Source organism: Mycobacterium sp. 852002-51961_SCH5331710 (assembly GCF_001665535.1).
Lineage (GTDB): Bacteria > Actinomycetota > Actinomycetes > Mycobacteriales > Mycobacteriaceae > Mycobacterium.
On record NZ_LZSQ01000121.1, the window covers coordinates 1 to 50,970 of the forward strand.

Below are 50,970 nucleotides of genomic sequence, written 5' to 3' on the forward strand. Positions count from 1 at the left end.
CTCAAAAGCCGAGAATCAGACGAAGGGGGTCAAAATTCGGGCGTCGACACGGGGTCAGTTTTCAGGCGACGCCGACACTCATGGCAGACCGGGCCTGAATTGCTCATATCGACAAAGCGCATGGACTCATCGTTTGGTAAGAACGCTGCGAATCGTGTCGAGGAATCATACGGCGACGCAAAGAATCTCGCGCTCCGCCACCCTCTGGCTGCGCTCGGGTTCGCCTACTCCTTACGCTCGACCGCCTACACGGATGAACGACGACAGTTCGATTGGATCGTCGACCTACTCATCAAGCTTGGGCGAGAAGATGACGCATACGATGCGTGCGCCCTCATCGTCCCCGAATGGGAAGGTGACGCACCTTCGGACATCGCGCCGGGAACCGACGACGTCGTCATCGACCCCGATGACGTTGACATTGAGGATGTCGACGAGGAGTCGACTGCGAACGTAACCGACCAGATTGCGTCTTTGCCGAATGTTGCTCTGCGGCACGATCTCGTGCCCGAGGAACTCAGCCCGGCGCGCTTCTTCGCCGTGCTATTGACCATCGTTCTGGGAAACTCAAGCATCACTCAGCACGAGCAGGCGCGCGTGCGGCGTAGTGAAGCTGCCAACCAGGCTCCGGCAGCAGATGGATAATCGGTGAATCGGCCCGAGTCGTGGGTTCGCTCGCCGCTAGCCTCGCCGGGAACGCCTGGCACCGGACCGCGATACGGTGCACAGTACGCCCTAACCCGTCTGGCTGGAGGCTGGTTTGAAGCTTGATAAGTCGGACCTTCAACTCGAAACAATCGTTACCCGCATCAATAACAACGAATTGGATTTGCAACCCAGTTTCCAGCGAGGGGAAATCTGGGACTCCAAACGCCGCCAGCGACTAATCGACACGATTCTACGCGGATGGTACGTACCGGCAATTCACGTAGTGGTCGACACTGAAGAGAATGAGCTCGTCCTCGACGGACAACAGCGCCTGACGACGATACGCGATTTCTTTGGTGACCGGATAGTCGTTGACGGATTCATTGAACCAACGGACGCCCGGGTGAGCGCACTAGACGGCCTCACTTACTCAACTTTGCCTGAAGATGTACGCAAAGCCGTTAACCGTTTCCCTATCCAAATAATCACTTTGAGAGACTACAATCCGCAAGAGCCAAACGAGCTGTTCTTTCGGCTGAATCAAGCATACAACTTGACTCCGTCAGAGAAGCGGAACGCGCTCCATGGGCCTGCACGCGATCAGGTTAAGGACCTGGTAGTCAAACTTACGGAAGACGGTCTCCTACAACGTGAGACTATTGGCTTTGCGAACGGTCGCCTCGCCTATGACGACATCATTGCGCGCGCTTGTGTCACGCTCGAACTTGGCAATATGCGTACGCATATTAACAATAATGTCGTCGAAAAATACTATCGAGGCTCCGAATTCACACCCGAAACGATTGACAAAGTTGAGAGAGCGGGTAGGCGCCTACTTGAGCAAATTACCAATTGTCCAGAAAAGCGTGTACGTTTCAATAAGGGAACCCTTCAGACCTGGATCCTATATTGCCATTGGGCCTCGGTCTTATCTCCAATTCCGCTATCCTTACTTAGCTCTTTCGAACAGGATCGCACGAAGGTCAGACGTGGCGACCTGGACCCATCTTCGGCGGAACAGTCACCCTTATATGAGGTCCTCCGAATATACGATGATCGTGCGTCATACCGCGTGACTGACGTCTCATCAGTGCTAGCACGTGACCTAGCGATTCATTTGTATTCAGAAGATTTCTTGAACACTCCCGGCGTAAAAGGATCCAGTGACCTACTAGTAACTCTTCATAAGGCGCCAAGAGCGTCGGTTCAAAACGAGTTTTTTGAATTCATCGACTCCTCTGATTGGGGCAATCCAATCATCGAGGAGCACCACGATCAATGAGAAGGTCAAAATTTGAGGGCTCGTGGGCTGCGCTCAAGCGCGCTCGCGCTAACAAAGCTGCCGATGTCCGTGTGTTATCTGACGGAATTAGCGTTGACTTGTCGCAACCATGCCTAGTTCTAGGAGGAAGAAACGGTGCCGGGAAGACTCGGATCCTTCGCTCCATCGCAGGCCTTAGTGACGTCGATGGAATCCTCATAGACCTTCACCACTTGGCAGAACAGGCCCTGATTATTCTCCGATCCCGAGTTGACTTTGACATGATGGCGGAGGAGTACACGCCTCTATCTCTGAGCGACGACACGAATTCAGCGGTATCGCAGATAGTAGGTCGCGACTACGATCTGGTCGAGTGGTATTCGTTTGAAGTGGAACCAAGCGATCCCGAGGTCGCTCAACGATTCCGCTGGTCTGGCGAACAAAGCCTAATTCCTTTTTTTCGTGTTGAACGCCGAGGGCTCACTTACACATCACGCGATATGGGCCTGGGTGAGTTTTGCGTGCATTTCTTGTTTTGGATCCTTGAGCAGTACCGCGAGGAGAAGACGGTCACCCTGCTACTCGATGAGCCCGATGCCTACCTGCCCCCAATCGGGGTGTCCACACTTCTCCACCATATCTTGCGAATCTGTTTATCACGGAATTGGAATGTGATTCTGACAACGCATTCAGAGGAAATGATCCGACAGGCGCGGAAACATGACGCCTTTATGTTGTTGCGATTGGATGGTGAGGAACCCCGAGCAATTCACTGCAAAGACGATCCCACGATCGGAAACACACTTCTCACTTCGCCTCCCATCCAACTACTTCTATTCTGCGAGGATGAGTCCGCCTGCGCGCTCACTCGCGCCCTCCTGGACCTCGCTGATCAAGAGTTGTCGGAATGCACGAGCGTCGTGTGGGGCGATGGCGACGGCTACCTCGTCACACTTCGACGATCTATGCCGCGCCCGCCCGATCCAGACCTCGAATTTGCGTTCGTGTTTGATGGCGATCAACGAAGCGCAGTCCCCCATTCGACTCCTCCGCAATGGCCAGCGGTTTTCTTGCCGACCGAGGATGATCCTGATGACTTGTTCAAAGCCCTCGCTAGCAATGTGGACGAGCTCGCCGGCACCCTCGACGAACCCCGCCACAAGCTCGTGGAAATTCTCGACGCCTTGGAGGGGGAGGACGGACACGATTGGGTCAACCGATTGGCGGATCGTTACGGTCGACAGCTCGTGCTCACTCGCGTCGCAAACCTTTGGGCTCGTCTACACCCGGCGGAGGCAACCGCGTTTCTTGAAAGCATCAGAGCAGGCCTCGAGCACCAGATACACACGAGCACGGCTGCTGGCGGCCCGCCATAGGCTCGCTCTGCGTGTGCCTGACGTTCGTAACCGCCGTTGGCGTTCTCGACGATCTCCAGCCCTGGGGGTGTGCGGAGAGCTCGCTGGTGGCCGGCGTGTCCAATCAGTTGGCCTCGTAGCACGTCGCCCGTCATCTGCAGGTCGGTACAAGCCCGACGGGCCAGCCCAATCCGTCATACCGAGTCCGCAGTCAGTCCGCAGCAGTCCACTGCTCGGCCCATGCCCACCAATCCAACCAACACTCTCGCCAGGGCATTCTTTCCCCAGCCAACGCAGTCAACTCAATCAAACGCGCTGGTGTCGTGGTTCGGGACGAAGAGGTCGTGGGTTCGAATCCCGCCACCCCGACTGTGTGATGTGTCAAGACATCGGAATGGCTCTGAACCTGCGTTTTGGGTTCAGGGCTTTTTCTTTGGGCGTCCGCAGATCGCGAATGAGCCACCTGAAACGTGTTGCCACCAAAGCGGTCCACGTCGGAACGCCGCGGCGGGAGGCCAAGGCATCTACACCTGGAAGGCGAGCGCGTAGCCGACCGGGATCATCGCGAAGTACGCGGCGATGCCAACCGGGACACCGATCAAAGGTGTCAGACGGAGACGCGCAGCGACGCCTGCACCTGCGACCGCCGTTGCCGTGCCCACCGCCAGGCACATCCAAGGAATGAATACGAGCACGTTCTGGCCCCGCGCCGAGAGCGAGCACACCGCATCGGTGCTGGTCTCGTAACAGCCGTCGGTGGCCATCGCCAGCGGCAGCATCGCCACGACGCTCAAACCGAAACCAGCTAGTCCCAGTACGGCGAGCACCCCAACGAACCACGCCCAGTGCTTGTCATACCGCCGGGAGTGATCCTCACCGGCGGGGGCGTCAGGCGGGCCGGGCGGCTCCGCATCGGCAGTCACGGAGGTCACTCTCCTTCGCGAGATGGGTGGTTCCGAGAGGATGGACACGGATCGCTTCCGAAGTACCGAACACATGTTTGACCGGCGCGGATGCGGGTAATGATGAATACGTGACTTTACCGTCGACGCTAGTCGAGCCTGCCCTGCCGAAGGCCGTCGGACCGCTGTCCGCGACCGTCATCGACCTCCTTCAGCGAGGCCGCCCCTCGTTGCCGTTGCGGCCGATCGACGTGCCGATGTTCGACGCCGACCCGTACGGTCTCGACCTCCAGCTCGCGCTCTACATCTGCTACGAGTTGCACTACCGCGGATTCGCCGGCGTCAGTGCCCGCTGGGAGTGGAACCCCGCGCTGCTGCACCTGCGTGGCCGGTTCGAGGAGGCGTTCCTCGACGCGGTGCGCCAGGACGTCGGCGAGATCGCCGAGGGCGAAACCGCGGAGGCCGAGATGGACAAGCTGTCGATCGAACCGGTCGACGGCGAGGGTCCGTCATACTTCCTGCGCGACAAGGGCAGCTGGGAGCAGATGCTCGAATACTTCGTGCACCGCTCGGTGTATCACCTCAAAGAGGGTGACCCCCACGCGTGGACCATCCCGCGTCTCGCCGGACACTCCAAGGCCGCGTTCGTCGCCGTGGAGTTCGACGAATTCGGCGGTGGCCGTGGCGAACACGTGCACCAACACCTGTACGCGGAGTTGATGGATGCGGCGGGCCTCGACTCGTCGTATCTCGGCTACCTCGACAACGTGCCCGCCGATGCGCTGGCGTCGGTCAACCTCATGTCGCTGTTCGGGTTGCACCGCGACCTGCGCGGCGCCTCGATCGGACATTTCGCGTCGACCGAGATCACGTCGTCACCCGGGTCGCGCCGGTTGGTGGAGGCGTTGCGCCGCATGGGCGCTCCCGACGCCTGCGTGGCGTTCTACCAGGAGCACGTCGTCGCCGATGCGGTGCACGAGCAGGTGGTCCGCACCGATGTCGTCGGTGACCTGGTTGCGCGGGAGCCGCATCTGGATCGCGACGTGGTGTTCGGAATCCGCGCTCGGGATGTCGTCGAGGAGCGACTGGCCAAGCACGTGATGGAGTGCTGGACTGAGAACCGCTCGTCGCTACGCCGGCCGCTGAGCTGACGCGGTCTTTGCGGCCGACGCGTTCTGCTTGGCAGGCGCGTCGGCGCGCTTGCGACACCGGTGGCTGGTGTCGCACAACGGATAGTCCTTGCTGCGCCGGCACGTGCAGACCGCGACCATGAACCGGTCGGATTCCACCACCTGACCGTCGGGCATCTCGATGCGCACCGGTCCCTGCACCATCAGCGGGCCGTTGGGCACCACCCGCACCGTACGAGGTTCGCAGTCGCTCACGGCTTGTCGGCCCGGATCACGAGCAGTTCTTCTTCGCGACGACCCGGTTCCAGGCGGCCGCACTCCTCGAGCCACATTGCGCGCGACGACAACACGGGTCCGAAGGGAATCCACTGTCGCGCAACGATTTCGGTGTCCAGTCCGGCGCTGGCCAGCGCTCCGAGCGTCTGGCGCGGATCGGCGAACTCCGACTGCACGAGTAGCAGACTACCGCCGTGGTCGAGAAGATCGGGAACCGCGGCGCACAGCGGGTCGAGCACGAGACGACCGTCGCACCCGGCGTCCCACGCGCGGGGCGGGCCCACGTACGTCGGAAGCGGATCGCATTCGGCGGTCGGATCATGCGGAACATACGGCGGATTGCAGAGGATCAAATCGAACGGGCCGAATTCGGCTGCCCGCGCCCATGATCCGAGATGCACATCGACGTCCACTCCGGATGCCAGCGCATTGCCCCGCGCACAGTGCACCGCGCGGGGGCAGATGTCGAATGCGGTGACCGATGCGGCACCCTGTTCGGCCGCACCGATGGCGACCACGCCGCTTCCGGTGCACAGGTCGACGACGTGGCGACCCCGTGCCAATGCGCTTTGGTCCATGACCGAAATGAGCAGCTGAGAATCTTCCTGCGGCGCGTAGACGCCCTCATCCGCGACCAGGGGTCCACGGACATCGGTGTATGCGGTTGTCACAACGGCCTTTCGACAGGGTTCTTCTGCTGCCTAGGGCAGCACTGCCCGAAATTAATGCCCCGTATCCGGCGTGTTAAAACGTCAGCGCTCGTTTTACCCGTACCCCGCGTGGGCACATGATTAGCGTGCAAGCCTCCGATATCGCCTCGTTGCCCATCCGCTTCGGCGCCGCCCTGCGTGAGCGACGCCTGTTTCATCCGTCCGGGGTGATGGCGGAGGGGATTCTCGAACGCATCGCGCCCGAGGGCGAGGGGTTGCCGATGAACTCGTGCGACGTCATCGCACGCGTATCCAAGGGGGTCGGACTGCCGGGCGCCGTACCTGACGTCGCCGGGCTGGCATTCCGGATTCCGCCGCCACCGGACCTGCGGGCCTGCAGTCCCTGGGATGTGCTGTTGGCGTCGACGGTGGCCGGGACGCGGGTCGGGCTCGCGCCGGTGCTGTCCTGGTCCGGCGCGACGTTCTCGAGCCTGATGCCGCTGCGCTTCCACGACGGCCTGTGGTGGGTGCGGGCGCGACTGGCCACCCGGATCGATGCGCCCGGGCTGTCGCTGGATGCCGTGGAACAGCAGATCGACGCCGACGGGCTCACGTTCAACATCGACCAGGCGCCCGGGACGGGGGCCTTTCGCCCGCTCGCCCGGTTGACGCTTCGTCACGTGGACCCCAGCTGCGACGACATCGCCTTCGATCCGGCCATGCACAGCGACCCCGAGGTCGAGTTGGCTCCGCGCTGGCTCGGCGACTTCAGGCGGTCGGCCTACAAGCGCAGCAGGCAGGGCCGCGACGCCGAGTGATCAGGCCGTCGGTTCGCCGCCGGACTCCGCGACGTCGGGAGCGTTCTCGCGGGTAGCCATGCCCCCGTCGCCGCCCTTGTCCTGCGGTCCCGTCCGTTGTGCCTTGCGCTTGTCCCGCTCTTCGGCGTCGTTGTCGTCGTAGATGCCTTTTCCGGTCGGCATATCGATCCCTTCTAGTTGGCTGCGGTCCGCAGCTTGTCCAGCAGTGGCGCCGCGGCCTCCTTGAGAAACTGCTCCTGGCCCTCGTCGCCGATCTGAACCATCGCGATGTCGGTGAAGCCGGCTTCCCAATACTTGCTGACCGCTTCGACGATCGCGTCGAGATCGGGTCCACAGGGGATGGATTCGGCGACATCCTCCGGGCGCACATACTGCGTCGCGCCGTCGAAACCGGCGGTCGTCGGCAGGTCGGAGTTGACGGCCCACCCGCCGCTGAACCACCTGAACTGGTCGTGGGCCCGGCGCACCGCGGCGTCTTTGTCCGTGTCCCAGCAGATCGGGATCTGACCGACGACCCGGACATCGCCGGGCAGGCCGGTCGCACGCCGGGCCTCATGCCACGCGTCGACCAGATCCTTGTTCGGTTCGACCGCGATCAGGTGATCCGACAGCGGCGCGAACGTCTCGACCGACCGCTCACCCGAGACTGCGGTCGCGATCGGGACCGGGGTTTCGGGAATGTCCCACAACCGCGCCGAGTCGACCTCGAAGTACTCGCCCTTCCAGTCGACGAGTTCGCCGGTGAACAGCTCGCGGATGATCTGGATCGCCTCGCGCAGCATGTCCTGGCGCCGCGCCACCGTCGGCCACCGTTTGCCGACGACATGCTCGTTGAGGTTCTCCCCGCTGCCCAGGCCGAGGTTGAAGCGGCCGTCGGCGAGGATCTGCAGTGTCGCGGCCTTCTGCGCGACGACCGCCGGGTGATAGCGCATCGTGGGGCAGGTGACGTAGGTGAACAGCCCGACGCGTTCGGTGGCGTGCGCGACCGCACCCAGCACCGACCACGCATACGGCGCATGACCCTGCGCGGACAGCCACGGGAAGTAGTGGTCGGAGGACACCTCGAAGTCGAACCCGGCCTCCTCCGCCGAAACGGCGTAGCGGACAAGCTCTTTTGGCCCGCTCTGCTCTGTCATCAGGGTGTATCCGAACCGCGTCATGGGTGCCGGGTACCCGAGCCTTACCGGGTGAAAACGATCGCCGCCACCGACTACAGCCGGGCCTTCACCGCCGCTGACAGCCGGGCTCCATCGGCCTTACCCGCCGCGATTGCGGTCGCGGCCTTCATCACCAACCCCATCTGCTTGGGTCCGGGCCGCTCACCGATCTCCTCGGCGACCTGGGCGATGGCTGTGTCGGCGACGTCAGCCAGTTCGGCCTCGGTCAGCGGCGTCGGGAGGTACTCGTCGATGACGCGCGCCTCGGCATGCTCGTTGGCGGCCAGCTCGCCGCGGCCATTCTGGGTGTAGATCTCCGCCGACTCGCCGCGTTTCTTGGACTCCCTGGCCAGGACCTTGAGCACCTCGGCGTCGGTGAGTTCCCGCGACTGCTTCCCGGACACCTCTTCGGTGGTGATCGCGGCGAGCAGCATCCGCAGCGTCGCGGTGCGCAGCTTGTCCTGGGATTTCATCGCGGCCGTGAGGTCGGCCCGCAACCGCTCCTTGAGTTCGGCCATGCACCAAAGCTACGCCGTCACCACGTTGTCAATTCGAACCATGATCGACAGGATGGTGGCCATGAGCACCGACGCCGGCGGGTCCGGGTACGCAGGCCCACCGCCGCCGGGCTATCCACCACCGGGCTACCCGCCCTATTACGCACCGCCGCCGGGATATCCGCCTCCCGGCTACGCGGCCCCTCCGGGGTACGGCCCCCCTCCCGGCTATGGACCGCCTCCGGGGTACGGCCCACCGCCCGGTTATGGGCCACCTCCGGGCTACGGACCGCCGGGCCCCGGTTACGGGCCCGCGGCGCTGAAACCGGGCGTCATTCCCCTGCGCCCGCTCACGTTGTCGGACATCTTCAACGGCGCGGTCGCCTACATCCGGGCCAATCCGAAAGCGACACTCGGCTTGACCACCATCGTCGTGGTCGCCACCCAGCTGATCGCGCTGATCCTCTCGGTCGGCCCGCTCGCCGTCGGTGGGCAGCTGGTGCCGACGCTGAGCGGCGACGAGGAGGTGTCGACCGGTGTCCTGGTCAGCACCATGCTGTCGAGTCTCGCGGGATCGGTCGCGACGGGGTTGGCGTCCATTCTGCTCAGTGGTCTGCTCACCGTCGTCGTCGGCAGAGCCGTCTTCGGCTCCGGCATCACCATCGGGCAGGCGTGGCAACGGCTTCGAGGCCGACTGTGGGCGCTGATCGGATTCAGCGTCCTCGAGGTGCTCGGCGCGATGCTGCTGATCGGTGCCGTGGTCGGCATCATCGTCGGCATCGGATTCGCGGTCGGCGGGGCGGCCGCGGTGCTGATCGGAATCCCGTTGGTACTGGTCCTCATTGCCGCCCTGGTGTATCTCGGGACGATGCTGACCTTCGCTCCGGTCATCATCGTGCTCGAGCGGCTCGGCATCGTGGCCGCCGTTCAGCGGTCGTTCGCGTTGATCAGGCGAGACTTCTGGCGGGTCTTGGGCATTCGGCTACTGGCCGTCATCGTCGCTCAGCTCGTCGCCGGTGCGGTCGCCTTCCCGTTCAGCCTCGGCGGGCAGATCATCTTGATGGCTGCGTCGACGACGGTGGCCGCACTGTTCGCTCTGGTGCTGCTGTCGGTTGGCGGCGCGATCGGCCAGATCATCACCGCACCATTCAGCGCGGGTGTGGTGGCTCTGCAGTACACCGACGAACGCATCCGCAGAGAAGCCTTCGACCTGGTGCTGCAGACCGGGGCCGGTTACGGTCCCGCCGCCCCGTCCGACTCCACCGACCATCTGTGGCTGACCCGCCAGAACTGACGTGCCCACGATAGACATCGACAGCGATGCCGCACACGAGGCCGCGCAGCGAGAACTCGCAAAACCCATCTATCCCAAGCCTTCCCTGACCGAACGGCTCAGCGACTGGATCGACGATCTGTTGTACCGGCTGGTGGCCGAAGGCTCGTCGATACCCGGCGGCTGGGTGACGATCACGGTCCTGCTGATCCTCGTCGCGGTCGCGGTGATCGTGGCGATCCGGATAGCACGGCGCACCATGCGAACGGGCAGCACTCGCGACGCGGCGTTGTTCGGCGAGCACGAACTCACCGCGGCCCAGCACCGGGCCGCCGCCGACCGATACGCAGCGGCAGCCGACTGGGCCGCAGCGATTCGCCACCGCCTGCGTGCCGTCGCTCGCCAGCTGGAGCAGACCGGTGTCCTCGACCCGGTCCCCGGCCGCACCGCCACCGAACTCGCGCGTGACGCGGCCAGGGAGCTCGCCCATCTTCGTGACGAGTTATCCTCTGCGGCAACGGTGTTCAACGACGTCACCTACGGAGAGATACCCGGCACCGAGGAGGCCTACCGGCTGGTGGCCGACCTCGACGACCACGTTCGGTCGCGCAGCGCGGGCATCTCCACCACCACAGCCGCGCCCGTGTCGTCCGACGGTTGGGCGGAGATTCGATGACCTCCGCAGTGGAACCGACGATGCGTCAGCGATTCCGCGGAGTGCGCTGGATCCTGTTGGCGCTGGCCGTCATCGTCGCGTTCGCCACGCTGAGCGCCTACCTCACCGCACCCCGTCCGGGGGGACGGATGGATCCGGAGTCGACCGGTCCGGACGGGGCGCGAGCCCTGATCACGCTGTTGCGCGAGCACGGCGTCGACGTCGTCGAAGCGCCCGATATCGCGGCGGTCGAGGCGGCCGCCCGACCCGACACCCTGCTGGTGGTGGTCCAGACCTATCACCTCGTCGACGGCGATGTGCTCGAGCGGCTGGCCGCGTTGCCCGGTGATCGTTTACTGGTACAACCGAACTCGCCCGCCCGCCGGGCCCTGGCGCCAGACGTGAAGCTGAGCGGAGCCACCGCGTTCGGCGGTGGGGAACGGCCGGACTGCGATCTGTGCGAGGCCACCCGGGCCGGTGCCGTGCAGTTCAGCGTGAGCGATACCTACGAGGCGACGACCGATGACATCGAGTTGACGCGCTGCTACGACGGCACCCTCGTTCGCTACACCACCGACGACAGGGACATCACGCTGGTCGGCGATTCAGGGTTCATGACCAACCGCGGGCTGCTCAAGGCGGGCAACGCCGCGCTCGCGATGAACCTCGCCGGCGCCGATCGGCGAATGATCTGGTACGCGCCGCAGTTCACCGAGGGTGAATCCGACGGTGCCTCAAGCCTGTTCGATCTCGCACCCGAGCACGTGAGCTGGATCCTGTGGCAGCTCGTCGCGGTGGTGGCACTGCTGGCGCTGTGGAAGGGCCGCCGGGTCGGCCCACTGGTCGCCGAACGCCTGCCCGTCGTCGTACGGGCCTCCGAAACGGTGGAGGGACGCGGCCGGCTCTACCGTTCGCACCGCGCGCGCGACAGCGCCGCCGACGCGCTGCGCACCGCGGCCCTGCAGCGCATGCAGCCCCGCCTCGGCCTAGGTGTCAATCCCGATCCGACCGCGGTGGTCCAGGCGATCTCCGCACAGTGCGACGTCCACCCCCAGTGGGTCGCGCACAGCCTGTTCGGCCCACCCCCCGACGACGACGCCGCACTGGTCAACCTCGCACGGGAACTCGACAACATCGAAAGGCAGGTCACACGCTCGTGACTCAGGCAGACGGAAACGATTCCGCGCGAACCGCATTGCTGGCGCTACGTGCCGAGATCGCCAAGGCCGTCGTCGGACAGGATGCCGTGGTCAGCGGACTGGTGATCGCGCTGCTGTGCCGCGGCCATGTGCTCCTCGAGGGAGTTCCCGGCGTGGCCAAGACCCTGCTCGTGCGCACCCTGGCGGCGGCGCTGCAGCTCGACTTCAAACGCCTGCAGTTCACACCCGACCTGATGCCCGGCGATGTCACCGGCTCGCTCGTCTACGACGCGCGCACCGCGGAGTTCGAGTTCCGGTCCGGACCGGTGTTCACGAACCTGCTGCTGGCCGACGAGATCAACCGGACGCCACCGAAGACCCAGGCCGCTCTTTTGGAGGCCATGGAGGAACGTCAGGTCAGCGTGGAGGGCAAGGCCCGGCCGCTGCCGGACCCGTTCATCGTTGCCGCCACGCAGAATCCGATCGAGTACGAAGGCACCTATCAGCTGCCCGAGGCGCAACTGGACCGATTCCTGCTCAAGCTCAACGTGCCGCTGCCGTCGCGCGACCAAGAAGTCGCGATCCTCAATCGGCATGCCCACGGGTTCGACCCCCGGGATCTGTCTGCCGTGCAGGCCGTCGCGGGCACCGCCGAGCTGGCCGCCGGACGCGCGGCTGTGCGACAGGTCCTGGTCGCCGAAGAAGTGCTCGGGTACATCGTCGACATCTGCACTGCGACACGGCATTCGCCCTCACTGCAACTCGGGGTTTCACCCCGCGGGGCGACGGCACTGCTGGCGACGGCCAGGTCGTGGGCCTGGTTGTCGGGGCGCAACTACGTCACCCCGGACGATGTCAAGGCGATGGCCCGCCCCACCCTGCGTCACCGCATTGCGCTCCGGCCCGAGGCCGAGCTGGAGGGCGCCACTCCCGACGGTGTGCTCGACGGAATTCTCGCGGCAGTACCGGTGCCACGCTAGTGATCCTGACCGGACGGGCCGCGCTGGTCGCACTGGTGTGCGTCCTGCCGATTGCGGCGTCACCCCGGCCGGCGGTGACGTTCGCCGTACTGTTGGGCGCGCTCGTTGTGCTCCTCGCGCTCGACGCCGCGCTGGCCGGCAACACCCGCCACGTGCGGTTCACCCGGTCTGGAGACAGCACCGCGCGGCTGGGCCAGGAGGTCACGACGGCGTTGGTGGTCGAGAACGCCGGCCGGCGCCGCTTGAAGGGGTTGGTGCGCGACGCCTGGCCGCCGAGCGCACGGGCCCAACCTCGGATCCAAGAGGTGGACCTTGCTGCGGGGCAACGGCTTCGGCTCACGACGACGTTGCGGCCGGTGCGACGTGGAGACCAGGATTCATCTCTGGTCACCGTCCGCGCTACCGGTCCGCTGGGGTTGGCCGGGCGACAGAGCTCACATCGGGCCCCGTGGCGGGTCCGCATCCTTCCGCCCTTCCTGTCGCGCAAACATCTCCCGTCGCGGCTGGCCAAACTCCGTGAGCTGGAGGGCAATACGCCGGTATTGATCCGCGGCCAGGGCACCGAGTTCGACTCGCTGCGCGAATACGTCATCGGCGACGATGTCAGGTCGATCGACTGGCGTGCCTCGGCCCGCCGCGCCGACGTGGTGGTCAGAACGTGGCGCCCCGAACGCGACCAGCGGGTGGTGATCGTGCTCGACACCGGGCGCACGTCGGCGGGCCGCGTCGGAATCGATCCCACCTCCGACGACCCGTCGGGGTGGCCTCGGCTGGACTGGTCGATGGATGCCGCGCTGCTGTTGGCCGCACTGGCCTCGCGGGCCGGCGACCACGTCGATTTCCTTGCCCACGACCGGGTCACGCGGGCCGCGGTGTTCAACGCCTCGCGCACCGAACTGCTCGCACAACTGGTGGCGGCGATGGCCCCGATCGAGCCGGCGCTCATCGAGTCCGACGCCGGCGCCATGGTCGCGGCCGTCCTGCGCCGCGTCCGCAGGCGCGCGCTGGTGGTGCTGCTCACCGAACTCAACGCCTCCGCGCTCGACGAGGGGCTGCTGACCGTGCTGCCGCAACTGACGGCCAAACACGGCGTGCTCATCGCCGCGGTCGCCGACCCCCGCGTCGACACGCTCGCCGCGGGCCGCGCGGACGCTCCGCAGGTCTACGACGCCGCCGCGGCCGAACGGGCCCGCAACGAACGGCGGGCGATCGCCTCTCGGCTGCGGAGCCGAGGGGTCGACGTGGTCGATGCCCCGCCCGAAGACCTGGCGCCCGCACTAGCCGACCACTATCTGGCGATGAAGGCCACCGGTCGCCTTTAACCGATCGGCACGATATCGGGCGCGTCCTCGATGTCACCCGTCTCGCCGATGCGCTCCGCTCGGCGCCCGAAGTGGAAGACGTACGCGAGGAATCCGATCTCGGCGACGACGCCGATCGCGACACGCGCCGCCGTGGGTAACGGCGACGGCGTCACCAGCGCCTCGATCAAGCCGGAGATCAACAAAATCGCCACCAACCCGCCCGCCACGGCGCCGATAGCGCGGCCCTGTTCGGCGAGCACCTGCCCGCGCGGTCGATCACCGGGCGAGATCACGTTCCAACCCAGCCGCATCCCCGCACCGGCCGCCAGGAACACCGCGGTCAGCTCGAGCAGCCCGTGCGGGGTGATCAGGCCGAGGAAGACGTCGCCCTTGCCCGCGCCGAACATCAGCCCTGCGGCCACGCCGAGGTTGGCCGCGTTCTGAAACACCACGTACGGGATCGGGATGCCGAGCAGGATGGCAAAACCCAGACACTGCAATGAGATCCACGCGTTGTTCACCCAGACCTGTAGCGCGAACGAGGCCGCCGGGTGCTCGCTGTAATACGCGGCGAAGTCGTTGTTGACCATCTGGTCGATCTCGTCCGGCGTCCCGATCATGGCCCGCACCTCCGGGCTGCCTGAGACCCATACGGCGATCAGCGCGGTGACCGCGAAGAACGCGAGAGCCGTGCCGATCCACCACCGCCGGGACCGGTAGGCCACCACGGGGAAGGACACCGTCCAGAACCGCACGAACTCGCGCCACAGCGGGGCGTGCGCACCGGTCACCGCAGCCCGCGCCTGCGCAATCAGGCCCGAGAGCCTTCCGATCACCACCGGGTCGGCGCTCGCGGAGCGCATGATCGACAGATGCGTCGACACGCGCTGATACAGGTCGACCAACTCGTCGACCTCGGCGCCGGTGAGCTGTCGACGGCGCTTGATCAGCTGCTCGAGCCGGTCCCACGTGGGGCGGTGCGCGAGCACGAACGCGTCGACATCCACGCGCTGAATCCTAGTAGCGTTGACGCTTATGGTCTGGCAGCAGGAACCGGTCGTGACCGGCGACGCGGTGGTGCTCGACGTTCAGATCGCCCAGCTGCCCGTGCGGGCGGTGGCGATCCTGATCGACATCACCGTCGTGTTCCTGCTGTACCTGATCGGGATACTGCTCTTCAGCCTCACGCTGACACAGCTGGACTCGGCACTGTCGGCCGCCGTGCTCATCATCTTCACAGTCCTTGCGCTGCTCGGATATCCGCTCGTGTTCGAGACCGCGACACGCGGCCGATCGTTGGGCAAGATGGCGATGGGTCTTCGGGTGGTATCCGAAGACGGCGGCCCAGAACGCTTCCGGCAGGCCTTCTTCCGCGCGCTCGCCGGCGTCGTCGAGATCTGGACCCTGGCCGGCGGACCCGCGGTGATCTGCAGCCTGGTGTCGGCCAAGGGGAAACGGCTCGGCGACATCTTCGCGGGCACCATCGTGATCAGCGAGCGGACGCCCCGCCTGTCGCCCCCGCCGCCGATGCCGCCGCAGCTGGCGTGGTGGGCATCGTCGTTGCAACTCTCCGGCTTACGCCCCGAGCAGGCCGAGCTCGCGCGCCAGTTCCTCAGCCGGGCGGAGCAATTGAATACGACGGTGCGTGACCAGATGGCCTACCGGATCACCAGCGATGTCGTCGCTCAGATCTCACCGCCGCCGCCTCCCGGTGCCCCGCCTCAGTTGGTGCTCGCCGCCGTGCTGGCCGAGCGGCACCGCCGGGAGTTGGCTCGACTGCAGGTGATGCCGCAGGCACCACCGCCCCCTCCGGCGTGGCCAGGTCAGAGTCAACCCGCTTGGCAGCCGGTTCCGCCCTCGCCGGAAGGCAGCGGTTTCACCCCGCCCGGCTAGCGTCCTCGACGCGAGAGACGTTGTCCGCCTCGGCTGTTCCGACGGCCCGATACAACTTGACCGATACCGCGGACAGCCACGCCCACACCAGCACGACCGCGGCGGTGAACGCGATGATCGCACCTGCGCCGCCCGATCCGGTGGACAGCGCGACGAAGCTCAGCGCGAACAGCAGGCCGGTGATGCGCGAACCCCATGCCCAGGACGCCTCGCCGTGGCGCGCGAACAACCCTCCGAGGACGAAGCTCGCCGCCACCAGGCATGCGAATCCCACACCGGCCACGGCGAAGTGGACCAGCCCGTGCCACGACACGTCGCCCACACCGGGCGGTGTGCCGGGCGGGAATCCGTCGGACGGGTCGGCACGGAAGATCCCCGCTCCGATGAGCGCGAGCCCGTAGACGGCCAGTAGCGCCGAGGCCCACCTCGACCGGCGACCGGAGCCCAGAGCGCGCCGGATCCCGACCGAGGCGGCGACGGTCATCGCCCCGGTGACGAGGAAGTTCGCGACCTGGACCCACCCCCAACCGCCGTTGGCCAGCTGGCTCACCGCGTGACGGGTCGGGTTGTAGCCATCGCGGCCGACCATCTGGGCCGCGGCGACCAGCACGTAGATGGGGCCGGCGATCACCCCATAGCCGAGCAGCGATTTGGTGATCCGTACGGGCAATGGCGGGCAATCCGCAGTTGTCATGGCGGACCTCCTGGAAGAATCAAACTGGACGGTACAGTACCGAGAACTAGACTGTCCAGTACTGAGATAGAGGTGACGATGACGGACGCGGTCCTCGGGCGGTCGGCCCTGAAGCGGTCGAGCATCCTGTCCGCGGGCATGACGCTCTTCCTCGGAAACGGTTATCAGGGCACAAGCATGGACCAGGTCGCTGCGACCGCTGAAGTGTCGAAGCAGACGGTCTACAAGCACTTCCGGGACAAGCAGGAACTCCTGCAGGCGATCGTCGACGAAGCATTGGACAGCACCGTCACACCATTCCTCGGTCGAATCGCCGCGCTCGCCGAGACGGCGGATCTCGGCGCGGACCTGACGGCGCTGGCGGCCGACTACCTGCGAGCGGTCCTGCAGGAACGCGTCGTACAGTTACGCCGCCTCGTGATCGGCGAGGCCAATCGGATGCCGGAACTGGCCTGGAAGTACTACGAGCGGGCGCCCGCGCGCGTCATCGCAGAGTTTGCCCACTGCCTGTCACGGTTGAACGATCGCGGGCTGCTGGTTGTCCCCCAACCCGCGGCCGCCGCAGAGCATTTCGCCTTTCTCGTCGTAGGCAGGTGCATCGACCAGGCGCTGTTCTGCGGTGGGCCCGAGGTGCTCGCGGACATCGATGTCGACGGCTACGCCGCCGCCGCCACCCGCGTCTTCCTCGCCGGCTATCGGCCCTGAGTGCAGCCGCTGCCGCTCAGGAAGCGATCCAATTTCCGTGAAAACCGTACGGAACACGCTGTGGTAATTGGATTCTCGCGACGGACGGACCCGCGAAGTCCGACGCGTCGAGAATGACGAGATCGCTGCCGTTACGGGCGGCATCGTAGACGTAGGCCAGGTACCAACCGCTGGTCTCGTCGGTGGCCCCCGCCGACGGAACGAACACCGCCTCCCCCGGACCGCCCGGTGCGTCGGTGGACCCGAACGCGCGCTCGACTCCGACACCGGTGGTCAGGTCGTAGCGGACCAGGGACCGGTCACCGACCGCGACCGCATATCGGGCTGGCAGCGTCGCGAGCCGATCGTCGATGCGCGGGAATTCGATCGCACGGTCGTCGAGTTGTCGCTCGGTGACCGCACCGGTCGTCAGGTCGATCGTCCATGTCCACAACACCCCGTCGGCCTCGAATCCGTCGGTGCCGCGCCACAGCTCGGGATACCGGACAGCCTGCAGCACAATCGTATCGCCGTCAGCTGTGCTCGTTTCGTAGGCGTTCGCGACGTGGAAGACGTAGCAGGGATCGATGTCGAACCATCTGACCTCACCGAATGGGTCGTCGCGCCGCAGGACGCCCAGCCGGGCACCGTAGTCGTCGTTCCAGCGGTACGGCATCACGTCATCACCCGACATCGCGATGTCGAAGTCGAAAACGATCGGCAGGTCCATGAACACCACATGCGAAGCGGTCAAGGCGAAGTCGTGCATCATCGTGAGCGCTGGAACTTCGAGCGGCCGGTTGATTGTCAACCGGCCGTCGGCGTCGGCACGGTGGTAGGTGACGTGCGGCTCAAAGATGTTGCCGTAGCCGAAGAAATGCAGCTCACCGGTGCGCGGGCAGATCTTGGGATGGGCAGTCATCGAGTCAGCGAGCTTGCCCCCGAAGTCGTAGGCGCCCACCGTTTCCAACTCGTTGGTGATCTCGTAGGGCAGGGACGACTCCACCAGCGCCAGTGTCTTACCCGCATGGTTGACGATGTGCGTATTGGCCACGCTGGACCGGAGATTGCGTGTGCCGTCAGCGTTGTACAGTCCGAAGTCCTCCACGAAGCTGTCCGTGCGGACCCATCGGTTGCGGTACCACTTGGCCCGGCCACCCTCGATACGGACTCCGTGGATCATCCCGTCACCGGTGAACCAGTGCGCCGCGGCCTGACGCGGGTTGGGCCCGTTGCGCAGGTACCAGCCATCGAGTTCGGCCGGGATGGTGCCGTGCACCGGCAGGTCGTACTCGGTCAGTTCGTCGGCGACGGGCGCATAGTTGCCGCGCCTGAAGAATTCGTCAGCGCCGAAGAGGGTGGAGTCCGTCGTCTCGGTCATGAGATCTCCTTGTGTTGATCGATAGGGAGACAGTGACATGTCTGTAGTGACATGTCAATAGTGGGATGTACGATTACCCGGTGAGTTTGCGAATCGCCGCACTGGGGCTCCTCGCGGAGAAGCCTGCGAGTGGATATGACCTGCTGAAGCTCTTCGAGAAGTCGCTGGCCAACGTCTGGCCCGCCACCCAGAGCCAGCTGTATGGCGAGCTCAACAAATTGGCCGACGCCGGGCTGATCGAGGTCTCGGCGATCGGGCCGCGCGGCCGTAAGGAGTATCGGATCACCGACGCCGGCCGCTCCGAGCTGCGTCGGTGGATCAACAATCCGCAAGACGACCCGCCCTTTCGCAGCGCGAGCCTGCTGCGGGTGTTCCTACTCGGCGAGATCCCGCGCGAACAGGCCCGTCAACACCTGGCCGAGATGGCCGCATCGGCCGATGCCGAGGTCAAACGGCTCGAGGAACTGCGGGAGTCGATCGATTGGCGTGACGACGGACCGGACTTCGGGCTGGCCGCCCTCGACTATGGGCTGCGAATGAACGCGATGAACGCGGAGTGGGCACGTTCGGTGATCGGGTCGATCGACAGGCTGGACCGTTAAATCACCGTTGCATCGCGATAGTTTCCGATATATCGTCATCGTATCGGAAGCGCAGACCGTGCTTTCTCTCGATCAAAGGAACGACATGACCAATCCATTCACCCCGCCTCCAGGCGGCTTCGGCTTCACCCCCCTCGACCGTCGTGCGCTGCACGACCACCGCAGGCACGCCCGGCGCGAAATGCGTGAACAACTGCGAGACCGTCTCCGGCACGCCGACGCCGGTCCCGGCTTCCCCGGTCCGTTCGGTGGTTTCGGCCCCAGTCGCGGCCGCGGCGGTTTCGAGTTCGGATTCGATCCCCGCGCGTTCGGGTTCGGCCCCGGCGGCCCCCGAGGTTTCGGTCCGGGCGGACGACGTGGCGGTCGAGGCCGCGGCCGTCGCGGCGACGTTCGCGCGGCGATCCTCAAACTGCTCGCCGAACGGCCCATGCACGGCTACGAGATGATCCAGGAGATCGCCGAGCGCAGCCAGAACCTCTGGCGGCCAAGCCCCGGATCGGTGTACCCGACGCTGCAACTGCTCGTCGATGAAGGCATGATCGCGGCGACCGAAAGCGACGGCAGCAAGAAGCTTTTCGAGCTCACCGACGACGGTCGCACAGCGGTGGAGAAGATCCAGACCCCACCCTGGGAGGAGATCGCCGACAGCGTCGAACCGGGCCATGCCAATCTGCGCAGCGCGGTCGCTCAGTTGATGGGCGCGGTCGCGCAGGCGGCCTACACCACCAACGAAGAGCAACAGCAGCGGATCGTCGAGATCGTGAACAACGCCCGCCGCGAGATCTACGGCATCCTCGGCGAGTCCGAATAGGCCCCTAACCGGAATAAGCCCGGCGGGAAGGGTGTACGGATTGAGTATGCAGACCTTCCCGCTGGGCTCTTTCCATGTCGGCCGCGTCGGATTCGGCGCAATGCAACTGCCGGGACCGGGGGTTCTCGGACCGCCGCGGGACCGCGACCAAGCACTCGCCGTGCTGCGGCGGGCACTCGAGTTGGGGATCAACCACATCGACACCGCGCAGTTCTACGGGCCCGATGTGGCCAACGAACTGATTCGCGAGGCGTTGCATCCCTACCCTGCCGACCTCGCCCTGGTGAGCAAGGTGGGTGCCGTCCGAGACGACGCCGGTGCGTGGCTACCCGCCCAGGAACCCGATCAGCTGCGGGCCAGCATCGAGGAGAACCTGCGCAGCCTGGACACCGACCGGTTGGCCGCGGTCAACCTGCGTGTGCACTCCGGGGATCCCAGCGGTATAGCTCCGCTGGACCGCGAGCTGTTCGACCGGCAGCTGACCACGATGATCAAGGCGCGCGACGAAGGGCTGATCGGCGGCATCGGGTTGAGCAGCGTCGGCGTCGACCATCTGCGAATCGCGCTGGACCGCACCGACATCGTTTGTGTGCAGAACGCCTACAACCTCCTGGACCGCAGCTCGCAGGAAGTGCTCGACGCGTCCGCCGAGCGCGGGATCGCGTTCGTGCCGTTCTTCCCACTCGGCTCGGGCTTCGTCGCCGACAATCCGGTGCTCGGCCATCCGGCGGTCAAGCGGGAGGCCGAAAAGCTCGGGCGGACACCCGCGCAGATCGTGCTCGCTTTGACGCTGTCGGTGGCGCCGAACGTGTTGCTGATCCCGGGCACGTCGTCGGTGAACCATCTCGAGGAGAACACCGCCGTCGCCGACATCGAACTCGACGAGGACACCAAACGCGAGCTCGACGCCGCGGCCTAGTCGACGTCGACCCAGTCCAGCGTGCGCTGCACCGCCTTCTGCCACCCGGCGTAACCGGATTGGCGCTGCTCGTCGCTCCATGACGGCGTCCAGCGCTTGCCTTCCTGCCAGTTGGTCCGCAGGTCGTCCGCGTTCTCCCAGAACCCCACCGCCAGCCCCGCCGCGTAGGCCGCGCCCAGGGCTGTCGTCTCGGCGACGACCGGTTTGACCACGTCGACGCCCAGCACGTCGGCCTGGATCTGCATGCACAGGTCGTTGGCGGTGATGCCGCCATCGACCTTGAGGACCTCCATGTGCACGCCGGAATCGGCCTCCATCGCGTCGACGACGTCGCGGCTCTGGTAGCAGATCGCCTCGAGCGTCGCGCGGGCCAGGTGCGCGTTCGTGTTGTACCGCGAGAGCCCGACGATCGCCCCGCGGGCGTCCGAACGCCAGTACGGCGCAAAGAGTCCGGAGAACGCCGGCACGAAGTAAACGCCGCCGTTGTCATAGACCTGGCGAGCCAGGGCTTCGCTCTGCGACGCACCGCTGATGATGCCGAGCTGATCACGCAACCACTGCACCGCCGAACCGGTGACCGCGATCGAACCCTCCAGGGCATAAACGGGTTTCGCGTCACCGAACTGGTAACACACCGTGGTCAACAGCCCGTTCTCGGACCGGACGATCTTCTCGCCCGTGTTGAGCAGCAGGAAATTGCCTGTGCCGTAGGTGTTCTTGGCCTCGCCGGCCTCGAGGCAGACCTGACCGACCATCGCGGCCTGCTGGTCGCCGAGCGCACCGGTCAGTGGCACCTGGCCGGAGACGGGGCCGTCGTCGCGGGTGATGCCGTAGGCCTCCGGGCATGACGACGGCTTGATCTCGGGGAGCATCTGGCGCGGAATGTCGAAAAACGACAACAACTCGTCGTCCCAGTCGAGCGTCTCGAGGTTCATCAACATGGTGCGGCTGGCATTGGTGACGTCGGTGACGTGCACCCCGCCGCGCGTCCCCCCGGTCAGATTCCACAACACCCAGGAGTCGGGGGTCCCGAACAACGCGTCACCGTTCTCCGCGTCGCGGCGCACCCCGTCGACGTTCTCCAGGATCCACTGCACCTTGCCGCCGGAGAAGTACGTCGCGGGCGGCAGGCCCGCCTTGCGGCGAATGACGTCGCCGCGGCCGTCGCGGTCCAGCGCCGAGGCGATGCGGTCGGTGCGGGTGTCCTGCCACACGATCGCGTTGTAGTAGGGCCTGCCGGTCCGCTTGTTCCAGACCAGCGCGGTCTCGCGTTGGTTGGTGATGCCGAGCGCGGCCAGGTCGGTCGCCGAGAGGTTCGTCTTGTTGAGCGCCGACATGATCACCGCCGCCGTGCGCTCCCAGATCTCGACGGGATTGTGCTCGACCCATCCCGCCTTCGGCAGGATCTGCTCGTGCTCGAGCTGGTGGCGGCCGATCTCGGCACCGCCGTGATCGAAGATCATGCACCGGGTGCTGGTGGTGCCCTGATCGATCGCGGCGATGAACTCGGCGTTTCGAGCCAACGTGCACTCCCCTCTCGCTGCGGTCCGTCGTCCATCATGGACTACATGGCCGAAAAGCCCGCCGAGATTACGGCCGCAAGGCCGCCGACGTCGGAGATCGACAGGATGCCGCGCGGCGGTCCCGACGCGTCCTGCCTGGACCGGCTGCTGCAGAGCGACCGACAATCCGATGCGTCCACCGACATTGCGCGCAGGCGCGGCGTGATCCGGGCACTCGAGCTGACCGGCGGATGGTTCGGCAGCACCGAGCGATTCGCCGAGATCGCGCTCGCGGAGGTCGAAGACGTCGCCGACCCGAGGATCCTCGAGCTCGGCGCGGGCAACGGCGAGTTGTCGCGCAAGCTCCTCGACTGGCATCCGTCGGCTCGGCTGATGGTCACCGATATGGACGCGGCGGCCGTGGCGGCGATGGCCGCGAGCGATCTCGGTGCGCATCCGCGCGCGAAGGTTCGCGCGATGGACGCCACGGCGATCGACGCCGCCGACGGGTCATTCGACCTCGCGGTGTTCGCGCTGTCGTTTCACCACCTGCCGCCGGCGGCGGCCGTACGGGCGTTCGCCGAAGGCACCCGGGTGGCCGACACCCTGTTGATCATCGACTTACCGCGGCCGCCGTCGCCGCTGCATGTCATACGTCTGGCGACCGTGCTGCCGTTCGCGCGGCTGTTGCCGCTCGTGCGCGACGGCATCGCGACCTCGCTGCGCTGCTACAGTCCGTCGGCGCTGCGGGCTCTGGCCGAACATGCCGATCCCGCAATCGAGGTCGAGCTGCGTGGCGGGCCGCTGAGCCCTCAGGTCGTGGTGGCGCGACGCGCCGACGCGGCGCCGCGATCCAACGACCAACGCTGATAGCCGAACTCGATGAGGGCATCGAGCACGTCGTACAGACCCGGATGCCGTACCAACAGATACCCAATCATCCTCACGCGGAGGTTGATACCCCACTTTTCGCCCGTCAAACGTGTGACGTCGCAGGTCAGCTCCGCGGGCGTGTGATCCGATGCAGAAGCCACGCAACCGGAATCGTGAGGATCAGGGTCACGAGGAACAACACGACCACCGAACCGGTGTACACGGGCCACCGCAGCACCGACACCAGCGCGATCTCCATCACGATGACGTGCAGTAGGTAGATCTCGTACGAGATCTCGCCCAGCCACACCATCGGCCCGCTACTGAGTAGCCTTGCGTACCAGCCGGTGTCACCGAGCGCCAGCGGGGCGACGACCAGCGTCGCGATCGCCGCGTAGAACACCACCTTCGCGATGTCCTCCCCGAGATTGAGGGCCGGCGCATCGGTGCGTCCGGCGATCGGCGTCGACACGACCAGATACGCAACGACCGCGAGCGGCAGCGCCAGCACCGCATAGCATCGAATCCCGTTGTGCGCCAGCACACTCAAGGTCATACCGCCGATGAACCACACCAGGTAGTGCGGAAGCCACATCCCCGCCCCGTTCGGCAGCCAGTCGGTGGTGTGCATGACATACAGCCACAGCGGGCTCATCGCAGCGAGCGCTGCGAGCCCGGCCAACAGGACCCCCGGTCGCCACCTTCGCCGGCACAGGACGACCAGCAACAGGTACGCCAACAGCGGCAGCGCTGCGTAGAACGCCACTTCGACCGCGAGACTCCACATCTGGGTCAGCCCCTGATGCATGTAGGCGGTGATGTAGTTCGGGCTGTATATCTGGGTGAGCGTCAGATTGCGCAACAGGCCGAGCCACGTATGCCCGGGATTGGGCTCGATGGTGCGGAATTCGTAGAGCGCGAAGGCCACTAGGACCGTCACCACATAGGCGGGCATGATGCGGCGCACCCGATTTCGGGCGTAACGGCGAGTACTCGGCGCCGCGGCACCGGTCGCTGCTGCCCGCACCCACCCGTTGAACAACAGGAATCCGGAGAGGACGAAGAAGATCGCGACGCCGATCTCCATGCGGGCGAACACCAGTCCGGCGTATCCGCGGTTGTAGGCGCCGGTCCCGTACGCGGCGTGGGTGGCCATGACGAGCAGCGCCGCGACGGCCCGGACACCCGTCAGCGAGGCGACCCGGTCGGCCCTCGAGACCTGTTCGAGCCCGCCTTGGTCGAGGTCGCTCGGCCATGGTGCTGACACCGCGTAAGTATCAAACGGTGACCGAGGAACCACGCTCCAATTCGATGATCCGGTCGGAGAGTCCGCGTCGCTTCATCTCGTCGACGAATTCGGACAGCGGGGACGCGAACACCCCGTAGTCGTCGAAGTGCACCGGAATCATCCGGGGGAGGTCGAGCAGTTCGACCACATCGGCGCCCTGCTGACCGTCCATCGTCACGGTCAGACCGAGCGGCAGATGCCGGCCGAACGGCAGCCGCGTTCCCCCCAGATGCAGCACGCCCACGTCGATCGACTCGAAACGGACTGGAATCTCGCGTAACTCGTCGACAAGCAGGGTGTCGCCGGAGACGTAGAGCCGACGCCGGGCCGCCCCGTCGGTGAACTCGATCATGCTGCCCATCACCGGCGGCAGGAAGCGGTCGACCGGGGTGGGTGCGTGGCGGCCGGGCAGGCTGGTGACGGTGACGCTCACCGCCCCCTTGGTGATTGTGTGGTGCTGCCACGTGTCGAGGGCGAGCGCGCGGCCGAAACCCCGGTGTTCCAGCCGTTTGGCGGCGTGCGGAGTGGTCAGGATCGGCAGTCCGTGGTCGAGCCGGCTCTGCGACACCCGGTCCCAGTGGTCGCCGTGCATGTGCGACAGCACCACCCCGTCGAGCGCGGGTAACTGTTCGATGTCGAGGGCCGGGCCTTTGCGCCGTTTGGACAACAGCCCGTAGCCGAGGTACGCATGCTGGCCCTGGTGCAGGAAGTTCGGGTCGGTCAAGAGGGTGATGCCGCCGCCCGAGATCAACGTGGTGGCGTTCCCGATAAAGGTGACGGTGACGTCCATCGTCTTCACCTACCCACCCCGCCCGGCTTTAAGCCGGTGTCCGGGTGGCGAGTGTGCGCAAAATGTCGACGAATCGCGGCGTGTTCGGGTGCAAACACGCACGCTCGCCGACAATGGCGGTGTGGGCGAGGAAGTGAAGGGCACCGGCTATACCGGCGCGCACCGCCGGGAGTACCGGCGCAAGGTGCAACAGTGCCTCGACGTCTTCGAGACCATGCTCGCCCAGTCGAGCTTCGACTTCGAACGGCCGCTGACCGGCATGGAGATCGAATGCAACCTGGTCGACTCGGCGTATCAGCCCGCGATGAGCAACGCCGAGGTCCTTCAGGCTATCGCCGATCCGGCGTACCAAACCGAACTTGGCGCCTACAACATCGAATTCAACGTGCCTCCGCGACGCCTGCCGGGACGCGCGGCGCTCGACCTGGAGACCGAGGTGCGGGCGAGCCTCAACGCGGCTGAGATGAAGGCCAACCGCCACGACGCGCACATCGTGATGATCGGGATCCTGCCGACGCTGCTGCCCGAACACCTGGCCGGGCGGTGGATGAGCGAGTCGACGCGGTATCAGGCGCTCAACGACTCGATCTTCACCGCCCGCGGCGAGGACATCCTGATCGACATCGTCGGCCCCGAGCGGCTGAGCCTGCAGACCGCCTCGATCGCACCGGAGTCCGCGTGCACGAGCATGCAACTGCATCTTCAGGTGTCACCTGCCGACTTCGCGCAGAACTGGAACGCGGCTCAGGTGCTGGCGGGTCCGCAAATCGCGCTGGGGGCCAACTCCCCGTACTTCTTCGGCCACGAACTGTGGGCCGAGACGCGCATCGAGCTGTTCGCCCAGGCCACCGACACCCGCCCCGACGAACTCAAGACCCAGGGCGTCCGTCCGCGCGTGTGGTTCGGCGAACGCTGGATCACGTCGATCTTCGACCTGTTCGAGGAGAACGTGCGCTACTTCCCGTCGCTGCTACCGGAACTGTCCGACGAGGACCCGGTCCGCGAACTCGCCGAGGGCCGTACGCCGAAACTTTCCGAGCTACGGCTGCACAACGGGACCATCTACCGGTGGAACCGGCCGGTCTACGACGTCGTGAACGGCCGCCCCCATCTGCGGGTCGAGAACCGGGTGTTGCCCGCCGGGCCGACCGTCGTCGACATGATGGCCAACGCCGCGTTCTACTACGGCACGCTGCGGGCGCTGTCCGAAGAGGACAGACCGTTGTGGACGAAGATGAGTTTCGCTGCGGCGCAACACAATTTCATCGCGGCGGCGCAGCACGGGATGGACGCCAGGCTGTACTGGCCCGGCTACGGCGAGGTGACCGCCGACGAGCTGGTGCTGCGCCAGCTGTTGCCGATGGCCGACGAGGGCCTGCGCCGCTGGGAGGTCGCCGCCGAGGTGCGCGACCGGTACCTCGGGGTGATCGAGGGCCGCGCGAAGACCGGGCGCAACGGCGCCACCTGGCAGGTCGCGACCGTGCGCGCCCTGCAGGAGCGCGGTATGGCGCGGCCCGCCGCACTGGCGGAGATGCTGCGCCGGTACGGGGCGCGGATGCATAGCAACGAGCCCGTGCACACCTGGGACGAGGGCTTCGACGAGTGAGGGCGGTCGTTCGCGGTTTCTGGCTGCTGGTGCTCATTGCCGTGGCGGCGGCGTGCCACGGCGGTCAGCAGGCGCGCGCGGACACCGTCGAAGCCCGGCTCGACCGGCCGTTCGTCCTGGCCGGCGGCCAGCAGGCCTCGCTCACCGGTGAGTCGCTGCGACTGCGGTTCACCGCGGTGCCGGAGGATTCGCGTTGCCCCACCGAGGTCGAATGCTTCTGGACGGGCCAGGCACGCGTCATCGTCATGGTCGACGACGGACGCGCGGGCGAGGAGACCGTCGAATTCAACACCAATCCCGCGCCTGGCCAGAACCGGCAGACGGTCCAGACGGGCGACTACGAACTGACGCTGCAGGCGCTCGATCCCTATCCCCGCACGCCCGATGACCCCTCGCCTCTGTCGGACTACCGGGCGACCTTGCTGGTGCACCGAACCGGCTGAACCCTCACCCGACGGCGGCCAACGCCGCGGCGAACCGCTCGAGTTCCGCAGGCGTGACGTCGACGTGCGGGGATGCCCGCAGCACGGGTGCCGTCATCTCGAACGGAGCCCGCTGCGCGTCGGCGTAGGTGGTGATGATCCGGTCTTCGGCGATCAACCGCTTGCGCACCTCCTGAGGGTCGGCGCCGTTGAGCGGCGCAAGCGTGGTGATCGCCGTCGGCTCGTCGCGCGGCTCGATTACCCGCCATCCCTTGACGCCGGCCAAAGCGTCGCGGGTCATCGCCCCCACCTCCGCCAGCCGGGTCCGGACCCGCTCCGGCCCGTGTGCGAGGTGCTCTCCCAGCGCGATCGAGAAGCCTACGCGGGCAGCGATATTCGCCTCCCCGTGCTCCAAGCGTGAGAGCACGGGCAGCGGCAGGTTCCACTCCGGCGGCGGCAACCGGGGCCGCAGCCGCTGCGCGAGCTCGCGATGGACCGCTAGAAAACCAACGCCCCGCGGACCCGCGATCCACTTGCGCGACGAACCGTAGATCGCCGCCGGCGTGACCGCGCAGTCGAGATGACCGAGCGCCTGGGCGGCGTCGACGACCAGCGGCACACCGAGGTCCGCGCATGTGACGGCCAGCGCCGAGAGCGGTTGGGCGAGCCCGCGGTGACTGGCCAGCGCCGTCAGGTGCACCAGGGCGGGCGGATCGTCGGCAAGGTCGCGGGCGGCCGCCTCCGGGTCGAGCCGGCCGTCGCCGTCGGCGGGCAACGCGCGCACGGCGAAACCGTTGGCCGCCATGATCGCCAGGTTCGGGCCGTACTCACCCGGCAGACACGCCAGCGTGCGGGGGCCGGGCCAGGCGCTCAGCAGCAGGTCCAGCGCGTTGTTCGCTCCGGTGGTGAACACGATGTCGCTGGCTGTCAGCCCGGTCAGGGCGCCGAGCGCGGCGCGGCCCGCGTCGAGCGCCGGCGTGGCGGCCTCGGCGGCGACGTAACCGCCGACCTCGGCTTCGTGGCGCGCGTGCTGGGCGGCCGCCTCGATGGCCGCAAGGCTCTGGCGGGAGCAGGCGCCGCTGTCCAGGTGCACTCCGGCGACCGCCGGGCGGGCCGACCGCCACTGATGTGCGAGGCTCATTTCGTCGACAGCGACAGCCCGAAGTCGCCGGCGGCGTCGGTCCACCAATGCGTCATCCGCAGCCCTGCCGCGGCGAGTTCGGCCTGGACGCCCTCGGGCCGGAACTTGCACGACACCTCGGTCAGCATCGCCTCACCGGCGGCGAACTCGACGGTCAGTTCGAGGTCGCGGACACGGATCCGCTGCGCTTCGGTGGCGCGCAGCCACATCTCGATACGTTCGTCGTCAGCGTTCCAGCGCGCCACATGCTCGAACATGTCCAGATCGAAATCGGCGCCGAGTTCACGGTTCACGACCGCCAGCACGTTGCGGTTGAAGCGTGCGGTCACGCCCGCGCTGTCGTCGTAGGCGCGCACCAGGCGGTCGGTGTCCTTCACCAGGTCGGTACCCAGCACGAGGCTGTCACCGGGTTGCAGTGTCTCGGACAGGGCCGCCAGGAACTCGGCACGCGGACCGGCGGTGAGGTTGCCGATCGTCGAGCCCAGAAACGCGACAAGACGACGTCCGCGGCGGGGGATCTGGTCGAGGTGCTCCTCGAAATCGCCGCACACGGCGTCGATCTCGAGTCCGGGGTATTCGTCCTGAAGCGCCGCGCCCGCGGCGGCGAGCACGCTCGCGTCGACGTCGAATGGGATGAACCGCCGAAGCGCGCCGGTGTCGTGCAGGGCGTCGAGCAGCAGGCGGGTCTTCTCCGATGTACCGCTGCCCAGTTCGACCAACGTGTCCGCACCGGATGCCGCGGCGATCTCGGCCGCCCGGTCCCGCAGGATCTCGGCCTCGGCGCGGGTCGGATAGTACTCGGGCAGCCGCGTGATCTGATCGAACAGGTCGCTGCCGACGGAGTCGTAGAACCACTTGGGCGGCAACGACTTCGGTGACGAGGTCAGTCCTTCGAGCACATCGCGACGCAGCGCGGTCGCGGCCGAGTCGGCGGACAGGTGGTTGGACAACGACAGCGTGCCCGCGCGATCGGCTCCCCGCTGGACTGTCATCAGGATCCCTTCAGTTCGAGCAGGTGCACGCCGGAGGGCGAAACCTCGACAAGGTGCCGATCCGGGATCTCCTGCCAGGCCGGGTCGTCGTCGTACGGTTCACTGGCCAGGACGACGCCGTCGGAACGGCGTAAGACCGACAGTGTGTCGCGCCAAGTGGTCGCGAGCAGACGTGTTCCGTTGCCCGCCAATATGTTCAGCCGCGCATTCGGATCGGCCGCGGCCACCTCGGTGATGGTCTCTCCTAGCGAGTCCAGCCCGCGGTCGAAGATCAGCGCCGCGAGCAGGGCGCTGTCGTTGGTCGACTCGGCGCGGGGGGACAGCGGCAGGACCACGCGATCGACCAGGCCGTTGTGGGAGAGCAGCCAGTGCCCGTCGGAGAACGGCGCGGCCGCCGTCGCCTCGATCGGCATGCCGACGCTCGCCGACCGAACCGCCGCGACGACGCAACCGCTGCGCAGGGCCGGCGCGACCGAGGCGAGCGAAGCGTCACCCCACATCGGCGTCGCGCTGCGCCACCGGCGGGGGGTCGGTCCGTCGAAGAAGCCGACGCCCCAGCCGTCGGCGTTCATCAGGCCGTGCTTCTGGCGGCGCGGTGAATAGGACTGCACCAGAAGCCCGTTGGCGGGGTCGAGGATCAGCGACGCCACCGAGACCGGTTCACCGAGCCACCCGAGGTGCCTGCACATCAAGAAGTCTCTCTTCGCGCAAGCGGCTCATCGTCAGCATTCTCTCTTCGCGCAAGCGGCTCATCGTCGACGTCCCAGGCCAGTCGCACGCCGGAGAAGATCTGGCGGCGGATGGGGTGGTCCCAGTTGCGGAAGCTGGGCCGCAGGATGCTGGATGCGACCGCCCACGACCCGCCGCGCAAGACCTTGTAGTCGCCGTCGAAGAAGGGCTGTGAGTAGCGCTCGTAGATCATCGGTGTGAATCCCGGCCAGGGTCGCAGCGGCGACGTCGTCCACTCCCACACGTCGCCGAGCATCTGTTCGGCGCCGTAAGCGGAGGCGCCGGCCGGATACGCGCCGACGGGGGCGGGGCGCAGCGCATCTCCGCCGAGGTTGGCCAGTGCGGTGGTGGGTTCGCTTGTGCCCCAAGGATAACGGCGGCGCGCGCCGACGGTCGGGTCCCAGGCACACGCCTTCTCCCATTCCACTTCGGTGGGCAGTCGGGCGCCCGCCCATGCCGCGTACGCCTCGGCTTCGAAGAACGTGACGTGCTGGACCGGCTCGGTGTCGGGGATCTCCTCGACGTGGCCGAACCGGGTGCGCGTGCCGTCCGGATTCCAGAACTGCGGCACCCGAAGACCCGCTTCGGTCCGGTGCTTCCAACCGCGGTCCGACCACCACCGGGGTTCGTCGTATCCGCCGTCGTCGATGAACCGGCGCCACTCGCCGTTGGTCACCGGGACGCGACCGATGCGGAAGGCAGGAACGTCGACGGTGTGCGCCGGCCGTTCGTTGTCCAGTGAAAAGGGCTCGGTGGCGGCGTCGACACCGAGCACGAACTCGCCGCCGGGCACCAGCACCGACGTGCCGGCCACCTCGGGACGGCCTTCGGGGAGCGGGATTCCGGGCTCGAGCAGCGGCGGCCCGCTGCGGAGGTTCAGCGCCTGCAACATGGTTTCGTCGTGCTGGTTCTCGTGGCTGATGACCAGCCCGAAGGCGAATCCGGGATCATCCTCGGGCAGCGCGTCCAACGTGTCGAGCGCCTTGTTCCGCACGGTCGCGCAGTAGGTCCTGGCGTCCGATGGCGGCAGCAGCGGGAGGTTCACGCGGCTGGCTCGCGAGTTGACGAACGCGTCGTAGAGGCGTTCGACCTCGGGACGCAACATCCCCGGCCGGTCCGGGTTGCCGTCGCGCAGCAACCACAGCTCCTCCTGCTGCCCGATGTGCGCGAGATCCCACACCAGCGGGCTCATCAGGGGGCTGTACTGGCGGCCCAGCTCGGCGTCGTCGAAGTCGACGAGCCGCAAGGTGCGCCCGCGTGCCGTGGTCAGTTCGCGCGCGATGATTCCGCGTGGCGTCACAGTTCCCCTCGTGCCAGTTGCGTGACCGCGGCCGCGATCCCGTGTCGTGCGGCGCGCTCGCCGAAATCGTCGGCCGGACACCGTCCCTGCTCGACCGAACGCAACAGCTGCTGCATCGATTCCTCGAGCTCGGCCGGGGCTCGTTCGGCGGCCGCCTGCACACACCGTTCGGCGGCGGCCCGCAACCGCGGATCGGCCAGGCCGACGCGGGCCGCCTGGTCCCATTCGGTGGCGACGGGTTCGGTGGCCTCGGCGGCGAGGTCGGCGGCCGCCGGGTCGTCGAGGAGGGTGACGAGCGTGAACGCGACCGCTGGCCAGACCGCGTCCGGCGCGCTGTCCAGATAGCGGATCTCGAGCCACTGGCGCGGCCGCACCGGCGGAAACAACGTCGTCAGGTGGTATTCGAGATCGGCCACGGTGGGACGGCGCGCCCCGAGCTCGACGCGTCCGTCGGCCCAGTCAGCGAACGGCACCCATTCGGAGACCGGTTCGGCGTCGGCATCGGCATGGTTGACGAGCATCACCGGCGCTTTGAGCGCATAGTGCGCCCAGTCGCTGGCGGGGTCGTCGCCGATCTCACCGAGGACGGGCCCGCAGCGGGCGGAATCCAGTTGGCTCCAGACACGTTGGCGCGACGACTGCCACCCGGAGGCCTCTGCGCTGAGCAGCGGCGAATTCGCAGCGATCGCGACCATCGTCGGCCCGAGCGCGTGGGCGAGCCGCACCCGGTCCGCCCAGCCCTCTCGGGGGCCTGCATCGAGGTTGATCTGCACCGAGGCCGTCGACGTCATCATCGCCGCGCCCGCAGCCGCGGTACCGCTCGCGGTGAAGAACGCCTCCATCGCCCGGTAGCGCGCGCCCGGATTGACCCGTTCGGGTGGTCGCAACGGGTCCGCCCCCAGCAGCACCAGCCCGAACCCGGCGCGCGCGAACGCCGCGCGCAGCACGGCGCGGTCGGCGATCATGGCGTCGATCGCGCCGAGCGGACCCGCAAGCGGTGGCCCGGACAACTCGACGGCGCCGCCGGGCTCGACGGTGATCCTGCTGCTTCCGGGCAGCGGCGGTAGGTCGGCGATGATCGCGGTGAGCTCAGCCCACGCGGGCCTGCGCATGGGATCGGTCAGATCGAAGCAGTGCGCCTCGATCTCGAGTCCCACCTGCCCTACCGGACCGTCGCGCAGACATCCGTCGGCAACCCGGCGAGCAGCGGCGTCGGCGCTGGTCAGCTGGATGGATCCGGCCGGCGGCGGGTGCGCGTCCTCCACCTCGGACGTGATGGTGAAAGTCATTCCAACCATCCCCTTCCGGGAGTGGACCGCTCGCCCCCTTCAACCATCTTCCAGACGTGACCGACAAAGTCTCGCGTTTTTTGGATGACGCTTTCGTTACGCGAACCCGAACACCACTTCCGGCTACTGCCCGAGTGTGTTCTGCATCGCCCCTGCCAGTGCGTTCACCGCGGGCCCGCCGTTGCCGGACTGGCAGACCTTGGCTTGCAGCAAAACGTTTTCGCGTTTGCGTGTAGTGGTGAAGCAGCGGCGATCCGTACCCGCCTCCTGCTTGACCCAGTCGGCGTCCGTCGCCGAGGCGGGCCCACCGGTGAAGGTCCACACCTGGGTCGTGAAATTGTCCAGGTGCATCGCGGTGGTCTGACCGTTACAGCCGACCGTACGGTCGACGACGCGATGGAAGGCTCGGTCGGCGGCGTCGGCGGTCGCGAACACGCCGACCGCCTGTTTGATCAGATGCGTCGCATCGGTGGGCGACTCCTGGGTCACCGCACCGTTGAACGACGCGAGGTCCGGGTCGGCGTAGACGTCGGGTAGACCGACGTCTGCCCAGTTGTTGCACGCCGGATTGTCGACCGAGAAGGTCTGCACCGGTTCGGTGAACAACGACTCGAATCGCATTGTGGCGCCGACGATGTTGCCCACGGAGCCCTTCGGCAGCACGGCGTAGTTCACCACGCCCGGATCCGAAGGGCGCGCCGAGGCGAGGCCGGCGGGCGCCACCATCGACAAGCCGATGACCACGCCGACGCTCGCTGCGGCGACCGCCCGCATCGATCAGACCTTCGCGGACAACTTGACTTCGATGTTGCCGCGTGTGGCCTTCGAGTAGGGGCAGAAGTCGTGCGCCTTGGCCATCAGGTCGTCGGCCACGCTCTGCTCGAGGCCCGGCAGGTAGCCGATCAGGTGGGCCGTGAGCCCGAAGCCGCCGTCGGAGTCAGGACCGAAGCCGACCTGCGCGGTGATCGAGGTGGCTTCGTCGATGTCGATCTTGTTGTTGCGGGCCTGCAACCGCAGCGCGCCGAGGAAGCATGCCGCGTAACCCGACGAGAACAGCAGTTCGGGGTTCACGCCCTCGCCGCTACCGCCGAGTTCCTTGGGCGGACGGGTATCGAGATCGATCTTGCCGTCGGAGGACCGGACGTGGCCGTCGCGGCCGCCTCCCGACGCGGTGGACTCTGCGGTGTACTTGACCTCAATGCTCATGGGCTCGATCATGCCAGCCCACGCGCAGACGGCAAGACACCCGTCTCCTGCACCTCAATCGGCCCTGGTGTGCACGCAGATCGATGAAAAACCGCATACCGGCCAAAATCTCGATCTGAGTGCACACCAGATGCAACCGTGCCGTCGACGAGACTCCGTGGCGCAGAGTCGACTCGGGATCGTTACGGGCGGGCCGGCGCGGACGTGGTCGGCGCCTCTGGCGACTGCGGCGGCGCGGGCGGCTGGAACCGCGGCCCCTGCGAGTTGCCCGGTCCGCCGAAGGGGGGCCGGCCGAACTCCCCGCCCGGCCCCATCGGGAACCCCGGCGGCGGGCCACGGTGGAAGATCGCGGTACCGCGGTCGTGGCCGCCGTGATGGCCGCCGCGGTGATGCCCGCCGGAGTGCGCTCCGAGGATGAATCCGGAGAAGAAGATCACTGCGACGATGAACACGACACCGGCGACGATGCCGACCCAGGCCGCCGCGGCGCCGAGCCTCGAGCGGCGCGGAGCGACGGGATCCTGCTCAGGTGTTGCGACCACGGGGGTGGTGGCCGGTTCGGGTGTTTCGGTCATGCCTGACATCATGCGAGCCGTTTCGATGAGCCCGTCATGTGCCACCTATGAGCTGGCTGTGGAAACCCCGATTGACATCCGGCGATGTGCGCGAATAGTTTCGACTACACGCGTTGTCAGTCTGGCTTGAAGGGAATCGCGACGATGCAGCGTCCTATCCCGACGCGTCACCCGGAGCGACCACGCCCGGTGCCTGCCAGCATCCGCGTCATGGCCAAGGCGATGGGCATCGGCGAGCCGACACCGCAGCAGTGGCGCCGGCTGGGCGAGCGGTTGACGGTCGGCGACGAACCGGTGGACCGCCTCGTCGAATGGATGTCGACCGTCGGCGTCAAACAGACACGTCCGTTGTTCGACAGGGCACTGACCCACGGCATCGATGGGGTACCCGACGCTCCGGAGCCGCTGCGCGAGTTCTTCACGGCCGTGGAGGAGCTTCCGGCCTGGGTCGACCAGGAGACGCTGCGCCGAGGACAACGCGCGCTGCGTCGCGGCGGCGCCGACGGTATGTACGTAGCCCGTGACGTGTCGCTTCTCGGCGGCTACCAGTTCTCGGGTTTCAACAAGACGCTGCTGCGCACCGGAGCCCTCGAGAAGGGCTCGAACAAGCGCTTCGCCGAGACGATGCAGTGGGCGATGGACGTCATCTCCGAAGGCGGCCTCGAGTATCTGGGCGCCGGCTACCGATCCACCCTCCGGGTGCGGCTGATCCACGGGCTCGTGCGCAAGCATGTGGCCGCGATGCCGGATTGGCGCGCCGACGAGTGGGGCGTCCCGATCAACCAGACCGATATGGCGGCGACGCTGATCGGCGCCCTGGTCGCGCCCGCCGTGGGTGTCATGGGGATGGGAATCGTGTTGCGGCCGAAAGAGTATGAGGCCGTCGCTCACCTGACCCGCTATGTCGGCTGGTTGATGGGCGTGGAGGACGAGTGGCTGCCGCGTAGTTTCCGCGACAGCATCCGGGTGCTTTATCACACACTCGGGGCGCTGGCGGAGCCTGACGAGTCGTCGAAACAGCTGGCGGTTCCGATGGCCGACGACCCACTGATCTGGCGCTACGACACCATGCCCGTCATTCGGCGTCGCATCGCTCGGGCGCAACACCTTTCGGTCACCAGCGGCTTCCTCGGCCCTCGGACCATGCGCGCGCTGGGTCTGCGTCCACACGTGCCGTGGTATCCCGTGCTGCGCCTGCCGGTGAACCTGACCCGCAGCATTGCCGCGATCGCGCTGCCCGGAGGCATCGACCGCGCAGCCGACCGCGGCGACCGCGAGCACCAGGTGTTGATGCGCACGATCATCGGTGATGCCGGCGCCACCATCGGTGAATCGGCGCAGCACGTCGGCACCGTCGCCTGAATCCTCAGCGCCAGTTGCGGAATGCGGTCATCAGCTTGTCGCGGAAGGCCGGATCGAGATCGTCACCGACGTTGCTCAGGATCGTGATGGTCGCCCGGAACTGTTGCAGGTAGTTCACGCAACCGTCGCAGTCGAGCAGGTGCATGTCGAAGCGGGCGCGGGTTTCGGGATCCAACGACCCGTCGAGGTATGCGGTGACCAGTTCGACGAGTTCGTTGCAGTCCATGGATCCGAAACTCATGATTCCTCCGACAGGTAGGCCTCGAGCGCTTGCCGGACCGCGGCGCGGCCGCGGTGCAGAAGGACCCGCTGATTGGCGACGGTGATGTCGAGCAGTTCCGTCACTTCCCTCGATTCGAACCCGTACACGTCGCGCAGGGTGACGACGGTGCGTTGTCTGTCGGGCAGTCGGTCGAGCTCACGTCGCGCGACGCTGAGCATCTCGCCGGCCAGCACCGACCCCTCCGGGGTTTCCGGGAACGGCGCGGGTGTCGCGTCGGCTCGCCAGTGCCCGGGCCAGCGGTCGTCGGAGCCGCGAAACCGAACCGCTTCCACCGTAGCGCCCGTGAACGCGGCGAATTCGGCGTCGCTGGTCTGTCGTTCGCGTAACCCCCGCTTCTTGGCGGTGTTGATCAGAATCGTGAAAAGCCATGTGCGCAAGCTCGATCGGGACTCGAACCCGTCGATGCCCTTGAGCAGAGCGATCCAGGTTTCCTGCACCACGTCCTCGGCGGCCTCCTGGGTCGCGACGTACCCGCGCGCGATCCGCAACATGGCCGGTGAGTGTCGTTCGACCAGTAGGGCGAAAGCGCTCTCGTCGCCCGCCTTCAGCGCGGTGACGAGCGCGCCTTCGTCTTCGGCGACGGCCCTCATCCTGCAGCGAGGGTAACTCCGCGTTGCCGTGCGGCGCGCACGGAATCGGCCAGTGTCCACAGCGACGAACCGAGCAGAACCACGTCCTTGATCAGGAATTGTCCGGTCGTCGACAGCATCGGGAAGCCGCCGGCCGCTTCCTCACCTATGCCGGGCGTGGTGAACAGGAAGCTGATCGTGGCGACGAACAGCACGACGGCCACCACGCTGCCGAGCGCCGAGATGCGCGGCCACCACGGTTTCACGGCGAGCAGCACGGCCGCTCCGACCTCGAGCACGCCTAGCAGCGCCGAGAACGTCGTCACGGAGAAGATTCCGTAGAGCCACCCCATGAACGGGCTGTTGGCGACCAGCGGTTCGATGCCGTACGCCTCGTGCGAGGTGAACTTCATCAGGCCGATCCAGCCGATGACGAGCACGAGGCCGTAGCGCAGGACCAGGCCCGCCGCGGTGTTGATCTTCGATTCGTTCGACTCACTCGTCGCGATGGTGAGCGCATCCCTGATGGCGGTCATGACACTTCCTTCGGCTTCGGACGACAGCGCTTTCGCTGCCGTATGGAAGTGAGTGGTCGTACAGCGCCTGACCGTTACAGCGGTTTGAACGGGTTGACCGCGAACCCGTTTCAGGCGTTCGGTACGGCCGACGCTCCTCGCGCATGGTTGCATGGGGTGGTGACCCAAGGGCGAGGACACCTCTACGGAAAGTCGGCGGTAGTCACCGGCGCGGCGTCAGGCATCGGGCGGGCTACCGCCGAGTTGTTCGCGCGCGAGGGGGCGCGCCTGACCGCAACCGATATTCAGAGCGAACCGCTGCTGGAATTGGCAGACGAACTGCGTCAAAACGGCGCGGAGGTGGAAACGGTCGTCGGCGACGTCTCGGTCGAGGAGGATGCCCGGCGCATGATCCGGGCAGCGGTCGACCGATTCGGGCGGCTTGACGTCTTGGTCGCCAACGCCGGAATCATTCCGCTCGGCGATGCGACGGAGATGACCGCCGCCGATTGGGACGAGGTGATGGCCATCGACGGGCGCGGCATGTTTCTCACCTGCAAATTTGCGATCGAGGCGATGGTGCCCGCCGGCGGCGGCGCGATCGTCTGCATCTCGTCGATCTCGGGGCTCGCCGGGCAGAAACGGCAGGCGGCCTACGGCCCCGCCAAGTTCGTCGCGACCGGCCTGACCAAACACCTGGCGGTCGAGTGGGCCGACCGCCGCATACGGGTCAACGCCGTTGCTCCCGGCACGATTCGCACCGAGCGGGTCAAGCGTCTGCCGGAGGAGCCGGGCGGTTCGGAATATCTAGCGGAGATCGAGCGGATGCACCCGATGGGCCGTATCGGCGAACCCGCCGAAGTCGCCAACGCCATCGCCTTCCTCGCCTCCGACGACGCCTCCTTCATCACCGGCGCCGTGCTGCCAGTCGATGGCGGATTCCTAGCGCAGTAGCGTGCGGACAGACTGACTAGGGCTTGAACGGGTTGACCGCGAACTGAATCACCCGATACGGCGACCCGCCGCGCGGTCCGGTGTTCCACTGGCTGACGAACACCCGCACCTCATCGAGCGTCGAACCCGGCGAGATGTACCCGCCGTACGGTTGGGCCAGGCGGTTGCTCTCCGGCGGCCCGAGGTGGTCCGTCGGGTCCGGCCACTCGGAGGCGACGACGACGGTGGTCACCGGCGCGGCGCCCAGGCCGGTCGGATCGTTGGCCACCCGCATCTCCATGTTGCCGGTGGTGGCGTTGAAGTACGACAGCACGGTCTTGCCGTCGATCTGCCGGATGCTCATCTCGCCGACCGCGTCCGGCCACAGCGGCGTCGGAGCCTGCCCCCAACCCGAATCGGCAGACCAGCCTTGCCAACTCGACCGGTCCTCGAACTCCTGGGGCGTGGCGCGGTACAGCACCAGCGGCGCGCTGCGGTCGAAGTTGTTGGCCACGATGTAGACCCAGCCGGTCTCCGAGTCCGACCGCGGGATCGGGTCGTAGTAGCCGCTGATCTGCGACTGCCTGCCCTCGGCGTAGGACGCCGGGCGCTCCGAGTCGGGCAGCGTCGGCCAATTGCTCTGTGAGGGATCGGCTTTGACCAGCCGAGAGGTCTGCGGCACCAGTTCCCGCACGGTCGTGACCATCAGGTAGTTCTGCCGGTTGATCTGTACGACGCCCGCGGGCAGTTGCGACATGCCCTCGGGCGTCGGATCGGCCAGCAGCGGTCGGTCGGTTCCGGTCACACCGTCGTAGCGCACACCGCCGGGGTCGTCGATCGACTCCGTCTCGACATGCAAGGCGATCGGCGAGAACCATCCGCCGTAGCCGACGCCCTGCCCCGCGAAGCTGTCACCGCAGACCTGCAGGATGCCACTGGGAAACTCCATGAACTCACACAGATCCGTGGCGCCGATACCGTAATCGCGTGTCGGAGTTCCGGTTCCGGCCGTCGGGCCGATCCGGATCACCTGCCCGGGCGCCAGCGGCGGCAGCACCGGGTCGGGGATCGGCGCGGGCTGGGCGGCGGCAACACCGACGGCCGAAACGGCGCTCCAGCAGACAAAGATCGAGAGCAGGCCTGCTGCAATGCAGTTTCGGCGCAAGGCGGCGTCAGAGTTCGGCGGCCAGCAGCTCGGCGATCTGAATCGTGTTGAGCGCCGCGCCCTTGCGCAGGTTGTCGCCGGAGACGAACAACGCCAGCCCGCGGCCGTCAGGCACACCGGGGTCCTGGCGGATCCGGCCGACCAGCGAGTCGTCCACCCCTGCCGCGGCCAACGGTGTCGGCACATCCACCAACGTCACGCCCGGCGCCGCGCCCAGCAACTCGTTAGCCCGCTGCACCGAAAGTGGTTGCGAGAACTCGAGGTTGAGCGACAGCGAATGCCCCGTGTACACCGGAACGCGTACACAGGTTCCGCTGACGGCCAGGTCCGGGATGCCGAGGATCTTGCGGCTCTCGTTGCGCAGCTTCTGGTCCTCATCGGTCTCACCGGAGCCGTCGTCGACATAGGAACCGGCCAGTGGGACCACGTTGAACGCGATCGGGGCCACGTACTTCGATGGCTCGGGGAAATCCAGCGCCGAACCGTCGGCCACCAGGTCGCGGCTGTTGCCGACGACCGCACTGGCCTGACCGAACAACTCCTCGACGCCGGCGACGCCGCTGCCCGACACCGCCTGATACGTCGAGGCGATCATCCGCACCAGGCCCGCATCGTCATGCAACGGCTTGAGTACCGGCATCGCGGCCATCGTCGTGCAGTTCGGGTTCGCGATGATGCCCTTCTTGAGGGTCACGCCTCGCACGTCGCGGGCAAAGTTCACCTCGCTGACCACCAGCGGCACGTCCGGGTCCTTGCGCCACGCCGACGAGTTGTCGACCACGACGGCACCGGCCTCGGCGAACCGCGGCGCCTGCACGCGCGACATCGTCGCGCCAGCGGAGAACAACGCGATGTCCAGACCGGAGGGGTCGGCGGTCGCGGCGTCCTCGACCTCGATTTCCTGCCCCCGGAACGACAACTTCTTGCCCTGCGAGCGCGCGGACGCGAAGAACCGCACGTCGGTCGCCGGAAAGTTGCGCTCCTCCAACAACGTCCGCATCACCTGGCCGACCTGACCGGTCGCGCCTACCACTCCGATGGAGAGCCGATCGCGCGCCATCTAACGCCCCGTCCCCGCGTAGACGACGGCCTGCTCGTCGCCGCCGAGGCCGAACGCCTCGTGCAGCGCGGCGACCGCCTTGTCCAGATCGGTGTCCTTGACCAGCACCGAGATCCGGATCTCGGACGTGGAGATCAGGTCGATGTTCACCCCGACCGAAGCCAACGTCTCGCAGAACTTGGCGGTCACCCCGGGATGGCTCTTCATTCCGGCACCCACCAGCGAGACCTTGCCGATGTGGTCGTCGTAGAGCACACCGGTGAACCCGATCTCACCCTGGCGCGAGGTCAGCTTTTCGACCGCCGCCGGGCCGTTGTCGCGCGGGCACGTGAACGTGATGTCGGTCTTGCCGTCCTCGACCTTGGAGATGTTCTGCAGCACCATGTCGATGTTGATGTCGGCATCGGCGACCGCGCGGAACACCTTGGCGGCGTAGCCCGGCACGTCGGGGATGCCGACGACCGTCACCTTGGCCTCGCTGCGGTCGTGTGCGACTCCGGTCAGAATGGCGTCTTCCACGGGAATGTCCTCCATCGATCCGGTCACCAGGGTGCCGGGGTTGTCCGAGTATGACGAGCGCACGCGGATCGGCACGTGATAGCGCCGGGCGTACTCCACGCAGCGCAGCATCAGCACCTTCGCCCCGCAGGCGGCCATCTCGAGCATCTCTTCGAAGCTGATCTGGTCGAGGTGGCGCGCGTTGGGCACGATCCGGGGGTCGGCGGTGAAGATGCCGTCGACGTCGGTGTAGATCTCGCAGACATCGGCCTTCAGCGCCGCGGCCAGCGCGACGGCCGTGGTGTCCGGGCCGCCCCGACCCAGCGTCGTAACGTCCTTGCTGTCCTGGCTGACCCCCTGGAATCCGGCGACCAGCACGATCACACCCTGATCGAGCGCGTCACGCAGCCGGCCGGGGGTGACGTCGATGATCTTGGCGTTGCCGTGGATGCCGGTGGTGATGACGCCGGCCTGCGATCCGGTGAACGACCGCGCATGCGCACCCAGGGAGTGGATGGCCATCGCGACCAGCGCGTTGGAGATCCGCTCACCGGCGGTGAGCAGCATGTCCATCTCGCGCGGGGGCGGCACCGGGCACACCTGGTTGGCCAGGTCGAGCAGGTCGTCGGTGGTGTCGCCCATCGCCGAGACGACCACGACCACATCGTTGCCCTGCTTCTTCGTCTCGACGATCCGCTCGGCGACGCGGCGGATCCGCTCGGCGTCGGCGACCGAGGATCCGCCGTACTTCTGCACGACGAGCGCCACTGAACAAGCCTTTCAAGTGCTGGGAAGGATCCCAACAAGGATAAGGGCTGCGGCGAATCGATTTCTTCCGGCCGTGACGGCCCTCCCGGAACCGCGGGCTATCAGGCCACCGGAAGGAAGGTGAACGGTTCGGCCCGCTCGAAGGCGGAGCTGGCGTCACCGGCGTAGATCGTCTTCTCGCCCTCGCCGAGTGGCAGCCGCAGCGTCGGGGCGCCCGGCGAGAAGTCGAGGTTGCCCAATTCGACCCAGAACGTGTTCGGCGAGAGCGCCGACTCGAAGAAGTACCGCAGCGCCTTGTGGTCGACGACCGTGCGCCAGCGAGTGGTCGAGATGTTCGGCTCCTCCGGCGTCGAGATGCCGTACGGCACCGACGCGTTGCGCACGACGCTGAACACCGTCGCGGCGGCCAGCAGCGGATCGTCGGTCTTGGGGACCGCCTCGATGTAGAACGACGCCCGCACGAACCGGTCAGCGGCGCGGTTCGTCCCCGGCAGCATCACGGTGCCGCCGATCTGCTTCCAGTACTCGTCGATGGCGAGCTGCTTGTCGAAGGTCGGCGAGTTCGTCATCACCCGGTAGTCGCGGCTGTGATGGATGACCTGCTCGCCGTCGATGTACTCGACGATCGCGCTGTCGCCGCTCGCGTCGGACATCGCCAGGTGCAGCGTCGCCATCCGCTCCTCGCCGGGCACCTGCGCGGTGGCCACCCGCAGCGGGGTCGCGCGCAACGCCTGCACGGCCTCGGCCACCGTCGCGAAGTTGTCGAGCACGTACTGCCCCCACAGCGCCAACGAGACCGCCGGGCCCGCGGCGGTCGCGTCGGGGTACTGCGATTCGGCCAGCCACAGCAGGTTGACCGCGAGACCGGCCTCGTTCACGCCGTCGGTCGTGCTGATGTCGTAACCGCTGGCCACCACGCTGCCGTACTTGGACGTCCACTCGGCGGAGTTCGGGCCGGCCTGCCCGGTGCGGTGGACGCCGCGCGGCAGCGCCCACAGGTTCGTTTGGATCTCCGACTTCCAGTCCATGGAGCGGCCGGTGATGTTGCGGTTATCGGTTCCGAGATAGACGACGCGCGTGCACATGATGAGCGATCTTATGAGGCGCTAGGTCTTACAGGCCTCGGACAGCTCGGCGAGCTTGCGCCGGATCTGGGTGTCGAGCGCAGACATCTCGTAGAAAACCTGCGGGGGCGGCGCACCCGGTGCGCGGGACTGGGTCTCGGCGCGTGCCTTCGGCATCTTCTGGACGAACTGTCCCGCGAGGTCGGCCACCTCCACCGCGGTGAACCGCAGTTCCGGGGTGTCGATGTTGCGCGCGCGTTCGGACAGGCCGTCGGCCCACTGCTGGTAGGCGATTTCCTCGGCCTGGGTCGGCGGACCCTCGGCGCCTTCGCTCTTGGCGTTGATCAAATCGTTCTGCTGCTTGTTGAACTCGAGCAGGTCGAGGACGGGACGGCATTCCTCGGGCGGTTTCTGCAGAGAGCTGTAGACCAACGCCACGAACGCGATCGCCACGACAGCGATCGCGATCCACCATCGCCGGTCAAGAGTCATCACTGCTTGCACTCTAGCCATGCGGCGGATTCTTAACGCACGCGCAACATGAGGAGCCGGTCCACGTAACAGAAACACCGGTTACTGACAGTGAACGGCTCCGACGTGGGCCGCATCACTTCAGGAGATGGTTAATGGATACAGGAACCACGGCGTTCATGCTGTGTTGCATCATCGCGCTCACGCTGATGATCCCCGGTCTCGCGCTCTTCTACGGCGGCATGGTGTCGGTCAAGAGCTCGACCAACATGATGATGATGACCTTCGGCGCCGCCGCGCTCGTCGGCGTCCTCTGGGTGCTGTTCGGCTTCTCGATGGTGTTCGGCACGTCCTACGGCGGATTCATCGGGAGCTTCACCGAATTCGACGGGATGACCGACCTGACCGAGGCGATGACGACCGTCGACGGCCTGCCGATCAGTTTGTTCGCGTTGTTCCAGGCCCTGTTCGCCGCCATCACGGTCGCGCTCGTCTCCGGTGCGGCCGCCGACCGGATGAAGTTCAGCGCATGGATGGTGTTCGCCGCGCTGTGGGCCGTGCTGGTGTACTTCCCCGCCGCACACTGGGTGTTCGCGTTCGACGGTGTGGTGACCGAGGATTCGGTCGGCGGCTGGATCGCCAACAAGCTCGGCGCGCTCGACTTCGCCGGTGGTACCGCGGTGCACATCAACGCGGGCGCCGCGGCGCTGGCCGTCGCGATCGTGCTCGGCCGCTCCGCACTGTTCGGAAGCCGCAAGCCCCACAACGTTCCGCTGACGCTGCTCGGCGCGGGCCTGCTGTGGGCCGGTTGGTATGCGTTCAACGGCGGTTCGGCCCTGTCCGCGGGCACCTCGGCCGCGATCGTCATGGTCACGACGTTCGTCGCGACGTGCGCCGCGACGCTGGCCTGGCTGACGTTCGAGAAGATCAAGACCGGTCACGTCACCGGTGTCGGCGCCGCCTCCGGCGCGATCACCGGCCTGGTCGCGATCACCCCGGCCTGCGGTTCGGTCACCCCGGTCGGCGCGATCTGCGTCGGCGCCATCGCGGGTGCGGTGTGCGTCTACGCCGTCGGGCTCAAGGACCGGTTCGGCTACGACGACAGCCTCGACGTGGTCGGCGTGCACCTCGTCGGTGGCCTGATCGGGACGCTGCTGATCGGCTTCTTCGCCAGCGAGGCGATGCCCGGCGCCACCAACGGCCTGTTCTACGGCGGCGGCCTCGAGCAGCTGTGGAAGCAGGCGGTCGCCGCGGGCGCGGTCATGGCGTACTCGTTCGTCGTGGCCTACATCATCGCCTTCGCGATCAAGAAGACGATGGGCATCCGCATCTCGCCGGACGAGGAAGAGACCGGCATCGACGCCAAGTTCCACCGCGACTCGGCGTACGCACTGCAGCCCGCCTGACCCGAAACCGGCCGGCGCGGCGCCCCTTTGCCGCGCCGGCCATTTCGGATCTATCGAGTTTCCTTCTACGACACAGCGATTCACTACAGAAGACAGGTTCGGAAGAATGTCCAAAGATCTGGCCACCCTGGCCGAGGAGTCCGGGACCAAGTTCATCCTCGCGCTGTTCGTCGACCTGCGCGGAAAGCCCTGCGCCAAGCTGGTTCCCGTCGAGGCGGTCGACCTGCTCGCCACCGAGGGCGTCGGATTCGCCGGCTACGCCGTCGGGGCGATTGGCCAGGAACCCAAAGACCCTGACATGATGGCGATTCCGGATGTCGACTCGTTCACCCCCATCCCGTTCATCAAGGACGGACTGGCGATCGTGCACTGCGATCCGCACGTGGAGGGCGCGCCGTGGCCGTACGCGCCGCGCGTCATCCTCAAGGCGCTGATCCAGCAGGCCGCCGACGCCGGCTTCGAACCGTGGGTCGGCGCGGAGGTCGAGTACTTTCTGCTGCGCCGCACCCCAGACGGCGGGCTGTGCACCGCGGACGCCGCCGACACCGCCGCGCAACCCTGCTACGACGCGCGCGGCGTCACCCGGATGTACGACCATCTCACCGCGATCTCGACGGCGATGAACCAGCTGGGCTGGTCCAACTACGCCAATGATCACGAGGACGGCAACGGTCAGTTCGAGCAGAACTTCGAGTTCGCCGACGCACTCACCACCGCCGATCGCGTCGTGACGCTGCGCTATCTGCTCTCGACCATCGCCGCCGAGCGCGGCATGGTCGCGACCTTCATGCCCAAACCGTTCGCCGATCGCACGGGCAGCGGACTGCATCTGCACCTGTCGCTGACCAGTGCGGGAAGGCCGGTCTTCCCCGCCGATACCGACGAGCGCGGCCTCGGACTGTCCGAGACGGCCTATGCGTTCCTCGGTGGAATCCTCGAGCACGCGTGCGCTCTGCAGGCCGTGGTCGCCCCGACGGTCAACTCCTACAAGCGAACGCGTGCCACCACGACAGCGTCGGGGGCGTCCTGGTCGCCGAACGCCCCGAGCTACGGGGGCAACGACCGCACCCACTACATCCGGGTGCCCGACGCCCAGCGCATCGAACTGCGCGGCAGCGACGGGTCGGCCAACCCGTATCTCGCGATCGCGGGCACGTTGGGCGCCGGGCTGGACGGCATCAAACGCAGCACCGACCCTGGACCCGTTGGCGGCCAGCATCGTTCACCGCTGCCCGCGACGCTGCTGCACGCGGTTGACGAGCTCGAGTGCGACCCGGTGATCGCGGGTGTGCTGGACGCCTCGGGTGGCGGGGTGGCGGCTTACTTCGCCAACCTCAAGCGCGACGAGTTCTTCGCCTATCACAGCGCGGTCACCACCTGGGAGATCGACAACTACCTGACCGCGTTCTGACAAGGAGCTCACCGATGTGCGGAATCGTGGGGCTGCATCTGCGCAACCCCGACCTGTATCCCCGACTCGGGGAACTGCTCACCGACATGCTCTGCGAAATGGGCGACCGCGGTTCGGATTCCGCGGGGATCGCGGTCTACGGCGACCCGACGCTGTCTCCGCCTGGCACGAGCTGTGTCTCGGTCCTCGAAACCGAGCCGACGGCCGCGGCCATCGGTATGGACGTCAGCGTGGCGCGGTACGACGCGACATATCTCGTCACGGCGAAGGTGCCCGCGGAGACACTGCACGACGCCGTGCGGGCGGCCTATCCCGACGCACTGATCGCCGGGTTCGGCGCCGACCTCGCCGTGCTCAAGGGCGTGGGACATCCGCGGACACTGACCGAGAACTGGAACCTGACCAAGGCGCAGGGCTGGCAGGGCGTCGGCCACACCCGGATGGCGACGGAGTCGGCGGTGACGCCCGCTGGATGCCACCCGTATGCGGTCGGACCCGAGCAGTGCATGGTGCACAACGGATCGTTCGCCAACTACGCGACAATCCGACGCGAACTGCGCGCTGCGGGCGTGCGTTTCGACAGCGAGAACGACACCGAGGTCGGCGCCCGGTTCATCGCGAGCCGCCTCGCCGAGGGCCGCGACGTACAGACCGCGCTGAAGGAGCTGTGCGAGGCGTTCGACGGCTTCTACACACTGCTGGTCTCCAACCGCGACTCGTTCGCCGTCGTGCGTGACGCCATCGCATGTAAACCCGCCGTCATCGCCGAGACCGCCGACTGGGTGGCGATGGCCAGCGAATACCGCGCGCTGGCCGGTCTACCCGGCGTCGGTGCGGCCAAGATCTGGGAACCCGAGCCGGAGGTGGTCTACGCATGGACACGCTAGTGGGATACGACCTGGCCACCACCCCCCTGCGCGAGGTCAACGCCGCACTGCACGCGCCGGGACTGTCCGGTGACTTCGTGATCGCCAATCCCGCAGGGGCACACAACGTCGCGGTCGGGCTCGACGCGCCGGTACGGGTGACGATCGACGGCCACGTCGGGTACTACGCCGCGGGCATGAACCAGCGGGCCGAGGTGACCGTCAACGGCAACGCGGGAACCGGCGTCGCCGAGAACATGATGAGCGGCGTCGTCCACGTCAAGGGTGACGCTTCACAGTCGGCGGGCGCCACGGCGCACGGGGGCCTTCTGGTCATCGACGGCAACGCTGCCGCGCGGTGCGGTATCTCGATGAAAGGGGTGGACATCGTGGTGGGCGGCGACATCGGCCACATGAGCGCGTTCATGGCACAGGCGGGTCGCCTCGTCGTGCGCGGGAATGCCGGTGAAGCGCTCGGGGATTCGATATACGAGGCCCGGATCTACGTGCGCGGCGAGGTCGCGTCGCTCGGCGCCGACTGCGTCACCAAGCCGATGCGGCCCGAACACCATCAGGAGCTGCGAGAGCTGTTGGCCGCGGCCGGATTCGACGACGACACAGATGCGTACACCCGCTACGGGTCGGCGCGCTCCCTCTACCACTTCCACATCGACAACGCATCGAGCTACTGATGAACACCTGGGCCCTTCGCGAATCCGCGACCTTCGACCGCACCACGATCGCCGCCATCCAGCGCGCGGCCGAAACCGGCATCTACGACATCCGCGGCTGGGGCGCCAAGCGACCGCTGCCGCACTTCGACGACCTCTTGTTCCTCGGCGCGTCGATGTCGCGTTATCCACTGGAGGGATACCGCGAACGATGCGGCACCGACGTGGTGCTCGGCGATCGTCACGCCAAACACCCGCTGCACCTGGACATCCCGGTCACGATCGCGGGGATGTCGTTCGGCGCGCTGAGCGGACCCGCCAAGGAGGCGCTCGGCCGCGGCGCCAGCGAGGTCGGCACGTCGACCACCACCGGCGACGGCGGCATGACCCCCGAGGAGCGCGGCCAGAGCAAGTACCTGGTCTATCAGTACCTTCCGTCGCGGTACGGCATGAATCCCGACGATCTGCGCAAGGCCGACGCGATCGAGGTGGTGCTCGGCCAGGGCGCCAAGCCCGGCGGCGGTGGAATGTTGTTGGGCCAGAAGATCTCACCGCGCGTCGCGGCCATGCGCACGCTGCCCGAGGGCATCGACCAGCGCTCCGCGTGCCGGCATCCGGACTGGACCGGTCCGGACGACCTGACGATCAAGATCAACGAGTTGCGCGAGCTCACCGACTGGGAGAAACCGATCTACGTCAAGGTCGGCGCCACCCGCACCTACTACGACGTCAAGCTCGCGGTCCACGCCGGCGCCGACGTGGTCGTCGTCGACGGGATGCAGGGCGGCACCGCGGCCACCCAGGAGGTGTTCATCGAACACGTCGGCATCCCGACGCTAGCGGCCGTACCGGAGGCGGTTCGGGCGCTGCAGGAGCTCGGGGTGCACCGTCGCGTGCAGCTGATCGTATCGGGCGGCATCCGCACCGGCGCCGACGTCGCCAAGGCGCTCGCGTTGGGCGCCGACGCCGTGGCCATCGGCACCGCGGCGTTGATCGCGTTGGGCGACAACCACCCTCGCTACGCGGCCGAGTACGAGAGACTGGGAAGCGCCGCCGGCTTCTTCGACGACTTCCAGGACGGCACCGACCCGGCGGGCATCAGCACGCAGGATCCGGAGTTGGCGGCACGGTTCGATCCGATCGAAGGCGGCCGCCGGCTGGCCAACTACCTGCGGGTGCTGACGATGGAGGCCCAGACCATCGCCCGGGCGTGCGGTAAGGCCCACGTGTGCCACCTCGAGCCGGAGGACCTGGTCGCGGTCACGATCGAGGCGGCCGCGATGGCGCGCGTGCCGCTGGCGGGCACGAACTGGATCCCCGGCTCATGACCACGGCGGATGTGGTGATCATCGGGGGCGGCATCGAGGGCGCCGCCGCGGCATGGGCGCTCAGCCAACGCGGCGTCACCGATGTCGTTGTGCTGGAACGTAATACCGTCGCCTCCGGGATGACCGGCAAGTCGAGCGGCATCGTCCGCTGCCATTACGGGGTCAGCTCGCTTGCGGCGATGGCCGCCGTCGGGCTGGAGGTGTTCGAGAAAGCCGAGGAGATCTTCGGCAGCGACATCGGTTTCCGGCAGACCGGCTACGTCGTCGGTGTCGGCGCCCAGGACGTCGACGCGCTGCGCAAAAGCCTTGCCGCACAACGCTCCGTCGGGGTACAGACCGAGGAGATCGACGCCGACGAGGTCGCGCGGATGTGGCCGTGGGCCGACCTGTCGCCGTTCGCCGCGTTCGGCTGGGAATCCCGCGGCGGATACGGCGACGCCTACCAGACCGCGCAGGCGTTCGCGGCGTCGGCGCGCGCCGCGGGGGTGCGGATCCGGCAGGGTGTCGCGGCGACCGCGCTGGTGCTCGACGGCGACCGCGTGACCGGTGTGCGCACCGCCGACGGCGACACGGTGTCGGCAGGCACCGTCGTCGTCGCCACCGGCGTGTGGACACGACCGCTCCTCGCGCCGTACGGCCTCGACGTGCCGATCCGGGTGGTGCGCGAGCAGATCGTGCTGATCTCCCCCGGCGTGGACGTGGGTCCGGTGCCGGTGTTCTCCGATCTGGTCTCGTTGCAGTACGTGCGCCCGGAACTCGGCGGCGAGATCCTCTTCGGCAACAGCGACCTGTCCGATCCCGAGGACGTCGACCCCGACGCGTACTCCAACCGGGCGACGGAGGCGTTCGTGGACCTGACCGTCGACCGGGTCGGGACTCGGTTCCCGGGCTTCCCCGACGCGGCCATCACGAGCAGCTACGCGGGTTGTTACGACGCCACCCCCGACTGGAATCCGGTGATCAGCGCCACGGGAATCGTTGGGCTGGTGGTGGCGGCCGGATTCAGCGGGCACGGCTTCAAGATCGCGCCTGCCGTCGGCCGGCTCGTGGCCGACCTGGTCGTCGACGGACGCAGCAGCGATCCGCGGATCCCCGAGACCGACTTCCGGCTGTCGCGCTTCGCCGACGGCGACCTGCTGACGAGCCCGCATCCCTATGTCGGCGCGGGTCAGATGCGATGATTCCCGACAGGAAACATGTCTGACGTACCGCTGCTCCGCAACAGATCCGGCACCGCCCGCGACCGCGATCCGCAGGCGCCTGTCGAGGAGCTCGAGATCGAGGCGGCCATCGGGCGCAACGTTCGGCAGATCCGCCTGCAGCAGGGGCTCACCGTCGCCGAGATGGCCGCACGGGTCGGCATCTCCAAGGCCATGATGAGCAAGATCGAGAACGCGCAGACGTCATGCAGCCTGAGCACGCTGGCGCTGCTGGCGACGGGCCTCGACGTGCCGGTGACCAGCCTGTTCCGCGGCGCCGACGTCGAACGCCCGGCCGCGTTCGTCAAAGCCGGCACCGGCGCGCGCATCGTGCGCGAGGGCACCCGCGAGGGCCATGAGTACCAGCTGCTCGGCTCGCTGCGCGGCGAACACAAGCGGCTGGAATGCCTGCAGGTGACGCTGTCGGAGAAGAGCCAGACCTACCCGTTGTTCCAGCACCCGGGCACCGAGTTCATCTACGTCCTCGAAGGCGTCATGGACTACAGCCACAGCCGCTCGGTCTATCGCCTGCATCCCGGCGATTCCCTGCAGTTCGACGGGGAGGGCGCACACGGACCGGTGGACCTGATCGAGCTGCCGATCCGGTTCCTGTCGGTGATCGCGTTCCCCGACTCACAGGTCTGACCCCTCGCGGCTGC

General features: G+C 66.9%; 54 protein-coding genes and 1 pseudogene. 27 read left to right on the forward strand and 28 right to left on the reverse strand.

The features are described 5' to 3' along the window. The 3 genes and pseudogenes from A5752_RS22610 to A5752_RS27580 form a co-directional block, all read left to right on the forward strand. Positions 1 to 645 (forward strand): annotated as a pseudogene (locus A5752_RS22610) (hypothetical protein); the annotation flags it as partial. 115 nt (positions 646 to 760) lie between these two features. Continuing rightward, complete coding sequence (locus A5752_RS27255; protein ID WP_082964022.1) at positions 761 to 1,930, forward strand: DUF262 domain-containing protein; 1,170 nt, start codon at positions 761 to 763, stop codon at positions 1,928 to 1,930. Between the two features lie 212 nt (positions 1,931 to 2,142). Continuing rightward, positions 2,143 to 3,285, forward strand: coding sequence for an ATP-binding protein (locus tag A5752_RS27580; protein WP_156614113.1), 1,143 nt, complete (start codon positions 2,143 to 2,145; stop codon positions 3,283 to 3,285). Positions 3,286 to 3,788: 503 nt separating this feature from the next. On the opposite strand, the gene A5752_RS22620 is transcribed toward A5752_RS27580, so the two are convergent. Then, positions 3,789 to 4,187: a hypothetical protein gene (locus A5752_RS22620; protein WP_156614115.1), complete on the reverse strand. Its 399-nt coding sequence runs from the start codon at positions 4,185 to 4,187 to the stop codon at positions 3,789 to 3,791. A gap of 110 nt (positions 4,188 to 4,297) precedes the next feature. Between A5752_RS22620 and A5752_RS22625 the strand changes: the two genes are divergently transcribed. Further along, the gene (locus A5752_RS22625) at positions 4,298 to 5,317 is read left to right on the forward strand and encodes an iron-containing redox enzyme family protein (RefSeq protein ID WP_067090515.1); all 1,020 of its coding nucleotides are present in this window, start codon (positions 4,298 to 4,300) and stop codon (positions 5,315 to 5,317) included. Here A5752_RS22625 and A5752_RS22630 read toward each other — a convergent pair. Both A5752_RS22630 and A5752_RS22635 read right to left on the reverse strand, forming a co-directional pair. Continuing rightward, a complete protein-coding gene (locus tag A5752_RS22630; protein WP_197500704.1) occupies positions 5,297 to 5,551 on the reverse strand; it encodes a CDGSH iron-sulfur domain-containing protein in 255 nt (84 codons plus the stop codon). The genes A5752_RS22625 and A5752_RS22630 overlap by 21 nt on opposite strands. After that, on the reverse strand, positions 5,548 to 6,243 hold the full coding sequence (locus tag A5752_RS22635; RefSeq protein WP_067090518.1) for a HemK2/MTQ2 family protein methyltransferase: 696 nt from the start codon (positions 6,241 to 6,243) through the stop codon (positions 5,548 to 5,550). Before A5752_RS22635 ends, A5752_RS22630 begins: the two co-directional genes overlap by 4 nt. Before the next feature lie 116 nt (positions 6,244 to 6,359). On the opposite strand from A5752_RS22635, the gene A5752_RS22640 reads away from it, so the two are divergent. Then, positions 6,360 to 7,040: a phosphodiesterase gene (locus tag A5752_RS22640; protein WP_156614117.1), complete on the forward strand. Its 681-nt coding sequence runs from the start codon at positions 6,360 to 6,362 to the stop codon at positions 7,038 to 7,040. On the opposite strand, the gene A5752_RS27805 is transcribed toward A5752_RS22640, so the two are convergent. Genes A5752_RS27805 through A5752_RS22650 form a run of 3 tightly spaced genes read right to left on the reverse strand, consistent with a single transcriptional unit; the run spans position 7,041 to position 8,715 of the window. Next, the gene (locus A5752_RS27805) at positions 7,041 to 7,202 is read right to left on the reverse strand and encodes a hypothetical protein (RefSeq protein WP_197500705.1); all 162 of its coding nucleotides are present in this window, start codon (positions 7,200 to 7,202) and stop codon (positions 7,041 to 7,043) included. Between the two features lie 11 nt (positions 7,203 to 7,213). Continuing rightward, positions 7,214 to 8,200: an LLM class F420-dependent oxidoreductase gene (locus A5752_RS22645; protein ID WP_067090522.1), complete on the reverse strand. Its 987-nt coding sequence runs from the start codon at positions 8,198 to 8,200 to the stop codon at positions 7,214 to 7,216. Between the two features lie 50 nt (positions 8,201 to 8,250). Next, complete coding sequence (locus A5752_RS22650; RefSeq protein WP_067090525.1) at positions 8,251 to 8,715, reverse strand: GatB/YqeY domain-containing protein; 465 nt, start codon at positions 8,713 to 8,715, stop codon at positions 8,251 to 8,253. Between the two features lie 61 nt (positions 8,716 to 8,776). Here A5752_RS22650 and A5752_RS22655 point away from each other — a divergent pair, with 61 nt between their 5' ends. The 5 genes from A5752_RS22655 to A5752_RS22675 are packed head-to-tail and all read left to right on the forward strand — an operon-like array spanning position 8,777 to position 14,063. After that, entirely contained in the window at positions 8,777 to 9,988 is a 1,212-nt protein-coding gene (locus A5752_RS22655) for a hypothetical protein (RefSeq protein WP_197500706.1), read from the forward strand. 1 nt (position 9,989) lies between these two features. Continuing rightward, positions 9,990 to 10,643 (forward strand): DUF4129 domain-containing protein, encoded by a 654-nt coding sequence (locus A5752_RS22660; RefSeq protein ID WP_067090528.1) that lies wholly within the window; start codon positions 9,990 to 9,992, stop codon positions 10,641 to 10,643. Beyond that, positions 10,640 to 11,782, forward strand: a complete 1,143-nt coding sequence (locus A5752_RS22665; protein ID WP_067090530.1) for a DUF4350 domain-containing protein — start codon at positions 10,640 to 10,642, stop codon at positions 11,780 to 11,782. The genes A5752_RS22660 and A5752_RS22665 overlap by 4 nt, the downstream gene beginning before the upstream one ends. Beyond that, a complete protein-coding gene (locus A5752_RS22670) occupies positions 11,779 to 12,741 on the forward strand; it encodes an AAA family ATPase (protein WP_067090533.1) in 963 nt (320 codons plus the stop codon). Before A5752_RS22665 ends, A5752_RS22670 begins: the two co-directional genes overlap by 4 nt. After that, the gene (locus A5752_RS22675) at positions 12,741 to 14,063 is read left to right on the forward strand and encodes a DUF58 domain-containing protein (protein WP_067090536.1); all 1,323 of its coding nucleotides are present in this window, start codon (positions 12,741 to 12,743) and stop codon (positions 14,061 to 14,063) included. The genes A5752_RS22670 and A5752_RS22675 overlap by 1 nt, the downstream gene beginning before the upstream one ends. Here A5752_RS22675 and A5752_RS22680 read toward each other — a convergent pair. Beyond that, the gene (locus A5752_RS22680; protein ID WP_067090538.1) at positions 14,060 to 15,052 is read right to left on the reverse strand and encodes a stage II sporulation protein M; all 993 of its coding nucleotides are present in this window, start codon (positions 15,050 to 15,052) and stop codon (positions 14,060 to 14,062) included. The genes A5752_RS22675 and A5752_RS22680 overlap by 4 nt on opposite strands. Before the next feature lie 28 nt (positions 15,053 to 15,080). Between A5752_RS22680 and A5752_RS22685 the strand changes: the two genes are divergently transcribed. Beyond that, positions 15,081 to 15,938, forward strand: a complete 858-nt coding sequence (locus A5752_RS22685) for an RDD family protein (protein WP_067090541.1) — start codon at positions 15,081 to 15,083, stop codon at positions 15,936 to 15,938. On the opposite strand, the gene A5752_RS22690 is transcribed toward A5752_RS22685, so the two are convergent. After that, complete coding sequence (locus tag A5752_RS22690; protein WP_067090544.1) at positions 15,922 to 16,632, reverse strand: DUF998 domain-containing protein; 711 nt, start codon at positions 16,630 to 16,632, stop codon at positions 15,922 to 15,924. The genes A5752_RS22685 and A5752_RS22690 overlap by 17 nt on opposite strands. Before the next feature lie 78 nt (positions 16,633 to 16,710). Between A5752_RS22690 and A5752_RS22695 the strand changes: the two genes are divergently transcribed. Beyond that, entirely contained in the window at positions 16,711 to 17,337 is a 627-nt protein-coding gene (locus A5752_RS22695) for a TetR/AcrR family transcriptional regulator (RefSeq protein ID WP_067090617.1), read from the forward strand. Positions 17,338 to 17,353: 16 nt separating this feature from the next. Here A5752_RS22695 and A5752_RS22700 read toward each other — a convergent pair whose 3' ends face one another. Then, positions 17,354 to 18,697, reverse strand: a complete 1,344-nt coding sequence (locus A5752_RS22700) for a carotenoid oxygenase family protein (RefSeq protein WP_067090547.1) — start codon at positions 18,695 to 18,697, stop codon at positions 17,354 to 17,356. A gap of 80 nt (positions 18,698 to 18,777) precedes the next feature. Between A5752_RS22700 and A5752_RS22705 the strand changes: the two genes are divergently transcribed. The 3 genes from A5752_RS22705 to A5752_RS22715 all read left to right on the forward strand — a co-directional run bounded on the left by A5752_RS22705 (position 18,778) and on the right by A5752_RS22715 (position 21,029). Beyond that, the gene (locus tag A5752_RS22705; RefSeq protein WP_067090620.1) at positions 18,778 to 19,299 is read left to right on the forward strand and encodes a PadR family transcriptional regulator; all 522 of its coding nucleotides are present in this window, start codon (positions 18,778 to 18,780) and stop codon (positions 19,297 to 19,299) included. 85 nt (positions 19,300 to 19,384) lie between these two features. Continuing rightward, a complete protein-coding gene (locus A5752_RS22710; RefSeq protein ID WP_067090550.1) occupies positions 19,385 to 20,110 on the forward strand; it encodes a PadR family transcriptional regulator in 726 nt (241 codons plus the stop codon). A gap of 46 nt (positions 20,111 to 20,156) precedes the next feature. Then, positions 20,157 to 21,029 (forward strand): oxidoreductase, encoded by an 873-nt coding sequence (locus A5752_RS22715; protein WP_067090553.1) that lies wholly within the window; start codon positions 20,157 to 20,159, stop codon positions 21,027 to 21,029. On the opposite strand, the gene glpK is transcribed toward A5752_RS22715, so the two are convergent. Further along, a complete protein-coding gene (gene glpK / locus A5752_RS22720) occupies positions 21,026 to 22,552 on the reverse strand; it encodes a glycerol kinase GlpK (RefSeq protein WP_082964023.1) in 1,527 nt (508 codons plus the stop codon). The genes A5752_RS22715 and glpK overlap by 4 nt on opposite strands. 45 nt (positions 22,553 to 22,597) lie before the next feature. Here glpK and A5752_RS22725 point away from each other — a divergent pair, with 45 nt between their 5' ends. Then, complete coding sequence (locus A5752_RS22725) at positions 22,598 to 23,401, forward strand: class I SAM-dependent methyltransferase (RefSeq protein WP_231983486.1); 804 nt, start codon at positions 22,598 to 22,600, stop codon at positions 23,399 to 23,401. 127 nt (positions 23,402 to 23,528) lie between these two features. On the opposite strand, the gene A5752_RS22730 is transcribed toward A5752_RS22725, so the two are convergent. Together A5752_RS22730 and A5752_RS22735 are read right to left on the reverse strand one after the other, a co-directional pair. Continuing rightward, a complete protein-coding gene (locus A5752_RS22730; protein ID WP_067090555.1) occupies positions 23,529 to 24,671 on the reverse strand; it encodes an acyltransferase family protein in 1,143 nt (380 codons plus the stop codon). A 10-nt stretch (positions 24,672 to 24,681) separates the two neighbouring features. After that, positions 24,682 to 25,482: an MBL fold metallo-hydrolase gene (locus A5752_RS22735; protein WP_067090558.1), complete on the reverse strand. Its 801-nt coding sequence runs from the start codon at positions 25,480 to 25,482 to the stop codon at positions 24,682 to 24,684. Between the two features lie 121 nt (positions 25,483 to 25,603). Between A5752_RS22735 and A5752_RS22740 the strand changes: the two genes are divergently transcribed. Both A5752_RS22740 and A5752_RS22745 read left to right on the forward strand, forming a co-directional pair. Next, a complete protein-coding gene (locus A5752_RS22740) occupies positions 25,604 to 27,088 on the forward strand; it encodes a glutamate-cysteine ligase family protein (RefSeq protein WP_067090627.1) in 1,485 nt (494 codons plus the stop codon). Beyond that, a complete protein-coding gene (locus A5752_RS22745; RefSeq protein WP_231983487.1) occupies positions 27,085 to 27,531 on the forward strand; it encodes a hypothetical protein in 447 nt (148 codons plus the stop codon). The genes A5752_RS22740 and A5752_RS22745 overlap by 4 nt, the downstream gene beginning before the upstream one ends. A 4-nt stretch (positions 27,532 to 27,535) precedes the next feature. Here A5752_RS22745 and egtE read toward each other — a convergent pair whose 3' ends face one another. From egtE to A5752_RS22785, 8 genes are all read right to left on the reverse strand, one after another. Further along, on the reverse strand, positions 27,536 to 28,651 hold the full coding sequence (gene egtE, locus A5752_RS22750; protein WP_067090561.1) for an ergothioneine biosynthesis PLP-dependent enzyme EgtE: 1,116 nt from the start codon (positions 28,649 to 28,651) through the stop codon (positions 27,536 to 27,538). Further along, positions 28,648 to 29,643: an L-histidine N(alpha)-methyltransferase gene (gene egtD, locus A5752_RS22755; protein ID WP_067090563.1), complete on the reverse strand. Its 996-nt coding sequence runs from the start codon at positions 29,641 to 29,643 to the stop codon at positions 28,648 to 28,650. The genes egtE and egtD overlap by 4 nt, the downstream gene beginning before the upstream one ends. Then, the gene (egtC, locus tag A5752_RS22760; protein WP_067090566.1) at positions 29,643 to 30,332 is read right to left on the reverse strand and encodes an ergothioneine biosynthesis protein EgtC; all 690 of its coding nucleotides are present in this window, start codon (positions 30,330 to 30,332) and stop codon (positions 29,643 to 29,645) included. The genes egtD and egtC overlap by 1 nt, the downstream gene beginning before the upstream one ends. Next, positions 30,332 to 31,672, reverse strand: a complete 1,341-nt coding sequence (gene egtB, locus A5752_RS22765) for an ergothioneine biosynthesis protein EgtB (RefSeq protein WP_082964024.1) — start codon at positions 31,670 to 31,672, stop codon at positions 30,332 to 30,334. Before egtB ends, egtC begins: the two co-directional genes overlap by 1 nt. Next, positions 31,669 to 32,961 (reverse strand): ergothioneine biosynthesis glutamate--cysteine ligase EgtA, encoded by a 1,293-nt coding sequence (gene egtA / locus A5752_RS22770; protein ID WP_067090634.1) that lies wholly within the window; start codon positions 32,959 to 32,961, stop codon positions 31,669 to 31,671. Before egtA ends, egtB begins: the two co-directional genes overlap by 4 nt. Before the next feature lie 123 nt (positions 32,962 to 33,084). Then, positions 33,085 to 33,735, reverse strand: coding sequence for a sensor domain-containing protein (locus tag A5752_RS27585; protein ID WP_067090567.1), 651 nt, complete (start codon positions 33,733 to 33,735; stop codon positions 33,085 to 33,087). Between the two features lie 3 nt (positions 33,736 to 33,738). Then, a complete protein-coding gene (locus A5752_RS27590; protein WP_172798191.1) occupies positions 33,739 to 34,167 on the reverse strand; it encodes an organic hydroperoxide resistance protein in 429 nt (142 codons plus the stop codon). A gap of 182 nt (positions 34,168 to 34,349) precedes the next feature. Beyond that, the gene (locus A5752_RS22785; protein WP_231983488.1) at positions 34,350 to 34,742 is read right to left on the reverse strand and encodes a hypothetical protein; all 393 of its coding nucleotides are present in this window, start codon (positions 34,740 to 34,742) and stop codon (positions 34,350 to 34,352) included. Positions 34,743 to 34,886: 144 nt separating this feature from the next. Between A5752_RS22785 and A5752_RS22790 the strand changes: the two genes are divergently transcribed. Continuing rightward, positions 34,887 to 36,104 carry an oxygenase MpaB family protein gene (locus tag A5752_RS22790; protein WP_067090636.1) on the forward strand — a complete coding sequence of 406 codons (1,218 nt, stop codon included), beginning with the start codon at positions 34,887 to 34,889 and terminating at the stop codon, positions 36,102 to 36,104. A 4-nt stretch (positions 36,105 to 36,108) separates the two neighbouring features. Here A5752_RS22790 and A5752_RS22795 read toward each other — a convergent pair whose 3' ends face one another. Genes A5752_RS22795 through A5752_RS22805 form a run of 3 tightly spaced genes read right to left on the reverse strand, consistent with a single transcriptional unit; the run spans position 36,109 to position 37,492 of the window. Next, entirely contained in the window at positions 36,109 to 36,345 is a 237-nt protein-coding gene (locus tag A5752_RS22795) for an anti-sigma factor family protein (RefSeq protein WP_197500707.1), read from the reverse strand. Beyond that, positions 36,342 to 36,977 (reverse strand): RNA polymerase sigma factor, encoded by a 636-nt coding sequence (locus A5752_RS22800; RefSeq protein WP_067090575.1) that lies wholly within the window; start codon positions 36,975 to 36,977, stop codon positions 36,342 to 36,344. Before A5752_RS22800 ends, A5752_RS22795 begins: the two co-directional genes overlap by 4 nt. Beyond that, positions 36,974 to 37,492, reverse strand: a complete 519-nt coding sequence (locus tag A5752_RS22805; protein ID WP_067090578.1) for a YkgB family protein — start codon at positions 37,490 to 37,492, stop codon at positions 36,974 to 36,976. The genes A5752_RS22800 and A5752_RS22805 overlap by 4 nt, the downstream gene beginning before the upstream one ends. A gap of 159 nt (positions 37,493 to 37,651) precedes the next feature. Between A5752_RS22805 and A5752_RS22810 the strand changes: the two genes are divergently transcribed. Then, positions 37,652 to 38,425, forward strand: coding sequence for an SDR family NAD(P)-dependent oxidoreductase (locus tag A5752_RS22810; RefSeq protein WP_067090639.1), 774 nt, complete (start codon positions 37,652 to 37,654; stop codon positions 38,423 to 38,425). A 16-nt stretch (positions 38,426 to 38,441) separates the two neighbouring features. On the opposite strand, the gene A5752_RS22815 is transcribed toward A5752_RS22810, so the two are convergent. From A5752_RS22815 to A5752_RS22835, 5 genes are all read right to left on the reverse strand, one after another. Next, entirely contained in the window at positions 38,442 to 39,542 is a 1,101-nt protein-coding gene (locus A5752_RS22815) for a DUF4185 domain-containing protein (RefSeq protein ID WP_067090642.1), read from the reverse strand. Positions 39,543 to 39,576: 34 nt separating this feature from the next. Next, positions 39,577 to 40,629 carry an aspartate-semialdehyde dehydrogenase gene (locus tag A5752_RS22820; RefSeq protein WP_067090581.1) on the reverse strand — a complete coding sequence of 351 codons (1,053 nt, stop codon included), beginning with the start codon at positions 40,627 to 40,629 and terminating at the stop codon, positions 39,577 to 39,579. After that, complete coding sequence (locus A5752_RS22825) at positions 40,630 to 41,895, reverse strand: aspartate kinase (protein WP_067090584.1); 1,266 nt, start codon at positions 41,893 to 41,895, stop codon at positions 40,630 to 40,632. Between the two features lie 101 nt (positions 41,896 to 41,996). Continuing rightward, entirely contained in the window at positions 41,997 to 42,980 is a 984-nt protein-coding gene (locus A5752_RS22830) for a linear amide C-N hydrolase (protein WP_067090587.1), read from the reverse strand. Between the two features lie 21 nt (positions 42,981 to 43,001). Further along, positions 43,002 to 43,451 (reverse strand): hypothetical protein, encoded by a 450-nt coding sequence (locus tag A5752_RS22835; protein ID WP_067090590.1) that lies wholly within the window; start codon positions 43,449 to 43,451, stop codon positions 43,002 to 43,004. A gap of 134 nt (positions 43,452 to 43,585) precedes the next feature. Between A5752_RS22835 and A5752_RS22840 the strand changes: the two genes are divergently transcribed. The 7 genes from A5752_RS22840 to A5752_RS22870 all read left to right on the forward strand — a co-directional run bounded on the left by A5752_RS22840 (position 43,586) and on the right by A5752_RS22870 (position 50,956). Beyond that, positions 43,586 to 44,836 (forward strand): ammonium transporter, encoded by a 1,251-nt coding sequence (locus A5752_RS22840; protein ID WP_067090592.1) that lies wholly within the window; start codon positions 43,586 to 43,588, stop codon positions 44,834 to 44,836. A gap of 106 nt (positions 44,837 to 44,942) precedes the next feature. Further along, entirely contained in the window at positions 44,943 to 46,247 is a 1,305-nt protein-coding gene (glnT, locus tag A5752_RS22845) for a type III glutamate--ammonia ligase (protein WP_067090595.1), read from the forward strand. 14 nt (positions 46,248 to 46,261) lie between these two features. Beyond that, positions 46,262 to 47,134, forward strand: coding sequence for a class II glutamine amidotransferase domain-containing protein (locus A5752_RS22850; protein ID WP_067090598.1), 873 nt, complete (start codon positions 46,262 to 46,264; stop codon positions 47,132 to 47,134). Next, on the forward strand, positions 47,122 to 47,805 hold the full coding sequence (locus A5752_RS22855; RefSeq protein ID WP_067090601.1) for a GltB/FmdC/FwdC-like GXGXG domain-containing protein: 684 nt from the start codon (positions 47,122 to 47,124) through the stop codon (positions 47,803 to 47,805). The genes A5752_RS22850 and A5752_RS22855 overlap by 13 nt, the downstream gene beginning before the upstream one ends. After that, positions 47,805 to 49,112, forward strand: a complete 1,308-nt coding sequence (locus A5752_RS22860; protein ID WP_067090604.1) for an FMN-binding glutamate synthase family protein — start codon at positions 47,805 to 47,807, stop codon at positions 49,110 to 49,112. The genes A5752_RS22855 and A5752_RS22860 overlap by 1 nt, the downstream gene beginning before the upstream one ends. Continuing rightward, positions 49,109 to 50,293, forward strand: coding sequence for an NAD(P)/FAD-dependent oxidoreductase (locus A5752_RS22865; RefSeq protein ID WP_067090607.1), 1,185 nt, complete (start codon positions 49,109 to 49,111; stop codon positions 50,291 to 50,293). Before A5752_RS22860 ends, A5752_RS22865 begins: the two co-directional genes overlap by 4 nt. Before the next feature lie 15 nt (positions 50,294 to 50,308). Further along, positions 50,309 to 50,956 carry a helix-turn-helix domain-containing protein gene (locus A5752_RS22870; RefSeq protein ID WP_067090609.1) on the forward strand — a complete coding sequence of 216 codons (648 nt, stop codon included), beginning with the start codon at positions 50,309 to 50,311 and terminating at the stop codon, positions 50,954 to 50,956. Positions 50,957 to 50,970 lie beyond the last annotated feature (14 nt).

Coding starts and splice junctions, on each gene's coding strand:
- A5752_RS22640 (WP_156614117.1), top strand. CDS start 6,360: ATGATTAGCGTGCAAGCCTCCGATATCGCCTCGTTGCCCATCCGCTTC.
- A5752_RS27805 (WP_197500705.1), bottom strand. CDS start 7,202: ATGCCGACCGGAAAAGGCATCTACGACGACAACGACGCCGAAGAGCGG.
- A5752_RS22645 (WP_067090522.1), bottom strand. CDS start 8,200: ATGACGCGGTTCGGATACACCCTGATGACAGAGCAGAGCGGGCCAAAA.
- A5752_RS22650 (WP_067090525.1), bottom strand. CDS start 8,715: ATGGCCGAACTCAAGGAGCGGTTGCGGGCCGACCTCACGGCCGCGATG.
- A5752_RS22655 (WP_197500706.1), top strand. CDS start 8,777: ATGAGCACCGACGCCGGCGGGTCCGGGTACGCAGGCCCACCGCCGCCG.
- A5752_RS22665 (WP_067090530.1), top strand. CDS start 10,640: ATGACCTCCGCAGTGGAACCGACGATGCGTCAGCGATTCCGCGGAGTG.
- A5752_RS22685 (WP_067090541.1), top strand. CDS start 15,081: ATGGTCTGGCAGCAGGAACCGGTCGTGACCGGCGACGCGGTGGTGCTC.
- A5752_RS22690 (WP_067090544.1), bottom strand. CDS start 16,632: ATGACAACTGCGGATTGCCCGCCATTGCCCGTACGGATCACCAAATCG.
- A5752_RS22695 (WP_067090617.1), top strand. CDS start 16,711: ATGACGGACGCGGTCCTCGGGCGGTCGGCCCTGAAGCGGTCGAGCATC.
- A5752_RS22700 (WP_067090547.1), bottom strand. CDS start 18,697: ATGACCGAGACGACGGACTCCACCCTCTTCGGCGCTGACGAATTCTTC.
- A5752_RS22710 (WP_067090550.1), top strand. CDS start 19,385: ATGACCAATCCATTCACCCCGCCTCCAGGCGGCTTCGGCTTCACCCCC.
- A5752_RS22715 (WP_067090553.1), top strand. CDS start 20,157: ATGCAGACCTTCCCGCTGGGCTCTTTCCATGTCGGCCGCGTCGGATTC.
- A5752_RS22725 (WP_231983486.1), top strand. CDS start 22,598: ATGGCCGAAAAGCCCGCCGAGATTACGGCCGCAAGGCCGCCGACGTCG.
- A5752_RS22735 (WP_067090558.1), bottom strand. CDS start 25,482: ATGGACGTCACCGTCACCTTTATCGGGAACGCCACCACGTTGATCTCG.
- egtE (WP_067090561.1), bottom strand. CDS start 28,651: ATGAGCCTCGCACATCAGTGGCGGTCGGCCCGCCCGGCGGTCGCCGGA.
- egtD (WP_067090563.1), bottom strand. CDS start 29,643: ATGACAGTCCAGCGGGGAGCCGATCGCGCGGGCACGCTGTCGTTGTCC.
- egtC (WP_067090566.1), bottom strand. CDS start 30,332: ATGTGCAGGCACCTCGGGTGGCTCGGTGAACCGGTCTCGGTGGCGTCG.
- egtA (WP_067090634.1), bottom strand. CDS start 32,961: ATGACTTTCACCATCACGTCCGAGGTGGAGGACGCGCACCCGCCGCCG.
- A5752_RS27585 (WP_067090567.1), bottom strand. CDS start 33,735: ATGCGGGCGGTCGCCGCAGCGAGCGTCGGCGTGGTCATCGGCTTGTCG.
- A5752_RS27590 (WP_172798191.1), bottom strand. CDS start 34,167: ATGAGCATTGAGGTCAAGTACACCGCAGAGTCCACCGCGTCGGGAGGC.
- A5752_RS22785 (WP_231983488.1), bottom strand. CDS start 34,742: ATGACCGAAACACCCGAACCGGCCACCACCCCCGTGGTCGCAACACCT.
- A5752_RS22790 (WP_067090636.1), top strand. CDS start 34,887: ATGCAGCGTCCTATCCCGACGCGTCACCCGGAGCGACCACGCCCGGTG.
- A5752_RS22795 (WP_197500707.1), bottom strand. CDS start 36,345: ATGAGTTTCGGATCCATGGACTGCAACGAACTCGTCGAACTGGTCACC.
- A5752_RS22800 (WP_067090575.1), bottom strand. CDS start 36,977: ATGAGGGCCGTCGCCGAAGACGAAGGCGCGCTCGTCACCGCGCTGAAG.
- A5752_RS22805 (WP_067090578.1), bottom strand. CDS start 37,492: ATGACCGCCATCAGGGATGCGCTCACCATCGCGACGAGTGAGTCGAAC.
- A5752_RS22820 (WP_067090581.1), bottom strand. CDS start 40,629: ATGGCGCGCGATCGGCTCTCCATCGGAGTGGTAGGCGCGACCGGTCAG.
- A5752_RS22830 (WP_067090587.1), bottom strand. CDS start 42,980: ATGTGCACGCGCGTCGTCTATCTCGGAACCGATAACCGCAACATCACC.
- A5752_RS22835 (WP_067090590.1), bottom strand. CDS start 43,451: ATGACTCTTGACCGGCGATGGTGGATCGCGATCGCTGTCGTGGCGATC.
- A5752_RS22840 (WP_067090592.1), top strand. CDS start 43,586: ATGGATACAGGAACCACGGCGTTCATGCTGTGTTGCATCATCGCGCTC.
- glnT (WP_067090595.1), top strand. CDS start 44,943: ATGTCCAAAGATCTGGCCACCCTGGCCGAGGAGTCCGGGACCAAGTTC.
- A5752_RS22850 (WP_067090598.1), top strand. CDS start 46,262: ATGTGCGGAATCGTGGGGCTGCATCTGCGCAACCCCGACCTGTATCCC.
- A5752_RS22855 (WP_067090601.1), top strand. CDS start 47,122: ATGGACACGCTAGTGGGATACGACCTGGCCACCACCCCCCTGCGCGAG.
- A5752_RS22860 (WP_067090604.1), top strand. CDS start 47,805: ATGAACACCTGGGCCCTTCGCGAATCCGCGACCTTCGACCGCACCACG.
- A5752_RS22865 (WP_067090607.1), top strand. CDS start 49,109: ATGACCACGGCGGATGTGGTGATCATCGGGGGCGGCATCGAGGGCGCC.
- A5752_RS22870 (WP_067090609.1), top strand. CDS start 50,309: ATGTCTGACGTACCGCTGCTCCGCAACAGATCCGGCACCGCCCGCGAC.